53 protein-coding genes and 1 pseudogene (1 of these 54 running past the window's edge) are annotated in these 56351 nt (G+C 71.8%); 30 read left to right on the top strand and 24 right to left on the bottom strand.

Annotated elements, in window-relative coordinates; all coding sequences use genetic code 11:
* The 3 genes in view from AB0L65_RS38435 to AB0L65_RS38425 are tightly spaced (at most 30 nt apart) and all read left to right on the top strand, a layout consistent with a single transcriptional unit that may run on beyond the window.
* On the top strand, positions 1-2062 hold the 3' portion of the coding sequence (locus AB0L65_RS38435; RefSeq protein ID WP_364256394.1) for a peptidase domain-containing ABC transporter. The gene continues 101 nt to the left of window position 1, outside the view; only the last 2062 of its 2163 coding nucleotides appear in the window; the start codon falls outside the window, past its left edge; it ends in the stop codon at positions 2060-2062.
* A 30-nt stretch (positions 2063-2092) separates the two neighbouring features.
* The gene (locus AB0L65_RS38430) at positions 2093-2311 is read left to right on the top strand and encodes a hypothetical protein (RefSeq protein WP_364256004.1); all 219 of its coding nucleotides are present in this window, start codon (positions 2093-2095) and stop codon (positions 2309-2311) included.
* A 23-nt stretch (positions 2312-2334) separates the two neighbouring features.
* On the top strand, positions 2335-2586 hold the full coding sequence (locus AB0L65_RS38425) for a hypothetical protein (RefSeq protein WP_364256001.1): 252 nt from the start codon (positions 2335-2337) through the stop codon (positions 2584-2586).
* A gap of 33 nt (positions 2587-2619) precedes the next feature.
* On the opposite strand, the gene AB0L65_RS38420 is transcribed toward AB0L65_RS38425, so the two are convergent.
* Complete coding sequence (locus AB0L65_RS38420; protein WP_364255998.1) at positions 2620-5427, bottom strand: AAA family ATPase; 2808 nt, start codon at positions 5425-5427, stop codon at positions 2620-2622.
* A gap of 153 nt (positions 5428-5580) precedes the next feature.
* On the opposite strand from AB0L65_RS38420, the gene AB0L65_RS38415 reads away from it, so the two are divergent.
* From AB0L65_RS38415 to AB0L65_RS38395, 5 genes are all read left to right on the top strand, one after another.
* Positions 5581-5772 carry a hypothetical protein gene (locus AB0L65_RS38415; RefSeq protein WP_355202541.1) on the top strand — a complete coding sequence of 64 codons (192 nt, stop codon included), beginning with the start codon at positions 5581-5583 and terminating at the stop codon, positions 5770-5772.
* Positions 5773-5877: 105 nt separating this feature from the next.
* The gene (locus AB0L65_RS38410) at positions 5878-6582 is read left to right on the top strand and encodes a GntR family transcriptional regulator (protein ID WP_364255995.1); all 705 of its coding nucleotides are present in this window, start codon (positions 5878-5880) and stop codon (positions 6580-6582) included.
* Positions 6575-7732 (top strand): MFS transporter, encoded by a 1158-nt coding sequence (locus AB0L65_RS38405; protein ID WP_364255992.1) that lies wholly within the window; start codon positions 6575-6577, stop codon positions 7730-7732. Before AB0L65_RS38410 ends, AB0L65_RS38405 begins: the two co-directional genes overlap by 8 nt.
* A 12-nt stretch (positions 7733-7744) precedes the next feature.
* The gene (gene rraA, locus AB0L65_RS38400) at positions 7745-8215 is read left to right on the top strand and encodes a ribonuclease E activity regulator RraA (RefSeq protein WP_364255989.1); all 471 of its coding nucleotides are present in this window, start codon (positions 7745-7747) and stop codon (positions 8213-8215) included.
* Positions 8216-8373: 158 nt separating this feature from the next.
* Entirely contained in the window at positions 8374-8652 is a 279-nt protein-coding gene (locus AB0L65_RS38395) for a hypothetical protein (RefSeq protein ID WP_364255986.1), read from the top strand.
* A gap of 7 nt (positions 8653-8659) precedes the next feature.
* Here the strand turns inward: AB0L65_RS38395 and AB0L65_RS38390 are convergent, their stop codons facing one another.
* The 3 genes from AB0L65_RS38390 to AB0L65_RS38380 form a co-directional block, all read right to left on the bottom strand.
* Positions 8660-9568: a hypothetical protein gene (locus tag AB0L65_RS38390; RefSeq protein WP_364255983.1), complete on the bottom strand. Its 909-nt coding sequence runs from the start codon at positions 9566-9568 to the stop codon at positions 8660-8662.
* 95 nt (positions 9569-9663) lie between these two features.
* Entirely contained in the window at positions 9664-10215 is a 552-nt protein-coding gene (locus AB0L65_RS38385; protein WP_350732095.1) for a hypothetical protein, read from the bottom strand.
* 322 nt (positions 10216-10537) lie between these two features.
* Positions 10538-12559 carry a beta-galactosidase gene (locus AB0L65_RS38380; protein WP_364255980.1) on the bottom strand — a complete coding sequence of 674 codons (2022 nt, stop codon included), beginning with the start codon at positions 12557-12559 and terminating at the stop codon, positions 10538-10540.
* Between the two features lie 265 nt (positions 12560-12824).
* Between AB0L65_RS38380 and AB0L65_RS38375 the strand changes: the two genes are divergently transcribed.
* Together AB0L65_RS38375 and AB0L65_RS38370 are read left to right on the top strand one after the other, a co-directional pair.
* Entirely contained in the window at positions 12825-13835 is a 1011-nt protein-coding gene (locus AB0L65_RS38375) for a substrate-binding domain-containing protein (protein WP_364255977.1), read from the top strand.
* A gap of 20 nt (positions 13836-13855) precedes the next feature.
* Complete coding sequence (locus tag AB0L65_RS38370) at positions 13856-14095, top strand: hypothetical protein (protein WP_364255974.1); 240 nt, start codon at positions 13856-13858, stop codon at positions 14093-14095.
* 270 nt (positions 14096-14365) lie between these two features.
* Here AB0L65_RS38370 and add read toward each other — a convergent pair whose 3' ends face one another.
* Positions 14366-15313: an adenosine deaminase gene (add, locus tag AB0L65_RS38365; protein ID WP_364255971.1), complete on the bottom strand. Its 948-nt coding sequence runs from the start codon at positions 15311-15313 to the stop codon at positions 14366-14368.
* A gap of 65 nt (positions 15314-15378) precedes the next feature.
* Between add and AB0L65_RS38360 the strand changes: the two genes are divergently transcribed.
* On the top strand, positions 15379-16119 hold the full coding sequence (locus tag AB0L65_RS38360; RefSeq protein WP_364255968.1) for an alpha/beta hydrolase: 741 nt from the start codon (positions 15379-15381) through the stop codon (positions 16117-16119).
* Here AB0L65_RS38360 and AB0L65_RS38355 read toward each other — a convergent pair.
* The 5 genes and pseudogenes from AB0L65_RS38355 to AB0L65_RS38335 form a co-directional block, all read right to left on the bottom strand.
* On the bottom strand, positions 16116-16874 hold the full coding sequence (locus AB0L65_RS38355) for a class I SAM-dependent methyltransferase (RefSeq protein ID WP_364255965.1): 759 nt from the start codon (positions 16872-16874) through the stop codon (positions 16116-16118). The two genes, AB0L65_RS38360 and AB0L65_RS38355, sit on opposite strands and share 4 nt — an antisense overlap.
* A gap of 87 nt (positions 16875-16961) precedes the next feature.
* Positions 16962-17942 (bottom strand): annotated as a pseudogene (locus tag AB0L65_RS38350) (RNA polymerase sigma factor); the annotation flags it as partial.
* 176 nt (positions 17943-18118) lie between these two features.
* The gene (locus tag AB0L65_RS38345; RefSeq protein ID WP_350732081.1) at positions 18119-18439 is read right to left on the bottom strand and encodes an MmcQ/YjbR family DNA-binding protein; all 321 of its coding nucleotides are present in this window, start codon (positions 18437-18439) and stop codon (positions 18119-18121) included.
* A 65-nt stretch (positions 18440-18504) separates the two neighbouring features.
* Positions 18505-19935, bottom strand: a complete 1431-nt coding sequence (locus tag AB0L65_RS38340; protein WP_364255962.1) for a wax ester/triacylglycerol synthase family O-acyltransferase — start codon at positions 19933-19935, stop codon at positions 18505-18507.
* Positions 19936-19979: 44 nt separating this feature from the next.
* A complete protein-coding gene (locus AB0L65_RS38335; RefSeq protein WP_364255959.1) occupies positions 19980-21023 on the bottom strand; it encodes a winged helix DNA-binding domain-containing protein in 1044 nt (347 codons plus the stop codon).
* Between the two features lie 27 nt (positions 21024-21050).
* Here AB0L65_RS38335 and AB0L65_RS38330 point away from each other — a divergent pair, with 27 nt between their 5' ends.
* The gene (locus AB0L65_RS38330) at positions 21051-22211 is read left to right on the top strand and encodes a cysteine desulfurase-like protein (RefSeq protein WP_364255956.1); all 1161 of its coding nucleotides are present in this window, start codon (positions 21051-21053) and stop codon (positions 22209-22211) included.
* Positions 22212-22270: 59 nt separating this feature from the next.
* Here AB0L65_RS38330 and AB0L65_RS38325 read toward each other — a convergent pair whose 3' ends face one another.
* Positions 22271-22591 (bottom strand): hypothetical protein, encoded by a 321-nt coding sequence (locus AB0L65_RS38325; RefSeq protein ID WP_364255953.1) that lies wholly within the window; start codon positions 22589-22591, stop codon positions 22271-22273.
* An 89-nt stretch (positions 22592-22680) separates the two neighbouring features.
* Complete coding sequence (locus AB0L65_RS38320) at positions 22681-23397, bottom strand: BTAD domain-containing putative transcriptional regulator (RefSeq protein ID WP_355202582.1); 717 nt, start codon at positions 23395-23397, stop codon at positions 22681-22683.
* 140 nt (positions 23398-23537) lie between these two features.
* On the opposite strand from AB0L65_RS38320, the gene AB0L65_RS38315 reads away from it, so the two are divergent.
* Positions 23538-25193 carry an acetolactate synthase large subunit gene (locus tag AB0L65_RS38315; protein WP_350732073.1) on the top strand — a complete coding sequence of 552 codons (1656 nt, stop codon included), beginning with the start codon at positions 23538-23540 and terminating at the stop codon, positions 25191-25193.
* 56 nt (positions 25194-25249) lie between these two features.
* On the opposite strand, the gene AB0L65_RS38310 is transcribed toward AB0L65_RS38315, so the two are convergent.
* From AB0L65_RS38310 to AB0L65_RS38300, 3 genes are all read right to left on the bottom strand, one after another.
* A complete protein-coding gene (locus AB0L65_RS38310; RefSeq protein WP_364255949.1) occupies positions 25250-25807 on the bottom strand; it encodes a hypothetical protein in 558 nt (185 codons plus the stop codon).
* A gap of 268 nt (positions 25808-26075) precedes the next feature.
* Positions 26076-27698 carry a SulP family inorganic anion transporter gene (locus AB0L65_RS38305; protein ID WP_364256391.1) on the bottom strand — a complete coding sequence of 541 codons (1623 nt, stop codon included), beginning with the start codon at positions 27696-27698 and terminating at the stop codon, positions 26076-26078.
* Positions 27699-27932: 234 nt separating this feature from the next.
* Positions 27933-28556: a TetR family transcriptional regulator gene (locus tag AB0L65_RS38300; protein WP_364255946.1), complete on the bottom strand. Its 624-nt coding sequence runs from the start codon at positions 28554-28556 to the stop codon at positions 27933-27935.
* 68 nt (positions 28557-28624) lie between these two features.
* Here AB0L65_RS38300 and AB0L65_RS38295 point away from each other — a divergent pair, with 68 nt between their 5' ends.
* The 4 genes from AB0L65_RS38295 to AB0L65_RS38280 all read left to right on the top strand — a co-directional run bounded on the left by AB0L65_RS38295 (position 28625) and on the right by AB0L65_RS38280 (position 33225).
* On the top strand, positions 28625-30727 hold the full coding sequence (locus AB0L65_RS38295) for an ATP-binding domain-containing protein (protein ID WP_364255943.1): 2103 nt from the start codon (positions 28625-28627) through the stop codon (positions 30725-30727).
* Positions 30728-30813: 86 nt separating this feature from the next.
* On the top strand, positions 30814-31122 hold the full coding sequence (locus AB0L65_RS38290; RefSeq protein ID WP_364255940.1) for a hypothetical protein: 309 nt from the start codon (positions 30814-30816) through the stop codon (positions 31120-31122).
* Between the two features lie 429 nt (positions 31123-31551).
* Positions 31552-32199, top strand: a complete 648-nt coding sequence (locus AB0L65_RS38285; protein ID WP_364255937.1) for a PadR family transcriptional regulator — start codon at positions 31552-31554, stop codon at positions 32197-32199.
* A gap of 168 nt (positions 32200-32367) precedes the next feature.
* Entirely contained in the window at positions 32368-33225 is an 858-nt protein-coding gene (locus AB0L65_RS38280) for an alpha/beta hydrolase (RefSeq protein WP_364255934.1), read from the top strand.
* Between the two features lie 7 nt (positions 33226-33232).
* Here the strand turns inward: AB0L65_RS38280 and AB0L65_RS38275 are convergent, their stop codons facing one another.
* The 4 genes from AB0L65_RS38275 to AB0L65_RS38260 are packed head-to-tail and all read right to left on the bottom strand — an operon-like array spanning position 33233 to position 36745.
* Positions 33233-34447 carry an ABC transporter permease gene (locus AB0L65_RS38275; protein ID WP_364255931.1) on the bottom strand — a complete coding sequence of 405 codons (1215 nt, stop codon included), beginning with the start codon at positions 34445-34447 and terminating at the stop codon, positions 33233-33235.
* Positions 34444-35172 (bottom strand): ABC transporter ATP-binding protein, encoded by a 729-nt coding sequence (locus AB0L65_RS38270; RefSeq protein WP_364255928.1) that lies wholly within the window; start codon positions 35170-35172, stop codon positions 34444-34446. Before AB0L65_RS38270 ends, AB0L65_RS38275 begins: the two co-directional genes overlap by 4 nt.
* A complete protein-coding gene (locus AB0L65_RS38265) occupies positions 35169-36227 on the bottom strand; it encodes a peptidoglycan-binding protein (RefSeq protein ID WP_364255925.1) in 1059 nt (352 codons plus the stop codon). Before AB0L65_RS38265 ends, AB0L65_RS38270 begins: the two co-directional genes overlap by 4 nt.
* On the bottom strand, positions 36224-36745 hold the full coding sequence (locus AB0L65_RS38260) for a hypothetical protein (protein WP_364255922.1): 522 nt from the start codon (positions 36743-36745) through the stop codon (positions 36224-36226). The genes AB0L65_RS38265 and AB0L65_RS38260 overlap by 4 nt, the downstream gene beginning before the upstream one ends.
* Positions 36746-36898: 153 nt before the next feature.
* Between AB0L65_RS38260 and AB0L65_RS38255 the strand changes: the two genes are divergently transcribed.
* Genes AB0L65_RS38255 through AB0L65_RS38245 form a run of 3 tightly spaced genes read left to right on the top strand, consistent with a single transcriptional unit; the run spans position 36899 to position 39351 of the window.
* Positions 36899-37552 carry a response regulator transcription factor gene (locus tag AB0L65_RS38255; protein ID WP_364255919.1) on the top strand — a complete coding sequence of 218 codons (654 nt, stop codon included), beginning with the start codon at positions 36899-36901 and terminating at the stop codon, positions 37550-37552.
* Positions 37549-38721, top strand: a complete 1173-nt coding sequence (locus AB0L65_RS38250) for a HAMP domain-containing sensor histidine kinase (protein WP_364255916.1) — start codon at positions 37549-37551, stop codon at positions 38719-38721. Before AB0L65_RS38255 ends, AB0L65_RS38250 begins: the two co-directional genes overlap by 4 nt.
* A gap of 33 nt (positions 38722-38754) precedes the next feature.
* Positions 38755-39351, top strand: a complete 597-nt coding sequence (locus AB0L65_RS38245; RefSeq protein WP_364255913.1) for a CoA pyrophosphatase — start codon at positions 38755-38757, stop codon at positions 39349-39351.
* A gap of 30 nt (positions 39352-39381) precedes the next feature.
* Here AB0L65_RS38245 and AB0L65_RS38240 read toward each other — a convergent pair whose 3' ends face one another.
* Entirely contained in the window at positions 39382-41133 is a 1752-nt protein-coding gene (locus AB0L65_RS38240; protein ID WP_364255911.1) for a TROVE domain-containing protein, read from the bottom strand.
* A gap of 753 nt (positions 41134-41886) precedes the next feature.
* Between AB0L65_RS38240 and AB0L65_RS38235 the strand changes: the two genes are divergently transcribed.
* The 6 genes from AB0L65_RS38235 to AB0L65_RS38210 all read left to right on the top strand — a co-directional run bounded on the left by AB0L65_RS38235 (position 41887) and on the right by AB0L65_RS38210 (position 47196).
* Positions 41887-42546 carry a lysophospholipid acyltransferase family protein gene (locus AB0L65_RS38235; RefSeq protein WP_364255908.1) on the top strand — a complete coding sequence of 220 codons (660 nt, stop codon included), beginning with the start codon at positions 41887-41889 and terminating at the stop codon, positions 42544-42546.
* Positions 42547-42603: 57 nt separating this feature from the next.
* Positions 42604-44181, top strand: a complete 1578-nt coding sequence (locus AB0L65_RS38230; RefSeq protein WP_364255905.1) for a penicillin-binding transpeptidase domain-containing protein — start codon at positions 42604-42606, stop codon at positions 44179-44181.
* 47 nt (positions 44182-44228) lie between these two features.
* On the top strand, positions 44229-45440 hold the full coding sequence (locus tag AB0L65_RS38225; protein ID WP_364255902.1) for a Xaa-Pro peptidase family protein: 1212 nt from the start codon (positions 44229-44231) through the stop codon (positions 45438-45440).
* Between the two features lie 10 nt (positions 45441-45450).
* The gene (locus tag AB0L65_RS38220) at positions 45451-45837 is read left to right on the top strand and encodes a hypothetical protein (RefSeq protein ID WP_364255899.1); all 387 of its coding nucleotides are present in this window, start codon (positions 45451-45453) and stop codon (positions 45835-45837) included.
* Complete coding sequence (locus AB0L65_RS38215) at positions 45838-46419, top strand: TetR/AcrR family transcriptional regulator (protein WP_364255896.1); 582 nt, start codon at positions 45838-45840, stop codon at positions 46417-46419.
* A gap of 360 nt (positions 46420-46779) precedes the next feature.
* A complete protein-coding gene (locus AB0L65_RS38210) occupies positions 46780-47196 on the top strand; it encodes a MerR family transcriptional regulator (protein ID WP_364255894.1) in 417 nt (138 codons plus the stop codon).
* A 123-nt stretch (positions 47197-47319) separates the two neighbouring features.
* On the opposite strand, the gene AB0L65_RS38205 is transcribed toward AB0L65_RS38210, so the two are convergent.
* Complete coding sequence (locus AB0L65_RS38205; protein WP_364255891.1) at positions 47320-49479, bottom strand: tetratricopeptide repeat protein; 2160 nt, start codon at positions 49477-49479, stop codon at positions 47320-47322.
* A 696-nt stretch (positions 49480-50175) separates the two neighbouring features.
* Between AB0L65_RS38205 and AB0L65_RS38200 the strand changes: the two genes are divergently transcribed.
* The 3 genes from AB0L65_RS38200 to AB0L65_RS38190 all read left to right on the top strand — a co-directional run bounded on the left by AB0L65_RS38200 (position 50176) and on the right by AB0L65_RS38190 (position 52213).
* Positions 50176-50820: a GntR family transcriptional regulator gene (locus AB0L65_RS38200; RefSeq protein WP_364255888.1), complete on the top strand. Its 645-nt coding sequence runs from the start codon at positions 50176-50178 to the stop codon at positions 50818-50820.
* Positions 50817-51284: an OsmC family protein gene (locus tag AB0L65_RS38195; protein WP_364255885.1), complete on the top strand. Its 468-nt coding sequence runs from the start codon at positions 50817-50819 to the stop codon at positions 51282-51284. The genes AB0L65_RS38200 and AB0L65_RS38195 overlap by 4 nt, the downstream gene beginning before the upstream one ends.
* 95 nt (positions 51285-51379) lie before the next feature.
* Positions 51380-52213: a polysaccharide deacetylase family protein gene (locus AB0L65_RS38190; RefSeq protein WP_364255882.1), complete on the top strand. Its 834-nt coding sequence runs from the start codon at positions 51380-51382 to the stop codon at positions 52211-52213.
* A 55-nt stretch (positions 52214-52268) separates the two neighbouring features.
* On the opposite strand, the gene AB0L65_RS38185 is transcribed toward AB0L65_RS38190, so the two are convergent.
* The 3 genes from AB0L65_RS38185 to AB0L65_RS38175 form a co-directional block, all read right to left on the bottom strand.
* Positions 52269-53240, bottom strand: coding sequence for an MASE1 domain-containing protein (locus AB0L65_RS38185; protein ID WP_364255879.1), 972 nt, complete (start codon positions 53238-53240; stop codon positions 52269-52271).
* Between the two features lie 340 nt (positions 53241-53580).
* On the bottom strand, positions 53581-54369 hold the full coding sequence (locus AB0L65_RS38180; protein ID WP_364255876.1) for an alpha/beta fold hydrolase: 789 nt from the start codon (positions 54367-54369) through the stop codon (positions 53581-53583).
* Between the two features lie 182 nt (positions 54370-54551).
* On the bottom strand, positions 54552-55460 hold the full coding sequence (locus tag AB0L65_RS38175; RefSeq protein WP_364255873.1) for an NADP-dependent oxidoreductase: 909 nt from the start codon (positions 55458-55460) through the stop codon (positions 54552-54554).
* Positions 55461-55604: 144 nt separating this feature from the next.
* Here AB0L65_RS38175 and AB0L65_RS38170 point away from each other — a divergent pair, with 144 nt between their 5' ends.
* Positions 55605-56189: a TetR/AcrR family transcriptional regulator gene (locus AB0L65_RS38170; RefSeq protein ID WP_364255870.1), complete on the top strand. Its 585-nt coding sequence runs from the start codon at positions 55605-55607 to the stop codon at positions 56187-56189.
* Positions 56190-56351: the final 162 nt, after the last annotated feature.

Here is a 56351-nt window from a genome sequence, read left to right as displayed (position 1 = left end):
CGCCGAGTGCCGTGACCTGCTGGGCCCGGGCAGAGACGGCGTGTCCGTCGCCCGGCTGGTCGCGGCGGCCCGCGAGTACGGGCTGACCGCCACGGCGGAACGCGTGACTGATCCGCTCGGCGAGCCGCCGCGGGCGCCGTTCATCGCCTACTTCTCCGCCCACCACTTCGTCGTCGTCGAGGGGCTGGGCAGGGGCGGCGTGCGGATCGTCGATCCGGGCAACGGCCGCCGGACCATGCCGCGGGAGGAGTTCGCGCGGCGGTACGGCGGCGTGGTGATCGAGTGCGCCCCCGGTCCCGGGTTCGTCAGGAGGCGCGCGTCGCCGTGGCGGTCGACGCCGGTCCGCTATTTGCGCGACTTCGCGGCGGTGCCGGGCGGCCGGCGTCGCCTGGCCGGGGTGCTGGCGCTGGCGGCGGCCATCCAGCTGCTGGCGCTGGCGCTGCCGCTCGCCACCAAGTCCGTGGTGGACGAGCTGGTCCCGGCCGAGCGCGGCGACCTGCTGCCGGTGCTCGGCTGGGCGGTGTTCGGCACGGCGGCGTTGCACGGCACGCTCACCTTCCTGCGCGCCCGCCTCCTGCTCGCCCTCCGGGCCCGCGCCGACGAGCGGCTGACCGGCCGTTTCGTCGGCCACCTGCTGCGGCTGCCGATCGGGTTCTTCCTCCAGCGCAGCCGGGGCGACCTGCTCCTGCGCGTCGGCAGCATCGCCACCACCAGGGAGGCGGTCACGCAGCAGAGCGTCACGCTCGCGCTCGACATGGTCCTGCTGTCCGCATACGGGATCGCGCTCGTCCTCCTCGTCCCCTGGTACGCGCTCATGGTCGGCGTGCTGGCGGTCGGGCAGGCGGGGCTGATGGTGGCCTCGTACCGGCGGCTGCGGACCCTGTCCCAGGCCGAGCTGGGCGCCCGTGCGGGCGAGCAGGGGTATCTCGTCGAGACGTTGCAGGCGATGCTGCCGCTCAAGGCCAACGGCGTGGAGTCGCGGGCACAGGCGCGCTGGCGGGAGCTGTTCGGGACGTACCAGACGGCCATGCTGCGGCGGGGGCGCGCCAGCTCCTGGTTCGAGGCGGTGCAGGGAGCGGTGGCCGTGTTCGCGCCGCTCGCGCTGCTGTGGTGCGGCGCGTGGCTGGTGCTCGGCGGGCGCATGTCGCTGGGCACCATGCTGGCGGTGAACGCCCTGGCGATGTCGGTGCTGGCGCCGTTGCAGGCGTTCGTGGGGGCGGTGCAGCTGTACTCCATGCTGCGCGGCCAGTTCGAGCGCATCTATGACGTGCTCGACGCCGCCCCCGAGCCGAACGGCGCCCGCGTGCTGCCCGCCGGGCGGCCGGTCGCGATCCGGGCCGAGGGCGTCGCCTTCCGGTACGCGCCCGACTCGCCGCCCGTGCTGCGGGAGATGTCGTTCGAGGTGCCCGCGGGGGCGAAGCTCGGCGTCGTCGGGCGTACCGGGTCGGGCAAGAGCACGCTCGCCCTGCTGGTGCTCGGGCTGCTGCGTCCGGAGACGGGCGAGATCCGGCACGACGGCGTACCCGTCCAGGAGCTGGACGTGGCGGCGCTGCGGCGCGAATGCGGCGCGGTGCTGCAGGAGCTGTCGCTGTTCAACGGCTCGATCCGCGACAACATCACGCTCGGCAGCCCGGACGCCACGGACGACGACGTGGTGACCGCCGCGCTCGTCGCGGGGCTGCACCACGACGTCGAACGTCTGCCCATGGGCTACGACACCAACGTCGGCGAGGGCGGCGCCGCGCTCTCGGCCGGGCAGCGGCAGCGGGTCGCGCTCGCCAGGGCCATCGTGCACCGGCCGCGCCTGCTCATCCTCGACGAGGCCACCAGCCACCTCGACCCCCAGACCGAACGCCGGGTCGACGCCGCCCTGTCGGAGCTGCGGGTCACCCGGATCGTCGTCTCGCACCGGCTGAGCGCGATCCGCGACGCCCACGAAGTCCTCGTCATCGATCAGGGCCGCATCGTCGGCCGCGGAACCCACGAAAGGCTGGTGAGCAGCCCAGGACCCTACCGCGACCTGTTCGGCGCTCCGCCGGTGCCCGATCCGCTGAGCGCCTGAAATCACCCATCTTCATGAAAGGAGACAGAAATGTCGGCCGACGACCAGATCAGATCCTGGAAAACCCCCGAGCTCCGCGGGCGCGACGAAGCCCACCCCGCGGGTGAGATCAACCTGGGCGCCCTGAGCGGCGGCGAGAAGCCCGTGCCCGACTTCGGCGACTACACCGACTTCTTCAGCTGCTGGCAGACCTGCGACCGCACCATGTGGGTCGGGACCTGCCGCTACTCCAGCCTCGGCTGCTGCTGACCACGAGCAAAGGAGAACACACCATGACGAACGACGACCTCATCCGTTCCTGGAAGGACCCCATCAACCGGGCGGCCTACGGGGCCGGCCTGCCGCATCCCGCCGGCGACCTCGACCTGGAGACGGCGCGGCTGGCGGGCGGCGTGGAGCAGGAGCCGGCGAACGGCACCCAGCACCTGGCCACCATCGGCTGCTGCGGCGGCTACACCTCCGAGGTGCGCTGCGCGTTCAGCGCGCTGTACCCCTGGATCTGCACGCCCTATATCTACGTCTGACAGACCGGTGACCGGCCGCGCACCCGCGGCCGGTCACTCGGCGAGCCGGTGCGCCAGGGCGGCCCGGGTCTTCACCCCGAGCTTCCTGAACACGCTGGCCAGATGCGTCTCCACCGTCCTGGGGCTGAGGAACAGGCGCTCGCCGATCTCCCGGTTCGTCATGCCGTACGCGACCAGCTCGGCGATCTCCCGCTCCCGCTCCGACAACGAGCTCCCGGCGCCGGGCCGGTGGGCCAGGCCGGCGGCCATCCGGCGCTGCTCGACGCCCACCTGGGCCGCCAGCCACGGCGCGCCGCACGACAGGAACAGCTCCTTCGCCTGCCCGAGCTGCTGCTTGGCGGCCCGCGAGTCGTCGTCGCGGCGCAGCACACCGGCCAGCAGCATCCGGCCGAGCGCCTCCCCGATGGGCAGCCCGGCAGCCGCGAACCGGTCCACGGCCTCGCGCGCCGCCTCCTCCGCCTCGTCCTGCCGGCCCTGCGCGAGCGCGAGGACGGCACGGGCCCGCGCCAGGAAACCCGCCTGCACGGGAGGGGCGCCGAGCTCCACGACGCGGGCGGCGCGCTCGTACCACTCCCTGCCCACCGTCAGATCGCCCCGGGTGACCTCCACCTCCGAACGCAGCGCGTAACTGCCGACCACGCCCGGGCCGAGACCGGCCGGGTCGGCGGGCACCCGCGCCGCCAGCAGCCGCCCGCACGCCTCCGTCTCACCGACCGAGAACAGCACCTCCGACACCGCCTGGTCCGAGATGGTCCGCCACCAGGCCGAGCGCAGCACCTGCCCCCGCCGCGCCGGCTCGATCAGCGGCATCGCCGCGTCCGGACCGTTCAGCCAGAGCAGCGGGCGCGACTTCGTGACGTGGACGAACGCCAGCATCTCCGCGCTACCCAGATGCCGCGCGATCTCCTCGGCCTCCTCGGCGTCGCCCAGCGCCCGGTCGACGTCCCCCAGCCGGGCGTGGACGGTGGCGCGGGCGGCGTACAGCAGCGGCACCACGTGGCTGCGCCCGTGGTCACGGGCCACCCGCAACCCGCGGGCCAGGTGCCGCAGCGCGTCGGCGTTGCGGTCGGCCAGGAACTCGCCCCACGCCAGCGCGGCCACGAGCCCGAGGTCGTCGCACAGCTCGCGGTCGGTCAGCCCGTTCACCAGCGCGTCCGCCCGGTCGAGATACCGGTACGCCGCCCAGAAGTCGCACCGGTAGAGCGCCGCGACCGCCAGCAGCGTCACGGCCGTGGCCGGCAACCCTCGCCGGGTACGCGGTCCTGCCAGCCCGAGCGCGAGCGAGGCGTTCTCCCGGCCCTCGTCCCAGCGCCCGTCCAGCAGGTCGTTGGCCGCCAGCTCCACCAGCAGCGCGCACCGCCCGCCGGAGTCGCCACCCGGAGCCTGGTCCAGGTGACCCAGCTCGGCGGTCAGGATCGCCCGGGCCTCCTCGAAGCGGCCCAGCGAGCGCTCCATCATGGACATCAGCTCCACCGCCTGGTCGCGGTGGTCGCCGCCCGTCTGTATGACCTCGCGCAGCAGCGTACGGCTCTCCGCCAGCTGCCCGGACACGCCCAGCGCCGCCGCCAGTGACAGCAGCAGGCCGGCACGCCGCCCACTGGGCACGTCGTCCGGCAGGGCCCGAAGAGCGGCGCGGAACCAGCGCGCCGCCGTCGCCGGGGCGGTCGCGGCCACCGCGTTCGCCCCCTCGGCCAGCAGCTCGGCCCCGTCCACGTCGCCGATCACGATCGCGTGCTCCATGTGCACCGCGCACCGCACGGCCGGCGCGCCGTGCGCGCGCAGGTACTCGGCCGCGCGCCGGTGCGCCGCCATCCGCCACGCGGGCCCCGCCATCCGGTACGCCGCCGCCCGCACCAGCGGATGCCGGAAGCCCAGGGTCCGCGGGCCGGAGGACAGGACGTTCCGTTGTACGAGGTCGTCCAGGGCGGGCACCACCGTGGCCAGGTCCAGCTCCGACACCGCCGCCACCAGCGTCGCGTCCAGCTCGTCGCCCACCACCGCCGCGGCCCGCGCCACCAGCCCCTGCACCTGGTCGAGGCCCGACAGCTCGGCGGCGATCAGCCGGTCCAGGGCGTTCACCGCGACGGGGCTCGCGGCCTCGGCGGGGTCGTCGCCGTCCGGCAGCGCGGCCAGGATCTCCAGGAACAGCGGGTTGCCGCCGCTGCGCTCGTACAGGCGGCGCCGGCGGGGCGCGGACATCTCCTCACCCAACAGCGCGTCCGCGTCGCCCGCCGACAGCGGGCCGAGGGGCAGCGCCACCACGGTGGCCGCGGCCAGCGCGCGCGTCAGCCCGGCCGGCAGCCCGCCGGTGCGCGCCGCGAGCAGGACGATCACGCGCCGGTCCGGCGGATGCCGGATGAAGTAGTCGAGGGCCTCGATGGAGGCGTCGTCGGCCCACTGCACGTCGTCCAGCAGCACGACCAGGCCGTCCCGCTCCGAGATGCGCTCCACGAGGCGGTGCGACGCCCGGAACAACCGGTGCCGGTTCAGCGCCGCCAGCCCGCGGGCCACTCCCCCGGCGTCCGCGCCGGCCTCGGCGGACAGCAGCGCGCGGATCTGCTCCAGGTCGGCGGCCAGCTGGAGGTGGCGATCGCCATCGGCCAGGGCGTCGAACAGGATCCCGAACGGCGCGCTGCGCTCGAACTCGGTGGCCCGCCCCGCCATCGCCGGCAGCCCCCGCTCCCGCGCCAGCTCGGCGACCGCCGTCAGCAACCGGCTCTTGCCGATCCCCGGGTCCCCTGTCATCAGCACGAACGTCGTCCCGTGCGGCTTGTCCAGCAGCCGCGCCAGGTGATCGAGCTCGGCGGAACGACCCGTCAACGGGCGCCGGGTCACCAGCACGTCATAACCTCCCCGCCAGGAAGATCGTCGATCCCACCCCCATCTCTATCCCACTCAGCCGTTCCGTCCAAGGATTACGTGGTTTCCCCGATGTTTCCGCTTCCGGAACATGACGGATGCCGCGAGCGTCGCCGCCCGGCGCATCGTGCTCTCATGAGCGACGACGACCTCACCCGATCCTGGAAAGACCCCTACCACCGCGACGCCGGCGTGCCCCATCCCGCGGGCGAGATCATGATCCCCGAGCACGGCGGCACCCAGGAGATGCCGACGCTGGGGACCACGTTCATCATCTGCACCCTGCCCGGCTGCAACCCCACCCTGTTCTTCGGCTGCACCTACTGATCGCATAACCTATAACGCTCACCATCGGAGCATCCAAGGGGGCATTCATCGACAAGATTGGCTGACGGTGTAGGTTATAACCGTCAGCCACGAGACGGGACGGCAATGGGCGAATCAGCGGCCGAGCTCTACACGACGAAGGCGGATTACGCCTACCTGCGGGTCAAGGAGCTGATCCTGTCCGGCCGGCTGGCCCCCGGTTCCGTCATCGCCCAGGCGCAGCTGGCCCGCGACATCGGCATCAGCACCACTCCCCTGCGCGAGGCGCTGCGCCGGCTCAAGAGCGAGGGGCTGGTCGAGCTGGACGCCCACCGCGACGCGCGCGTGGCTCCCTTGGCCGCCGAGGAGGCCCGCGACCTGCTGGAGCTGCGCCGCTCTCTCGACCCCCTCGCGGTCGCGCTGGCCGCCGAACGCCGTACCAAGGCCGACATCGCCGCCATGCGCGCCGCGCACGAGGGCCTCGAACCCCTGCCCGGCAACCCCGCCTACGAGCAGCTCGTCGCGCACCGCAGGTTCCACTCCGCCCTCTACTCCGCCTCCCACAACGACCTGCTCATCCAGACCCTCGACAGCCTGTGGGACAAGGCCGACCGCTATCGCCGCCTCGCCCTTGAGGTCGAACGCGGCCAGGCCGCCCGCGACCGCAAGGCCGCCGAGCACGAGGCCCTGCTGGAGTACGTGATCGCGGGCGACGCGGAGTCGGCCGCCGGCGTGATGCGCGAGCACATCGACACCAGCCTCGGCGCCCAGGCCGCCTGGCGGCTGCGCAAGCACCAGAACCCCGTGGGCCAGGACGAGGTAGATGCCTGACGCCTGGCATCGGCACGCGGTCCTGCTCGCCCACTCCACCGGCACCCAGGTGATCACCTTCGTGCTGCGGCCCACCATGTCGTACCGCGCGATCGAGCTCGACGTGCCCACGGCCTGGCTCGGCCTGCTCGGCGCCAGCTTCGCCATCGCGCCACTGCTGCTGGCCCTGCCCGCCGGCCACGCCGCCGACCGGTACGGCGAGCGCCGCATGGCCGTGGCGGGCGCGCTCCTGCTCACCGCCTCCGCCGTCGCGTTCACCGCGTTCGGCCACACCGTCCCGGGCCTGGTCGCGGCCGGGGTCCTGCTAGGCACCGGCCACCTGGGCAGCGTCATCGCCCAGCAGGCCCTGGTCGCCAACACCACCGAGCACGGCCGCCACGACACCGCCTTCGGCCACTACACCTTCGCCGCGTCCCTCGGCCAGGCCGCCGGCCCGCTCATGATCAGCCTGCTCGGCGGCGACGGCTCCATCCCCGACACCGGCCGCATCTTCGCCTGGTCCTGCGGCCTCGGCGTGCTCCTCCTCGCGCTCTCCGCGCTGCTCCCGCGGAGCGGCGCGGCCGCGCGGACCCGGGCCGAGAGCGGGGACCTGCGCTCGCTGCTGCGCCTGCCCGGCCTCGCGCACGCCCTGGTGACCAGCTGCGTGGTGCTGTCCGCGGTCGACATCACGCTGGCGTACCTGCCCGCGCTCGGCACCGAGCACGGGCTGACCGCGAGCGCCGTGGGCCTGCTGCTGACCGTACGCGGCGTCGCCTCCATGGCCTCGCGCTTCTTCCTCGGCCACCTCGCCCGCCTGGTCGGACGGCGCAGGCTGCTGGTCGGCAGCACCCTCGCGGCGGCGGTCGCCATGCTGCTCACGCCCATGTCCATGCCGCTGTGGGCGCTGGCCGCGCTGCTGCTGGTCGCGGGGTTCGGGCTGGGGGTGGGACAGCCGCTGACCATGTCGTGGCTGGCCGAGTCCGCCCCCGCCGGGATGCGCGGCCGGGCCATGTCCCTGCGCCTGGTCGGCAACCGTACCGGCCAGCTGATCATCCCCGGCGCGGCCGGGGTCGTGGCCGCCGGGCTCGGGGCCGGCGGCGTGCTCCTCGTCACCGCGCTCAGCCTCGGCTGGGCCGGCGTGGCCGCCCGGCGGCTTCCCGTCGATCCCTAGGAAGGCTCCACCATGACCGTTGTCACCGCAGACCTGTACGACGAGCGCGGCGACCAGCTCGACTCCTGCGACCTGCAGCTGCGCCAGTACGGCGGCCGGCGCGCCTTCAGCGGCCCCGTCGTCACCGTCCGGTGCCACGAGGACAACGTCCTGCTCAAGTCCGTCCTGTCCGAGCCCGGCGAGGGCCGGGTCCTGGTGGTGGACGGCGGGGGCTCCCTGCACACCGCCGTCATGGGCGACGTCATCGCCGGCATGGCGGTCGCCAACGGCTGGGCCGGCGTCGTCATCAACGGCGCCGTACGCGACGTCGCCGCCCTGCGCGAGCTCGACCTGGGCGTCAAGGCCCTCGGCTCCAACCCCCGCAAGAGCGCCAAGGTGGGCGGCGGCGAGCGCGACGTCCCCGTCACCTTCGGCGGCGCCACCTTCCGTCCCGGCGCCGATCTGTTCAGCGACGACGACGGGATCCTCGTCACGCTCCGCTGATCGCTCGGCCGGCGGCCGCCGCGTGAAACGGCGGTCGAACGGGCGGAGAGATCTTGCGCCGGCCGGCCGCCATGACCGAGCCTTTCCCTCATGACCTTGGACGCGGACACGGCGGCCGCCATCGACTTCGCCCGCGAGCACCGCCGCGGGAGACGTCCGTGAGCAAGGTGGCCACGCACCGGTGCGTTCCTCCGGGCGTCCACGGCGGGCCATGGCGGTGCTCCGGCTGCGGCCAGCTGTGGGAGCCGCTCCCCCCGCCGCCACGCCCCGAGCGTGACCCTGAGGCCCCGAACCGCAGATCCGGCATAGCGGCCGGCACCTCGATGGGAGCGCTGTGCCTGGCCGCCATAGCGCTCTCGAAGCTCCTCACCGTCGCGTTGTGCGCGGTCGCCGTGCTGGGGCTCTTCTGGTCGTACCGGTGGGAGCGCCGCGGGTGAGGCCAGGTCAGGGGCCCTCGACGGGCAGGAGGGGGCCGGTGAGGGGCTCGTCGCGGTCGCAGGTCAGCTCGCCGTCCCGCACCCGCAGCCGGGCGGCCTGGACCGACGAGCGGCGGCCACCGCCCGGGTGGGTGAAGTAGAAGATCACCGCCTCCTCCTCCCCCGTCACCACGACGTCCGCGTGGTGGCCGAACCCGTCGTCGTCCGGGCGCGTGCCCGGCTGGTCGAGGATGAGGCCCCGCGGCTCCCAGACGTCGAGGTCGTCCGAGACCAGCACGCGCTGGCCGTGCCACTCGTCGACGATCATCCAGTGGCGGCCCCCGAGCGTGAACACGTTGGCCCCCTCGTGCGCGGAGATCGTCACGGCGGGTCCGCGGACCTGCCAATGGTGCAGGTCGGAGCTGTCGGCGGCCCAGGTGTGCGAGCCGTCGGCCTCGTCCTTGTACCAGAGCCGGTGGCCGCCGCCGGGCAGCGCGGCCACGCAGGCGTCGATCACGTACGGGGAGGACAGGCCGAGGGTGGACCGGAACGTCCACCGTACGAGGTCGGGGCTGGTGTAGTGGCGGATGTGGCGCTCGTGCCCCGGCCACGCCTCGGGGACGCCGCGGATGACGCTGACGTACATGTGGTACGTCTCGCCGTCGTCGACGATCTCCGGCGCCCAGTACGTGTGCCGCCCCCATTCGGTGTCGAGACCCTCGATCGTCCCCCGGTAGAGCCAGGTCGCGCCGCCGTCCGCCGACGACGCGACGCCGAGGTCGGTGCCGTGCACCCAGCTCACGTCCCCCCGGTCAGGGGCGCTCGCGCGGCGGCTGGTGTAGACGAGCCACCAGGCGCGCTCGGCCCGGTTCCAGATCAGGGTGGGGTCGGTGGCGCCGTCGTGCATGGGGTCGCGGTAAAGCGGCCGGGAGCTCATCTGGTCCCTTCGACGTGCGGTAGATCGTCCGCAAACGATACCGGCACGCGAAAAGGGCACCCCTGGTCAGGGGCGCCCTTTGGGGGAAGGCTGGCTCAGTTCGCGGGGAGCTTCACCGAGACCGGCCGGACGACCGGGCTGGCGTCCTTCTCGGCCCAGGCGCCGGTGGAGTAGGCGACCGGGAAGTTCTTCTTGCCGACGCCGCCGCCCCACTTGGTCACGACGTAGTCGATCTTGATGTGGCCCGCGCCGGCGACGCCGTCCACGGCCAGGGTGTCGGGGTTGAACGTGCCGCCGGTCAGCTCGGCGAACGTCTTGGCGTCGAGGTCGAGCATCACACCGCTGTTGGAGGGGTTGCCGGGACCGCGGTCACCGACGAAGAACGGGAGCTTCTTGCCCTTGTAGATGACGTAGCCCTCGGTCATGAGCGGCCAGCTCGGGCTGGCGGCCAGACCCTTCTGCATGGGCTTGCCGGCGGCGGGCAGACCGGTGTCACCCGCGCGGCCGGAGGAGTCGTCCCAGAAGTAGGACGCGGTGGTCGAGCCCTGGAGCACGGCCGTCTGGGTGATCGTGCTGCCGGCCTCGGCGTCAGCGTGCGCCGCGGGCGAGCCGACGGCCATGGCGGTCAGCACGGAGGCGGTGAGCATGGCGATAGAGTGCAGGCGAGCAGACATAGGTAGGCGCAGTCCTTTGTGAGGCGACAGGGCAATACGCTCTTCACTCACGTAGCCGGGCATGATGCCGTAAGAGCGGCACGTGGAGCGTGAATCCAACCAGAGGGAGTCCGGTCGAGTGGTGCCTTCCACGTTGGTAAGGCCCAGGTCACTCGCCGGTAACGACTACCAAGCTACCCATTGAAACGGACAAAGGCAAACATAACCCCATGAAACGGATATAGATCTACGTTCGGGGTAAAGGCTTAAGTCAAAAGCCCCGGCGGGCAGGGGACCGCCGGGGCATACGTCGGGATTACGAGCGGGCGCGCCGGATCACCGCCGCCCCCAGCGGGGCCAGCTCGACCGGACCCGACACCGCCTGCCCGGTGAGCAGGTCGGTCCCCTCCCCCTCGAACGGGACGGCCGCGCCCAGCTCGCCGCTGTGGTTGAGCAGGAACACGTACTCGTGCTCCTCGTCCCCCCGCACGGCGCACTCCACGTGGGCGGGCGCCTGCGGGAACGGCGACCGGACACCCGCCGCCGCCACGGCCGCGAGCAGTTCGGCGTCGAAGGCGGACTGCTCCAGGAGGGTCGCGAAGTACACCACGCGCCCCGCGCCGAAGCGGTTCTCCACCACGGCGGCCCGGCCGGCCAGCAGCCCGTCACCGTAGGTGGCCAGGGCCGTGCCGGTCTCCAGGTGCAGGTCGTCGCGCCACCACGTCGAGGTCGCCCGCCGCCCGTCGGGGAACTCCACGGAGAAGACCTCGTGCGGCCGCGCCGGCCAGTACTCGTCCACCTTGGCCCCGATGAGCTGCCGGAACGCGCCCGGGTAGCCGTCGGGCCGCACCCGGTTGCACTCGTCGACCACGCCGGAGAAGAACGACATGACGACCGTCCCGCCGTTCTCGGCGAACTCGGTGATCCGCCGCACGCCCTCGTCGCCGATCAGGTACGCGTTCGGCACCACCAGCACCTTGTACCCCTCCAGCGCCGACGACGCGGACACGACGTCCACCGGGTGGTTGTTCGACCACAGCGGCGTGTAGTGCCGCATGACCGTGTCCGGGTAGCTGAGGTCCTGGCGCGGCAGCCCCGCGGTCTCCTCCAGCCCCCACCAGCCGTCCCAGTCGAACAGGATCGCGATCTCGGCCCGCGAGGTCGTCCCCGCCACGGGAGCGAGCAGCTTCATCTCCCGTCCCAGGTCCACGATCTCCCTGAACGTGCGCGAGTCCGGCCCGGAGTGCGGCAGCATCGCCGAGTGGAAGCGCTCCTGCCCGCCGCGGCCGGCCCGCCACTGGAAGAACATCACCGAGTCCGCCGCCCGCGACACCGCCTGCAGCGAGCCGAGCCGCATCCGGCCGGGCTCCTTGACGATGTTGAGCTGCCACTGGCTGACCGCGCTGGCCGCCTGCTCCATGAGCAGCCACGGCTGACCGCCCTTGAGCGAGCGGAACAGGTCGTACTGGAAGGCCGCCGACACGTGCGAGTCGGCGTCCGCGGGGTTGGGGTAGATGTCGAGCGCTACCGCGTCCTCCTCGGGCGCCCACTTCCAGTAGTCGGCGTGCTTGAAGAAGCGCATGAAGTTCGTCAGGACCGGGATGTCGTCGCGGAAGGAGCGGACGATGTCCCGTTCGGCGATGTAGCACTCGAGGAGGGCGTCGGAGGTGAAGCGCTTGAAGTCGAGCCGGCGGGCGGGGTTCATCCAGGTGCGCGGGATGTGCGGCACCTCGACCTGGTCCCAGTCGGTGTAGTGCTGGCTCCAGAAGCGGGTGTACCACGCCTCGTTCAGGGTCTCCAGGTCGCCGTAGCGGCGCTGCAGCCAGCGGCGGAAGTTGGCCGAGGCGGCCTCGTTGTACGCCGTGGGCCCGTACTCGTTGGAGATGTGCCACATCGCCAGCGCCGGGTGGAAGGAGTAGCGCTCGGCGAGCTTGGTGGTGATGTTCGCCGCGTACTCACGGTAGATGGGTGACGACGGGTCGTAGTGCAGCCGGTTGCCGAACCCGAACCGCTCGCCGTCGGCCATCACCGGGAACACCTCGGGGTGCAGGTGGGTGAGCCAGACGGGCGGGGCCGCCGTCGGGGTGGCCAGGTTGACGCTGATGCCGTTCTCGTGGAGGAGGTCCATGATCTCGTCCAGCCAGCCGAACTCGTACTTGCCCGGCTCCGGCTCCAGGGACGCCCACGCGAAGACGCCGAGGGAGACGATGTTGACGCCGGCCTCACGCATGAGCCGGACGTCCTCCCGCCAGACGGCGGGGTCCCATTGCTCCGGGTTGTAGTCGCCGCCGTAGGCGAAGCCCCCGATGCGGTTCCTGAAAGCATCCAAGCGAGACATTTCACTGCTCCTGTAGGGATGGGAGGATCCTCGACGCGATCCCGGCGGCCGCGCGCCCGCGCTCGACGACCCGGTTCATACGCCCCTCGCCAGTCGGAAAGTTTCTGGCACACTTTCCGAAAGATTACCGTGACATTGCCGAATGGTTACGGTAGGCTCGGGCCCGCAGCGATGTCAACAGCGCCGATCGGGTAGCAGTCTGCTCCAGGTCAGCGGGCAACCTGTGGGTTTGAGGTTTTTCCGAAAGTTGCAACTCGGAGGTCCTGTGGCTCGAGCAACGCTGGCGGACGTCGCCGCCGCTGCCGGAGTGTCCGTGCCGACGGTCTCCAAGGTCCTGAGCGGGAAGAAGCACGTCTCCACCGCCACCAGGGACAAGGTGCTGGAAGCGGTCAGGGCCTTCGGATACGAGGCCCCGCGCCCGCCGAGCACTCCCCGGGCCGGTCTCGTCGACCTGCTCATAGACGGGCTCGGCTCCCCGTGGGCCCAGGTGCTCATCAGGGGCGCGGAGCAGGCGGCCGCGCGGTGGGGGTTCTCGCTCGTGGTGACCTCGTCCGCGCGGGCCGACTTCGACCTGCGGCGCTGGATCGGGATCGTGCGCAAGCGCAGCACCGACGGCATCGTGCTGGTGCTGTCGCGGGCCAACCAGGAGGAGATCTCGGCCATCGAGGAGCTCCTGCACGTGCCCCTGGTGCTGCTCGACCCGGTGGGCAAGCGCGATCCGCGCATCTCCACCGTCGGCGCCACCAACTGGTCGGGCGGCGTCATGGCCACGACCCACCTGCTGGAGCTGGGGCACACCAGGATCGGCTTCATCGGCGGGCCGCTCGACACGCAGTGCACGCTCGACCGGTACGAGGGTTATCTGGCAGCGCACCGTACGTTCGGGATCGACCCCGACCCCGGGCTGACCCGTTACGGCGACTTCCTGATCTCCGGCGGCAGAGAGTTCGGGGCCGAGCTCCTCGACCGCCCCGACCGGCCCACCGCCATCTTCGCCGGCTCCGACATGCAGGCGGCCGGTGTCTACCAGGCCGCCACCGAGCGCGGGATCCGGGTGCCGGGCCAGCTGTCCGTGGTCGGCTTCGACGACTCCACGTGGTGCGAGATGATGTCGCCGCCGCTCACCACGGTCCGCCAGCCGCTCGACGACATGGCCAACGAGGCGGTCCGCCTCATCTCGGAGGAGCTGACTCATCCGAGGGGGCCGGTCGGGACGCGCATAGAGCTCGCCACCAGCCTCGTCGTCCGCAGCAGCACCGCCGCTCCCGCCTCGTGATCATCGCCAGGGAGCCGCGCGTGGCCGCGTACGCGATCTGCGTCGACGACGGCCGGATCCTCCTCGCGCGCTGGGTCGGCCCCTCCGGCGAGCGCCACTGGACGCTCCCCGGCGGCACCCTGCGCCACGAGGTCGGCGGCAGCACGGACCGGGCCGCGTGGGTGCCGCTCGACGAGGTGGCCGGCCTCGAACGGGCCGAGGTGGTGGACATCGGCCTGGAGCTCCACCGCGTACGCCCCGGCAACGGCCGGGTGGACTAACCGGCGAAGGCGAGGGCGCCGCAGAACAAGAGGAACAGCGCCACACTCAGGCCGCGCTGCCGCCAGGAGGCACCCGAAGTGCCCGCATTGGGAGGTGTCCGCCAGCGCGGAACCGAGCAGCGCCCATCCGAAGTGGAGGAACGGCAGGATCGCGCCGACCACCCCGGCGAAGACCACCCGCTCGGGCAGCCGCTGAGCCACGGACGGCGTGCCCGGCCTCGATAAGTCCATGCCGACAGCTTCTCATGCGACCGTGCGGACGCCCGTGGGTCACTCAGCGGCGAGCCAGGCGTCCACCTCCGCCCGCAGCCGCGCCTTGACGGGCTCCGGCGCGAACGACGCGTCGATCGAGGCCCGGGCCAGGTCCGCCAGGTCCGCGTCGCCGTACCCGAACACGTCCCGCAGCCGGGCGTACTCGTCGGCCAGGGCCGTCTCCCCGTCGGTGTTGATCGTGACCGCCAGCCCGGCCTCCCTCAGCCGGGGCAGCGGGTGCTCGGGCAGGGAGGGGACGAACCCGAGCAGGACGTTGGACGTGGGGCAGACCTCCAGCGGGATCCCGCGCTCGCGCACCTCGGCCACCAGCTCGGCGTCGTCCAGCACCCGGATGCCGTGCCCGAGACGCTCGGCGTGCCCCAGGGAGAGCGCCTCGCGGATGCTGGCGGCCCCGGCCGCCTCGCCCGCGTGGTGCACCAGGCGCAGCCCCGCGTCCCTGGCCGCGTCGAGCACCTCCGCGAACGGCGCCAGCGGGTAGCTCTCGTCGCCGGCCAGCCCCATGCCGATCACCCGGTCGTGCCGGCCGGCCAGCTTGAACGTGCGCCACAGCCGCTCCACCGGCCGCCGCCTGGAGTGGTCGAGCAGCACGTTGTACGCGATCCCGTAGCGGGAGGAGCCCTCCTCCAGCCCTTCGAGCACCGCCTCCAGCGGCATCTCCGGGTCCCCCACCCGCTCCCCGTGGGAGGCGGCGGTGAAGGTCACCTCGACGTAGCGGGTGCCCTGGGCGGCCTCGTCCTCGCAGAACTCCACCGCGATCCGCCGGAAGTGCTCGGGGGTGCGCAGCAGGTCGCGCACCCGCGCCCGCTCGTCGCCGAACTCCCTGAAGCTCGCGAACAGCTCGCTGCGCTCGGGCGTCCCGCCCAGGTCGCGCACGGTCGCGGGCCGGACGGTGCTCTCCAGGTGAACATGCAGGTGGGCCTTGGGCAACGCACGTACGTCTCTCACTCCCCTCACCCTAAAGGAGGGCTCAGAGCGTATGCAGCCGGATATTCGCGGCGTACGTTCGGGGCATGACCCTTGTGCTGGTTCACGGCGTCCCTGAGACCGCCGCCGTCTGGGACCCCCTCCGCGCGGCCCTGGGCCGCCAGGACGTGCGGGCGCTCCGGATGCCCGGCTTCGGCTGCCCCCGGCCGGACGGGTTCTCCGCCACGAAGGAGGAGTACGTGGCGTGGCTGGCCGGCGAGCTGGAGGCGATGGCGGGCGACGAGATCGACCTGGTCGGCCACGACTGGGGCGGCGGCCTGGTGGTGCGCCTGGTCAGCACCCGCCCCGACCTCGTCCGCACGTGGGCCACGGACGCCGCCGGGCTCGGCCACCCCGCCTTCGAGTGGCACGACCTGGCCAGGCTCTGGCAGACGCCCGGGGCCGGCGAGGAGTTCTTCGAGCAGCTGCTGGGCACGCCCCTGGAGGAGCGGGCCAAGGGGTTCGAGGGCTTCGGCGTGCCGTTCGAGCACGCCCTGGAGATCGCGGCCGGCGTCGACCAGGTCATGGCCGGCAGCATCCTGGCCCTCTACCGGTCGGCCGTGCGGGTGGGTGAGGAATGGTCGCCCGCGTTCGCGGACGTCCCCGCGCCCGGGCTGGTGATCGTTCCCGAGGGCGATGCGTTCCTGGCGCGGAGCGTGGCGGAGGAGAGCGCGGCGCGGGCGGGCGCCACTGTGACCGAGCTGCCGGGGCTCGGCCACTGGTGGCTGCTCCAGGAGCCGGCGACCGGCGCGGCCAGGCTGCAGGAGTTCTGGGAGTCGGCCCGCTAACCCTTGGTGATGCGGATCTTCGACTGCTTGTGCGGGCCGCGCTCCCAGTCGTCCATGAACGTGGCCCGCAGCCCGTAATCGGCGGCCAGCTCCACCAGCGTCTCGGTGCGGTAGTAGAAGTCCTCCCGCAGCACCTGGTGCTCCTTGCCCTCGGTGCGGTCGAAGGTGAAGTCGAACCAGGCGGCCGGCTTCATCACCCGCCCCACGTGGGCGAAGCACTCCTCGATGACGTGCAGCGGCGAGTGCGAGAACACGCTGTGCGCGTGGACGACGTCGAAGTGCTCGCCGGGCAGGAAGGCGAAGCGCAGGTCGCGGACGGGCGTGAGGTAGGGCAGCTTGTGGTTGAGCCCGTGCCCGACGATCGTGTGCTGGGCCGCCATGAGGATGTCGGGAGAGATGTCGATGCCGTAGTAGTTTCCGGCGTGCAGGTAGTCGATGAACAGCCGCCCGGCGCGCAGGTTGCCGCACCCGATCTCCAGCATCCGGTAGTCCGGCTTGAGCCCGTGCTCCACCAGGTAGTCGAACTGCATGCGCCCCAGCGCCAGCCACCGTCTGTGCGTGTGCGAGCCGACCGCGCCCTCGGGGTCCCGCGCGGTGTCGGACTTCATGACGGCCCGGTAGTAGGCGACGTGATCACGCGTGCGCAGCCGGAACCAGGTGTCGCGGGCCAGCCGCCGCAGGTGGGGCGCGATCCGGTCCGGGTTCTTGACGGCGTAGGCGAGTTGGTGGACGAGGCTCGATCGGGCGCGTTTCACGCCTGGGAATCTAGGACAGCCCGCCTGCCCCCACAGGTCCGTGGCGACAGTCTTGGGTCTTCGTTTGCGCAGCCTTTCAGTCGCGGGTCAGCTCAGGTAGTCGCGCAGCGCCAGCGATCGGGAGGGGTGGCGGAGCTTGGACATCGTCTTGGCCTCGATCTGCCGGATGCGCTCGCGGGTGACGCCGTAGATGCGGCCGATCTCGTCGAGGGTCATCGGCTTGCCGTCGTTGAGGCCGTAGCGCATGCTGATCACGCCCGCCTCGCGCTCGGAGAGCTGGTCGAGCAGCGCGTGCAACTGCTGCTGGAGCAGCGTGAACGAGACCGCGTCGGCCGGGGAGACGGCCTCGGTGTCCTCGATGAGGTCGCCGAACTCGCTGTCGCCCTCCTCGCCCAGCGGCGTGCTCAGGGAGATCGGCTCGCGGCCGTATCCCTGGACCTCGATGACGCGGTCGACCTCGAGCTCGCACTCCTTGGCCAGCTCCTCGGGCGTCGGCTCGCGGCCGAGGTCGGTCTGCAGGCGGCGCTCCGTCCGCGCGACCTTGTTGATCAGCTCGACCATGTGCACGGGGATGCGGATCGTCCGGGCCTGGTCGGCCATGGCCCGGGTGATGGCCTGCTTGATCCACCACGTCGCGTACGTGGAGAACTTGTAGCCCAGCCGGTAGTCGAACTTCTCGATCGTCCGGATCAGGCCTAGGTTGCCCTCCTGGATCAGGTCGAGGAAGAGCATGCCGCGGCCCGTGTAGCGCTTGGCGATGGAGACGACCAGCCGCAGGTTGGCCTCCAGCATGCGGCGCCTGGCGATCTCGCCGTCCCGGGCGATCCACTCCAGATCGGCGCGCAGATCGGCGGGCATGCACGGCTCGGTCTCGAGCCGCTCCTGCGCGAACAGCCCGGCCTCGATGCGCTTGGCCAAGTCGATCTCCTGCTCAGCGGTGAGCAGCGGCACGCGGCCGATCTCCTTCAGATAAGCCTTGACCGAGTCGGCGCCGACGGCCGCGCCACCGTCGGCGACGTTGTCGTCGAGTTCGAGAACCTCTGCTGCTTCGGACAAAACACACTCCTCGCTCGCTTTGGACGCACGACGCTGAAACGTGGTGACCTACGACGTAGGGGCTGAAACCATCGGCACCTCGGGGTCTGAGGGAACGGCGAAGTCGGGAGACCTGGCAGGCCGCCTCCTTCCAAGCTACCCAACTGTGCCCGCGAGTGGCCCCAGCCGGCCGCCGTCCGGCGGGCGTGTCAGCGCGTCAGGGACTCGACGTACGTGGCGGCCTCCGTCAGCAGGCCGCGCCAGACCTCCTCGTCCGGCGTGCGCAGGGACACCCACTCCCGCATCCGCCGGGCCGCCATGATCATCTCGTCGGCCGCGCCCTCGTCCACCAGCTCGGCCGCCCGCGCGGCGGGGAGCTTGAGCACGACCCGCTGCTCCTTGGAGAAGAACGCGAACACCTTTCCGTTGACCTTGAGGCCCTCGGAGTGGAACATGCGCCCCAGGCTCACCTCTGGACGGACCAGTTGCTCGGTGACCAGGTCGTCGTAGAGCTCCCGGGCGGTTGACATGCGATGCTCCTTTCCTCAGCGCTCCCAAGGTGCCACACGCCACCGACAGTTCCGCCGGCACGTGGCTAGTGCGGCAGGGTCGCTTCCGCGTGGAGCAGCTCGTCGAGGGCCGCACGCAGGTCGGCGGCCAGTTCCCAGGCGTCCGGCACCATCTCTCTGTCGGTGACGATCCCGATGTCGAGGGAGCCGTCGTAGGAGAAGGCGGTGATGTTCACGCCGCCGCTCACGTCCGTGATCACCGACACCGGGTAGTGGGTCAGCAGCCGGGCCCCGCACACGTACAGGGGGAACTGGGGTCCGGGCACGTTCGAGACGCCCACGTTGATCGGCGGCGCGGTCTGCCCGACGAGCGAGAAGGCCGAGCGGGCGGCCAGCCCCATGAGCGCGGCCGGCATCGACTCGCTGAACTCGCGCAGCCAGCGCGCGGGCGCCAGCGAGAAGCGGTCCTTGATCCGCTGCATGGCGTGCCGCACGTGGTGCAGCCGGGCGACGGGGTCCTCGACGTGCACGGCCAGCGGCGCGGTCATGATCGCCACCTGGTTGCCGGGGCCCTCCACCCCGGCCGCGCGCAGCGAGAACGGCACCCCCGCCACCAGCGGCTGGTGCGGGACGCCGCCGTGCGCGGCCAGCCACGTGCGCAGCGCGCCCGCGCACACCGCCATGACCACGTCGTTGACGGTCACCCCGAACGCCTTGCGCACCCGCTTGATCTCCTCCAGCGGCAGCGACACGAACGCGAAGCGCCGGTGCCCCGACACGGGGCCGCTGAACGGCGTCCTCGGCGCGGGCAGCGCCGGCAGCTCGGGAGCCTGCCCGGCCCCGGCCAGCCGCCGGGCGAGCGAGGAGACGACCTGGCTGCCCGGGATCGAGGACACGACGGGGATCTCGTCCAGGTGCGGCATGGCCCTGGCGGCGAAGCGCAGGGCGAGCGCGGGGTTGCCGGCCAGCCTCGCCAGCCCGCGCGCCACCATCTCCGCGGCCCCGGGAGGCGGGGCGTCCCGTGAGGGCTCCTCGGCGGGCGGCGGCGTGGGCGTCGGACTGATGTCCAGGAGAGCGGCCAGGACGTCGGCGCCGCCAACCCCGTCCACGGCCGCGTGGTGGATCTTGGTGTAGAGGCCCATCCGCCCGCCGTACAGCCCGTGGATCAGGTAGATCTCCCACAGCGGCCGGCCGCGGTCCAGCCGGCGGGCGTGCAGCCGCGAGACCTGGTCGGCGAGCTGCCGGTCGTCGCCCGGCGGTGGCAGGCCGATCTCGCGTACGTGGTAGTCGAGGTCGAGATCGTCCTCCTGCATCCAGTACGGGTGGTCCAGCCCGAACGGCACGGGGGCCAGCTTGCGCCGCAGCGCGGGCACGTACGGCAGCCGCCGCTCGAGCAGGGCCTGGAGGTCGGCGCGGTTGAGGTCGCCGTCGAGGATGGCCAGGCCGGCGATGTTGGCGATGTTGGTCGCGGTCTCGAAATGGAGGAACTGCGCGTCCAGGGCGGTCAACTGGGCCATAGGTGACACCTCCGCCCCGAACCAATCAGACTCCGCCGGTCACTTCAAGAGTCGGTCACTTCAAGGGACGGGACCGCGTCGGGCTCGGCGAATGCCAGCAGCCGCAGCCCCTCCTCCTCCAGCACGTCGAGAGAGGCCGAGGTGAACGGGCTGATGAGCAGCGTGGCCTTCTTCGCGGTGCGCTTGATCTGCCACGTCCCGGCCGCGAAGCCGTCCACCAGGTAGACCGCCTTGACCCGGAGGTTCTTGGTGGCGACCCGGCCCCTGAACTCGTCGGCCAGCACCCGGGTGCGGTCCGCGTGGCCCAGGACCAGCGTGTCGAAGTCGGGCAGGAACCGTACGGGGGCGGGCACGTCGCCCCCGGGCCGCGGCGCGCCGGGCAGGTCGTACAGCTCCCTTCCCGTGAAGTCCGTGAGCCTTTCCAGCTCCATGCCGGACATGACGCGTTTGAGGCCGCCCAGCCCGGACCAGGTCTGCACGTCGGCGGGGGTCGCCGGGCCGAACGCGGCCAGGTAGCGCTCGATCAGCGCCTCCACGCCGGCGGGCTCCAGGGCGATGCCGGGCAGCGCGAACGCGGACTCGCGCGGAAAGCTCCACCGGTCCTCCGTCGGCACCATGATCAACGGAGTGAGCATGCGCACGGCGTATCCGAGCGCCCGGTCGTACCCGCCCGGGAACTCCTCCTGCAGCCTGGGCCGTAGCTCGTTGAAGGTCATCGGCCCGGCGGCCAGCAGCCGGTCGGCGGCGGCCACGACCGCGTCGAAGTCGACGTCGTCGAAGCGGCGCGCGGCGGCGGCCAGCACGGGCCGCACCACCGGACGGAACGCGGCGAAGTCCGCCGCGGTCACCAGGTGCAGCGTGGCCCGCCACATGGTGGCCCGCACCAGCGTGCGGGCGTGCAGCGCCGCGTGCAGGTCGTCCCGCGCGAACCCCGCCAGCCGGGACCACACCCCCAGGTACGGCGGCCGCGGCTCCTGCGCCTGCAAGCCGACCAGCCGGTGCACGACGTCGGCCACGTCACCCTCGTGCCGGTCGAGAAGGTGCTGGCGGGCCAAAGTGGCCCGGTTGAGGTCTCTGAGGGTGAGCATTTACCTATCATGCCTTTTCCTATTGATTTGGTACGTTCCTCCTATCCCGCGCTGGCAGACGGCTTCGCCTACCTGGACGGCGCGGCCGGCACCCAGACCCCGCGGCCGGTGATAGACGCCATCTCCGCCGCCTACCGGGCCGGGATCGGCAACGTCGGCGGCGCCTTCCCCGCCAGCGACCGCTCCGGCGCCATCGTGGCGGCCTGCCGCGCCGCCGTGGCCGACCTGGTCGGCGGCCATCCGGACGGCGTGGTGCTCGGCCCGAACATGACCACGCTGACCTACCGCCTGGCCAGGGCCATCGCGGGGCCGGGCGACGAGGTCGTGCTCTCCAGGCTCGACCATGACGCGAACGTCCGGCCCTGGACCCAGATCGGCGCCACCGTACGCTGGGCCGAGGTGGACCCGGTCACCGGGGAGCTGCCGGTGGAGCAGTACGCGGACCTGATCGGCGAACGCACCCGGCTGGTCGCGGTGACGGCGGCCAGCAACATCCTCGGCACCCGTCCCGACGTGGCCGCCATCGCCGAGCTGGCGCACCGGGCGGGCGCGCTCATGTACGTGGACGGCGTGCACGCCACCCCGCACGGCCCGGTGGACATGCGCGCCCTGGGCGCCGACTTCTACGCCACGAGCGCGTACAAGTGGTCGGGCCCGCACATCGGCGCGGTCGTGGCCGACCCGGCGCTGCTGGAGACGCTGCGGCCGGACAAGCTGGCCTCCTCCTCCGACACGGTGCCGGAGCGGTTCGAGACGGGGACGGTGGCCTTCGCCGACCTGGCCGGCGTGACGGCGGCCGTGGACCACCTGGCCGCCATGGTCCCGGGCGCGGGCACCCGCCGCGAGCGCCTGCTGGCCTCGATGAGCGCGGCGGAGGAGCACGAGCTGGCGCTGTTCGCGGTGCTGATCGAGGGGCTGGAGACGATGGCGCACGTCACGGTGTACGGCAAACCCGCCAGGCGCACCGCCACCGCCTACTTCAACGTGGCCGGGCACACCCCGCGCCAGGTGGCCGAGCACCTGGCCCGGCTCGGCGTGAACGTCTGGAACGGCCACAACTACGCCTGGGAGCTGACCGGCACGCTCGGCATCCGCGACTCGGGCGGGGCCGTGCGGGCGGGCCTGGTCCACTACAACGACCGCTCCGACGTGGACCGCCTGCTCGACGGGGTGGCCCGCCTGCGCTGAAAAAGGGGTGGACCCCACCCCGCGGGCGCGGGTGGGGTCCAGCTCAGTGGCCGAGATCGCTAGCAGCTGTGGTAGCCCGAGTTGTAGCCGTCGGCGAAGCCCCTCTGGTAGGGGCCGCCACCGGAGTACTTCAGGCTGTAGGGCTCCTTCTTCATGCAGGCGCTGCGACCGTCGGTGTAACCGGCCGAGCGGCCCATGTTGTACTGCTGCTTCTTGGCCTTCCTCTTCTCGGGTGGCTTGCTCGCGACGTGGGTGCTCGTCTGCGGGCTCGTCGCGGAGGTCTGCGCGAGGGCCTGGGCCGATGGGGTCGTGAGGGGTCCGAGTGTGACAGCGGTGAGAAGCGCTGGACCAGCCAGAATCAGGCTTTTCTTGATGCGCATTCCGGTCTCCCTTCTGTCACCACCCAGCGTGGAGGGGGTCGTGTCACCGCACCGTGATGTCGGCGTGACCGGAGCGTGACCGGGGTCGCTCAGCGGCCGCGCAAGCTGGCGACCAGCTCCCGCAATCTGGCGGTCGGCTCGATGCCGAGCTCGGCCCGCAGGCCCTCCGCGTAGAGCCGGAAATGGCGGATCGCCTCGGCCTGGTTGCCCTCCGCGAGATGGGCCTCGATGAGCGCGGCGCACGCGCTCTCCCGCAGCGGATCCGCGTGCGCGGCCACGCTCGCGGCCGTCACGGCCTCGGCGAACCGCCGCTGCCTGACGAAGATCGCCGACAGGGCCTCCAGGGCGTGCAGCCGCAGCTGGTGCCATTCGTCCGCGGCGGCCAGCACCCATTCCTCGTACCAGCCGGGCAGCAGGCCGTTGGCCAGCGCATCGACGGACCCCGCGCAGACGGTGGCCTCCTCGGCCTGGACGGTGGGGTCGATGAGGCGCTGCGCCAGCGCCCGGGCGTCGTCGAAGTCGACGCCGGTGTCCGGGGCCAGCCCGATCTCGGTCGTCCCGACGTGCAGCAGCGCCCGCCCGACCTCGTCGAGGCGTTTCAGCGCGGAGCGCAGGTTGGCGTGCGCGCGCCGCTCGGGCGCGTCGGGCCAGAGGGTGGTCGCCATCACGTTCCTGTGCACCGTCCTGCGGCTGATGGCGATGTACGCGAGCAGCCGCTCGGAGCCGTTGGAGACGGCGAGCTGCTCGTCGCCGGCCAGCAGCCGGAAACCGCCCAGAAGCGCGAGACGGAAAGGTCGCTCCACCATGCCCCCGGTCCTCTCCTGGTGCGAGATCAGTCCGGGGAGCCGCTGCTTAGATACCCGCTGGCGGGGCCGGGACACCGGAATGAACGGCGGCCTTCGTACGCTTGCACGGACGAAGTCGTTCAGGAAAGAAGGCTTGTCCCATGACCACGCAGGCCGTCGCGGCCCGGCTCATCGTGCAGGCGCTGGAGGCGGAAGGCGTCGAGTACGTCTTCGGCATCCCCGGCGAGGAGAACATCCACTTCGTCGACGCGCTCCAGGACTCCTCCATCCGCTACGTCCTCGTACGGCACGAGCAGGGCGCGGCGTTCATGGCCGAGATCTACGGCAGGCTGACCGGCAGGGCGGGGGTGGCCTCGGCCACGCTCGGCCCCGGCGCGATCAACCTGCAGCTCGGCGTGGCCGACGCCACCACCAACAGCACCCCGGTGGTGGCGATCAGCGCGCAGGTCGGGCTCGACCGCATCTACAAGGAGTCGCACCAGGTGGTGGACCTGGTGTCGCTGTTCAGGCCGATCACCAAGTGGTCGGAGCTCGCGCCGTCGCCGCAGGCGCTGCCCGAGATGATCCGCAAGGCGTTCAAGACCGCCCAGACCGAGCGTCCCGGCGCCGTCTACCTCGCCATCCCCGAGGACGTCGAGTCGGCGCCGGTTCCCGACGACCTGCGCCCGCTCCCCGTCAACGTGGTACGCACCCAGGACCCCTCCCCCGCGCAGATCGCCCGCGCGGCCGACGTGCTGGCCACCGCGCGCCGGCCGATCGTGCTGGCCGGGCACGGGGCCACGCGCGCCAGGGCCTCTCAGGCGCTGATCCGCTTCTCGGAGCGGCTCGGGCTGCCGGTGGCGACCACGTTCAACGGCAAGGGCGTCTTCCCCGACGACCACCGGCACGCGCTGGGGGCGGTGGGGTTCATGCGGCACGACTACGTGAACTTCGGATTCGACGAGGCGGACGTGCTGATCAGCGTGGGGTACGAGCTGCAGGAGTTCGACCCCGTCAAGATCAACCCGCATCGCGACAAGAAGATCATCCACATTCACCAGTTCCCCGCCGAGGTGGACGACCACTATCCGGTGGCGGTCGGCGTCCAGGGGGACATCTCGCGGTCGCTCCACGCGCTCGCGGACGCCGTGCACCGGCGCTTCGAGATCAACGGCACCGGCGAGAAGATCCGCCGCATGGTGCGGGAGGAGCTGGAGCAGGGGCGTTCGGAGGACGGGTTCCCGCTGTCACCGCGCCGGATCGTGGCCGACGTCCGCGCGGCGATGGGACGCGAGGACATCGTGCTGGCGGACACGGGGGCGGTGAAGATGTGGATGGCCCGCATGTATCCGACGTACGAGCCGAACACGATGCTGGTCTCCAACGGGCTGTCGTCCATGGGCTTCTCGGTGCCGGGGGCGCTGGCGGCCAAGCTGGCCTTCCCCCGCCGTCGGGTGCTGGCGGCGACGGGTGACGGGGCGTTCCTGATGAACTCGCAGGAGCTGGAGACCGCCGTGCGGGAGCGGATCCCGTTCGTGGTGCTGGTGTGGGAGGACGGCGCGTACGGGCTGATCGAGTGGAAGATGGACCTGGAGCTGGGGCGCGACTCCAACGTCACGTTCGGCAACCCCGACTTCGTCAAGTACGCGGAGAGCTTCGGGGCGCGCGGCTACCGGATCACCCACGCGGACGAACTGCTGCCGACGCTGCGCAAGGCGCTGGCGGACGACGTGGTGTCGGTGATCGCGGTGCCGGTCGACTACTCGGCGAACCTGGAGCTGACCGACAAGCTCGGCGAGCTCACCGGCCCCTTCTGAGCGTGCTTCACCCGCCCCTTCCGAGCGGGCTTCACCGGCTCGGCACGACAGCGGATTCACAGGCTCAGCACGACGATGCCCAGGCCGAGCAGGAAGTCGAGGACCATGCAGAACTCCGCCATCGACCGCGCCACGACCTGCTTGGCCCGCCACACGAGCAGGTCCTGCGCACCGTGGGCGATCAGCGCCCCCGCGACCAGGAAGCCGCCGGCCTGGGGCGACAGGGTCAGCGCCAGCAGTGCCGCGCCGCCGCAGACCAGCATGGCCGGGACCTGCGCGGCCGTCAGCAACGGCTGGCGCAGCAGCCCGCCCACCAGGCCGAGGACGATGAGGGAGACCGCGCCGCCGATCAGGGCGGGCCAGCCGTCGATCCCGAGCTGGTCCAGCACCACCCACGCCACGGTGCTGATGACGAACAGGGCCCAGACGGTGCCGGGCTTGCCGAGGACCGCCGTACCGAGGTAGATGAGGGCTGCCAGGAAGACGACGAACCCCAGGCTGCGGCCGTCCTCGAAGTCCAGGAGGGTGAGGACGGCGAAGCCCAGCCCGAGCAGGGTGGGCCAGCGATGCGCGACGGCCGGGAGCGCGCGGGGAGGTTCGGAAGTCCGAGTCATGAGCCGAGTGTCGCCGGTGCGGTGGCGGGGGGTGCAGGGCTCGGGCGCTCCAGGTCCGAAATCTTGGTGAGCCGGTCCCCATCCGTGGCGCCCACCCCTCCGGCGACGGGCACGCGCCACGACCCGAGGGTGCGGCACCGACAACCGACGCCGCACGATCAACGAACGGCGCACGGTCAACGGAGGGGCACGGCGGGCGTACCCCGTGCCCCTCCCGATGTCCTGGAAGTGAGGTGCCTCCCCCTGCGGGTTGGGGGAGGCGGAGGGGTCAGCCGGCCAGGTGGGGGAGGACGCCCGTGTGGTGGAGGCGGTCGCGGGCGGCCGCGATGGCCTCGTCGGTCGTGGCGAACACCTGCCCCGCCTCGTCCAGCCGGGCGAGCACCCCGAGCGCCTCCAGCGGCTGGTGGTGGCCGTCCGGGATGCCCGAGACGTACACCAGGATGCCCCGCCCCTCGAGCCGTTCGATCGCGTCGCCCAGGACCAGCGCGCCGCTGGCGTCGATGGTGGTGACGCGGGACAGGCGCAGCACCACCACGGACACGTCCGTCACCTCCGACAGCTCCGTCAGGAAGCGGTGGGCCGCGGCGAAGAACAGCGGCCCGGCCAGGCGGTAGGTGACGATGTGCTCGGCGAGCAGCGCGTGCTCGTCCTCGGTGTGATGGGGCTGCAGGTCGTGGCGGAGCGGCTCGGCGTCGAGGCGGGCGTTGCGCGCCAAGGCGCGCAGGGCCAGCGCCCCCGCCACCACCAGGCCCAGGATGACCGCCACCACCGTGTTGAGCATCAGGGTGGCGACGGCCGTCAGCACCAGGACCACGGCGTCGGCCCGGGTGGACCTGAACATGGCCTTGACGGCGTCGGTGTCGACCATGCGCACCGACGTGGCCAGCAGGACCCCGGCCAGCGCGGCCAGCGGGATCCGGGCGACGAGCCCGGCGGCGGAGTAGATGATCGCGGCCAGGATGCCCGCGTGGGCCAGCGCCGCGAGCCGGGACTGGGCGCCGGAGCGGACGTTGACCGCGGTGCGGACGATGGCGCCCGTGCCGGGCATGCCGCCGAACAGCGGGGTGACGAGGTTGGCCACGCCCTGTCCGAACAGCTCCCGGTCGGGGTCGTGGCGGCGTCCGGTGGTCATGCTGTCGGCGACGTTGGCCGACAGCAGCGACTCCAGCGCGGCCAGGGCGGCCACCGCGACGGCCGGGGTGAGCAGGGACGGCAGCGCGCCCGGATCCAGGAACCCCAGCGACGGCGCGGGCAGCCCGGTGGGCAGGTCGCCGATCCTGGCCAGCGGCAGCGCGGCCACCTCGGCGGCGACGGTGGCGATGGCCACGGCGGGCAGCGCGAACGGCAGGCTCGGCCGTACGCGTGCGGCCACCAGCACCACCGCGGCCACGGCCACGGCCACGGAGGTGGCCCACCAGTGCGGGTGGGCGAGGAAGTCGAGGACGGCGTGCCAGGCCACGATCATGACCTTGTGGCTGTTTTCCGGCGGGACGCCGAGTGCCTGGGGCACCTGTTGCAGGCCGATCACGCAGGCGATGCCGACGGTGAACCCCGCCACGACCGGGGCGGGGACCACGGCCATGTAGCGCCCGGCGCCGGTCAGCGCCAGCGCGAGCAGCAGCAGCCCGGCCAGCAGGCCGACCGTGAGCACGCCGGTGGGGCCGTGGGCGTCGAAGATCGGCATGAGCATCACCGTCATGGCGCCGCTCGTGCCCGAGACCTGCAGGTCGGAGCCGCCGAGCAGGGCCGCCAGCGCCCCGGCGACGACGGCCGTGGCCAGCCCGGACGCGGCCCCGAGACCCGAGGAGACGCCGAATCCGAGTGCCAGCGGCAGCGCGACGACCGCCACCGTGAGCCCGGCGAGCAGGTCCTGGCGGGGGCGGCGGCACATGGCCGCCAGCGACTCGCGTTCCGGCAGCACGGCGCGCAGCCGCCCCCAGGCCAGGGTCAGCGCGCCGGTCACGAGCTGTTACCTTCCGGTCCGGAAATGTAACCGTCTTGGTGCGCGAAAGGTCCTCTCACCATCACTCCCTACGAGTAAAGAGCGCCCCGCAATGCACCAAATTGCATATTTTTGCAATTGGTCAAGAGGCTCTCCGTATCAAGTACACCCCTTGCCAGCTGCCTAAACGGGCTGTTCGCGAGGCGTGAACACGGGCAGCAGCGAGAACGCCCGCTCGGCCGCCCGGATCGCCTCCCGCTCGACCTCCGTCATCGGCCGGCCTTCGGCCAGCATCGCCCAGTTGCGCCGGGCGAGCACCCGCTGCGCGGCCAGCACCTGCCCGGCGACCAGCCCGGCGGTCAGCTCGTCGGTGATCTCCCCGAGCGCCTCGGCCAGGGCCTCCTCGTCCTGCGCCATGTGCTGGAACAACCGCGCCGCCAGGCTCGGCGTCGAGAACACCATCCGGTGGTACGCCACCACCTCCGGATGGTCGTTGAGCCCGGTGACCGGGTCGCGCCGGGCGAGCCCGTCGAGGAAGTGGCGGCGCAACGCCTCCAGCGGCCGCTCCCCCGGCTCCCGCCCCCGCACGACGCGGGCGGCCTCACCCTGGTGGTCGGCGATCCGGTGCAGCACGAGGTCCTCCTTGGTCGGGAAGTACTTGAACAGCGTCGGCTTCGACACCCCCGCCGCCGCCGCGATCTCCGTCACGGGCACCTCGTCGAAGCCGCGCTCCAGGAAGAGCGAGATGGCCGCCGTCGAGATGGCCTCGTGGACCCGCTGCCGCTGGATCTCCCGTAGTCCCGTCATGGCACGCAGTCTATCAAAGTGTTAACCTGGTTAAGTTCTTAACCGAGTTAACGCTTCTGGGGGACGCGATGGGCACGCTCGACGACGAGAGGCAGTACGTCGAACGCTGCAAGGCCGGACTGCGCAGGATGCTCGAAGGCGCGCGCGACAACGTGATCATCGGTGAGACCGTGGCCGGCGACCGCTACAGCGCCGAGCGGCTCGGCCGCCACCTCAAGAGCCTGGCCAAGGAGCTGAGCGAGGAGCCCGAGGGCCCGCCGTTCTTCGGCCGGCTGGACTTCGGCCAGAGCTCGGCCGAGCACCGCGGGCGCGCGTACCACATCGGCCGGCGGCACATCACCGGCGAGCACGGCGGCCCGCCCGTGGTGATCGACTGGCGCGCGCCGGTCTCGCGGGCCTTCTACCGGGCCGGCGCCCGCGACCCGCAGGGCGTCGCGGTACGCCGCCGCTTCGGCTGGTCGGGCACGACGCTGACGGGCTTCGAGGACGAACGGCTCGAACGGGGCGAGGAAGGCGAGTCGCGCATCCTGGCCGCCGAGATCGAGCGCCCCCGCGTCGGCCCCATGCGCGACATCGTCGCCACCATCCAGCCCGAGCAGGACGACCTCGTACGCGCCGAGCTGGACACCTCGATCTGCGTCCAGGGCGCGCCGGGCACCGGCAAGACGGCGGTCGGCCTGCACCGGGCCGCGTACCTGCTGTACGCGCACCGGCAGCGGCTCGAACGCTCCGGCGTCCTCGTGCTCGGCCCGAACCGGGCCTTCCTCGGCTACATCTCGGCCGTGCTGCCCGCGCTCGGCGAGGTGGACGTCGAGCAGACCACCCTGGAGCGCCTGCTGGCCTCCGCCTCTGTCACCCTCCCCGTCACCGCCGCCGACAGCGAGGCCGCCGCGCTGGTCAAGCACGACGTCCGGATGGCCGAGGTGCTGCGCGGGGCGCTGTACCGGCGGATTGCGAAGCCGGTCGAGCCGGTGACGGTGGCGGACGGCTCGTACCGGTGGCGGGTGCCTGAGGAGGAGCTGCGCCGCATCGTGGACGACACGCGCCGCGAGTCTCTGCCGTACGGAGTGGGCCGCGAGCGGGTGCGGGCCCGGACGGTCGCCGCGATCCAGCGCCAGGCCGAGGCGCGCGGGCAGACGGCCGGCGCGGCCTGGACCCGCAAGATCTCCCGCGCCGTCACCCCGTTCCTGGACGCCGTCTGGCCCGCCGTCAAGCCCGAAGAGGTCCTGTACGAAGTCCTGCGCGGCCCGGCCGAGGGCACGCGCGACAGCGGGCCGACCGAGGGCACGCGAGACGGCGGGCCGGCGGAAGGCACGCGGGACGGCGCGTCGGCGAAGGGCACGCGCGACAGCGGGCCGGCGAAGGGCGGGCGGGACGGCGCGCTGACGGGGGCCGAGTGGGAGGCGATCACCTGGGCCAGGCCGCCCCGCAGCGTCAAGAGCGCCAAGTGGACGGCGGCCGACCTCGTGCTGCTCGACGAGATCGCCGCCCTCATCGAGCGCCCGCGCGGCTACGGCCACGTCATCGTGGACGAGGCCCAGGACCTGTCCCCCATGGAGTGCAGGGCCGTGGCCAGGCGCAGCGAACACGGCTCGCTCACCGTGCTCGGCGACCTGGCCCAGGGCACCACGCCGTGGGCGGCCTCCTCCTGGCCGGAGCGCATGGCGCTGCTGGGCAAGCCGGATGGCCAGGTCATCGCCCTGACCACCGGCTTCAGGGTCCCGGCGGCCGTGGTGGAGCTGGCCAACACGTTGCTGGCGGCGCTCGGCACGCAGGTGCCCGCGACGCGCTCGTACCGCTCCGACGGCCGCCTGCGGGTCACCCACGTGAGCGGGCTGGAGAAGGGCGTGGTGGAGGCGGCGCGCGAGGCGATGGCGTTCGAGGGGTCGATCGGGGTGATCGCGGCGGACGCCGACGTCGAGGCGATCACGTCCGCGCTCTGGGACGAGGGCATGGACGTGGACGAACGCCTCACCGTGCTGCCCGCCTCGCTGGCCAAGGGGCTGGAGTACGACCACGTGATCCTGGCCGAGCCCGCCGCCGTCGCCGAAGCCGAGCGGCGCGGCCTGAACCGGCTGTACGTCGCCCTCACCCGGGCCGTCTCCCGGCTGGACGTCGTTCACTCCAGGCCTCTGCCGCCCCAGCTTTCTCATCCCATAGAAGCAGCTTGAAATCGGTATATGTCCTGGTTCGTTCGGCTCGACAGGACGGGCCCTTCGGTGTGTGATGTTGTTCACGTCTCGAGAGGAGCCCGCAAGTGACCTCTTCGCAGGACCCGCCGCCCCAGGGCGACGATCCCAACACCCAGTGGTCGCAGCCGCCCCCGTATCCGCAGCCTCCTTACAAGCAGCCGCCGAGCAACCAGGTCCTGTCGATCATCGGGTTCGTCTGCGCGGTGGTGGCCGTGCTGTTCATCCCGATCCTGTTCGGCCTGGCCGGCATCGTGCTGGGCATCGTCGGCCACACGCGGGGCGAGCCGCTGGGCAAGTGGGCCGCCGTCGCCGCCGGCGTCGGGATGATCATCGGCATCGCCCTCGGCGTGATCCTCGTGAGCAGCATGTCCTGACCCGAGCCGCCCCGGGCGTCACCGACTCCGTCTGACGTGACCCCCTCCCGGGGCGGCGCCGCCTTTCCCGCCCCACCCCGCCGCTTTCAGGCACGGCCCGCGCCCGCTCGCCGTCCACCGGCGAGCCGCCTTCCCAAGCGCCCGCGCCCGCTCGCCGCCCACCGGCGAGCCGCCTTCCCGAAGCGCCCGCTCGCCGCCTCCGACCACAGGACGCGCGGCGCACACCGGGCCGCCCTCTCGACACGTCACACCGGCCAGGCACCGGGCTCAGCGACCCGACGCGTCCGACCGCAGAACGCGTCACGCCGCCGAAGTGCCGGATCCGACGCCGCCTCCAAACGCAGGACGCGCAACGATTCCCCATTGCGTGGCGGATAATCGCGCACGTATGCTCGTGTACGAGTATTCGTCCACGAGGAGATGAGCCGGATGACGAAGCGGCGCAGGGTCGCGAACCTGCTGGCTCTGGCCGTGCTGACGGTGGCCGGGCAGCGGCCGATGCACCCGTACGAGATGGCCTCGGTGCTACGGGCGCGCGGCAAGGACCAGGACATGCCGATCAAGTGGGGATCCCTCTACACCGTCGTCCGCAACCTGGAGAAGCACGGCCTGATCGAGGCCGTGGAGAGCGGCAGGCAGGGCGCCCGCCCCGAGCGGACCGTCTACCGCGTCACCGAAGCCGGCCGGGAGGAGGCCGACGACTGGACGCGCGAGCTGCTGTCCACGCCCGTGCGGGAGCCGTCGGCGTTCGAGGCGGGGCTGTCGGTGCTGGCCGGGCTCGGCCCGGACGAGGTGGTGCCGCTGCTGCGGCAGCGCCTGGAGCTGCTGGAGCAGCAGCTCCAGGACGCGCGCCGGGCGCTGGAGCGGGACCGGGAGGAGGTGCCGAGGCTGTTCCTCCTCGAGTCCGAGTACGCGCTGGCGATGCGGGAGGCCGAGGCGGGCTGGGTGAGCGCGCTGCTGGCCGAGCTGGCCTCCGGCACGTTCCCCGGCCTGGACGGATGGCGGGCCTTCCACCAGACCGGCGACCTGCCCCCCGAGGTGGCGGACATCGCGGAGAGGGGCAGCACAGCGGATTGACCCCGGCGACCGGCGACGAGCCCGGTGGCCGATCCGGCGGCGGTGCGGGAACACCGCCGCCGGGAGATCTTCGTACCGAAATGCCCGCGAAGCGGGACCCCGGACACGAGATGGCACTCGCAACAATAGCCGGGCTCCCCTTCACGGACCGAACCATGGGGAGCCATCATGACCACGACCACTCTCGACGCCGTGACCTCGAAGGACGGCACCACGATCAGCTACCGCCGGCTCGGCCGCGGCCCCGGGCTGGTGCTCCTGCACGGAGTCATGCAGAGCGGCCACAGCAACGTCGAGCTGGCCCAGGCCCTCGCCGACGAGTTCACGTGCTACGTGCCCGACCGTCGCGGCCGGGGCCGCAGCGGCCCGTACGGTCCGGACTACCGCCTCGATCGGGAGGTCGAGGACCTCGACGCGCTGCTCACCGCGACCGGGGCGGACCGCGTCGTCGGCGTGAGCTCGGGCGCCATCGTCACGCTGCGCACCGCGCTCGTACGGCCCGGCCTGCGCAAGGCCGTCGTCTTCGAGCCGCCGCTGGACGTCGACGACTTCTACCCGGCCGGCTGGCTGGAGCGCTTCGACCGGGAGCTCGCGGCCGGCCGGATCCCGGCGGCGCTGGTCACCGGCATGAGGGCGGCGCGGCTGGGGCCGCAGTTCTTCAACGTCATGCCGCGGGCGGTCCTGGAGCTGCTCACGGGCATGATGCTGAAAAGTCAGGACAAGGCGGCGGTCGACGGGGAGCCGACGTTCCGGGAGCTGGCCCCGACGCTGCACTACGACGGGCAGGTGGTGGCGGAGACGGCCGGCAGCCTGGACGTCTACCGGCCGATCGGGGCGGAGGTGCTCCTGCTCGGCGGCACCCGCAGCCCCGCCCACCTGAAGTCCGTGCTCGCCGGGCTGGAGCTCGTCCTGCCCCATGTCCGGCGCGTGGACCTGAAGGGCCTCGACCACAGCGCCACCTGCAACGCCGACCAGCGCGGACGCCCCGAGCAGGTCGCGGCCGCGATCCGCGGTTTCCTCTCCTAGCGAGCCCTCAGGTGGTGGCGAGGGCGACCGTGGGCGACAGGCGGGCGGCCCGCATGGCGGGGTAGAGCCCGGCGAGCGTCCCGATCAGCAGGGTCGCCCCGACCGCCCCGCCCAGCGCCCACGGCGGGACCACCGGCGGCCAGCCCCGCGACAGGGCGTAACCCGTGGTCGCCAGGGCCCCCAGGACCGCGCCCACCACCCCGCCCAAAGTGGACAGCAGCAGCGACTCGGCCAGGAACTGGATGCGTACCTGGCCGCGGGTGGCTCCGAGCGAGCGGCGCAGGCCGATCTCCTTGCGCCGCTCCAGCACCGAGATGACCATGGTGTTGGCCACCCCGACCCCGCCCACGAGCAGGGCCACCGCGCCGAGCCCGAGCAGCAGGTTGGTGAAGGCGCCCGCGGCGGCGGCCTTGGCGGCCAGGGCGTCCGACGGCCTGCTGACGGTGACCTCCTCCGGGTTCTCGGGGTTGACGGTGCGGGGCAGCACCTGGCGCACCGACTCGACCGCCTCGTCCGAGGAGCGCTCGTAGATGGTGGTGGGGTAGCCGTCGAAGCCCAGCAGCTCCCGCGCCGCGGGGAAGCCGACCAGGGCCGAGCGTTCGATCTCCGGAGCCAGCGGCATCGGCCCGAGGATCCCGACGACCGTGAACCAGCGGCCGCCCATCCACACCTGCACGCCGGTCCTGGCCAGGCCGAGCCGTTCGGCGGCCTGCGCGCCGAGGACGACGGCAGGCTGGCGGGCGGTGGCATCGTTGAGCCAGGTGCCCTTGGTCACCGAGCCCTCCAAAGTGCTCAGGAGAGTGGTGCTGGCCGCCTGGACGGCGATGCCGCCGGTGACGGACTCGGGGATGTGGTTGTTGCGGCGTACGGTGGCCTCCACGCCGCCGGTCGCCGCAGCCGTCCGGACCGGGCGGATGCGCTGGACCATGGCCAGCGCGCCGGTCGGCAGCTTGGCCTCCTCCCCGAACATGGTCTGCCCCGGAGCCACCGTGAGGAGGTTGGTGCCGAGCTTGTCGAGCTGGCGCAGGAGCTGCTCGCGGGAGGAGGACGAGATCCCGATCACGGCGATCATCGTCGCGATGCCGATGGCGATGCCGAGGGCCGACAGGATCACCCTCGTCGGCCGGGCGCGCAGCCCGGCGGCCCCGACGCGGAGCACGTCCCCGGGGCTGAGCCGGCCGGGCGCGGGCCGCGCCCCGGCTCGGTGGTGGTGGTCGGTCAACGCCCGGCTCCTCTCAGCAGCTCGACGGGGCTCAGGTGGTCGTGCTCGTGACCGTCGACGACGAGCCCGTCGCGCAGGCGTACCTGACGGGAGCACCAGCCGGCGATCTCGGCGTCGTGGGTGATGACGGCGACGGTGGTGCCGGCCTCGTGCAGGTCCGCCAGGACGGCCAGGACGTCGGCGCCCGCGTGGGAGTCCAGGTTGCCCGTCGGCTCGTCGGCCAGGAGCAGCGGCGGGTCGCCCGCCACGGCCCGGGCGACGGCCACCCGCTGCTGTTCGCCGCCGGACAGCTCCGACGGCCGGTGCCGGAGCCGGTGGCCGAGCCCGACCCGGTCCAGCGCGGCGGCGGCGCGTTCGCGGCGGGCGCGGCGGCCCGTGCCGGTGTAGAGCAGGCCGTCGGCGACGTTGTCGAGCGCGCTGACGCCGGGCGAGAGGTGGAACTGCTGGAAGACGAACCCCAGGGTGCGCGAGCGCAGCCCGGACAGCTCCCGGTCCGACAGGGTCGCGACGTCGTGGCCGGCGACGCGCACGGTGCCGGAGGTGGGGCGGTCGAGGGTGCCGATCATGTGGAGCATGGTGGACTTGCCCGATCCGGACGGGCCGACGATGGCCAGCAGGTCTCCCGGGTCGATGGTCAGGTCCACGCCGCGCAGGGCGTGCACGTCTCCGGCGTACGTCTTGGTCACCCCGCACAACTCGACGATGCCGTTGACTGGGCCGTTCACTGGACCGGCACCCCGACCTTCATGCCCTCGGCCAGCCCTTCGCCCTTGATCTCGACCAGGCCGCCGCCGAACGCCCCGGTCTCGACCGCCACGATCCGGCTCGTCGCGCCCTCCGCCACCTCGACCCCGAAGCCGCCCTCGCGCAGCGCCAGCAGCGCCTCGACCGGCACCGCCAGCACGTTCGCGTGCCGCGCGCTGGCCATCTCCACCTCGACCGGCGCCTGGTCCAGCTTCGTCCGCGGCGGCTTGGCGAGGGTGATGTCCACGTCGATGGTGGTGGTCGCGTCCCGTTCGGACCCGGAGGACTCCGCGACCGTCCCGACCGACGTGATCCGGCCGGCGGCCCGCTCGCCGCCGGGGAGGGTCACCGTGACCTTGGCGCCCTTGCGGGCCAGCGACTGGTCGCCGGTGTCCAGGTCCACGTGCACCAGGCGGCGGATGCCGCTCACCGTGAGCGCCTGCTGTCCCGGCGCGGTCCTGGCGCCGACCTCGGCCTTGGCGTCGGTCACGCGTACGGCGGCCGGCTGGAACACGACCTGGGCCGCGTCCACCCGCCCGCTCTCCTCCAGTCCCCTGTCCTCCTGCCAGTCCTTGACCGCCTGCTCGGTGGCGTAGCTGAAGTGGTCGTCCACGGTGAGGTAGTCGCCGTACCCGAGCGCCTTGAGGTTGCGCTCCAGCTGCTCGACGTCCGGCCCGTCGGACACGCCGCGCTGCAGGGTCCGGTACAGCGGCAGGCTGCCGTACATGAGCACGAGCGGCCTGCGGTCCACCTTGAGCAGCGGATGGCCGCGGCGGACCACCGCTCCCTGGGCGGCCACCCACGTCACGGTGCCGGAGGCGCCCGAGGCGACCCGGCGCTCCCCCGCGTAGGTGAGGGCGCCGTCCACGGTCTTGGTCTCCACCAGGTCCTGCCGGGCGATGTCCGCGGTGGCGGGGACCGGGGGTCTGGCGGGTGTGGCGGCGCCGGGGACGCCGTCGTTCATGACGGCCACCGCGGTCCACGTCGCGGCGACGGCCAGGACGGTGCCGCCGCTCAGCAGGATCCCCTTCCTCATGAGGTTTCCCCTGGCTTCTTGCCGCCGCCGGGCGCGTACTGCTCGCAGGCCTTGTGCGCGGCCTCGATCTTCTGCTGCGAGCCGTTCCTCATCTCGAAGCGCAGGCCCTCGCCGGGCTTGGGGTCGGGCATGTCCACGCCGTGCTGCCGCATGCACTGCGCGAACTTGACCATCTGGTCGTAGTCCTGCTGGCTGGGCGTGTGGTCGCGGACGACGGCGTCCATGATGGGCTGGCAGGCCTTGTGTGCCTTGTCCATCTTGTCGCGGCCCACACCCTTGGGGACCTCTACCCGCAGCTGGCCGTTCTGCGGGTCGGGCACGTCGATGCCGTGCTCGCGCATGCACTGCGCGAACTTCAGCTGGGCCTCCTCCGGGTCCATCGACGCCGACGGGGAGGCCGTGGGTCCGGCGGACGAGGTGCCGGCGCTGGCCACGCCGTCGTCCTTTGGCGCCGTGCCTCCGCACGCGGCCAGCGCCAGCGTGAGCGGGACGGCGACCAGCAACAGCCGTATATTCATGACATTCACTCCTCCGCGCCCGGGGTCCTTCGCCCGGGGTGCGGCCTCACTCCAGCCCATGGGGTGCTAGAACCGGATAAGCCCGCCCGGCGCGCTTATCCGGCCCTAACACGTGATCCGTCACGCTCGGGTGCCAGAGGAAAGGGGCCGGCGATGCGGGTGCTTGTCGTCGAGGACGAGGAACGGCTGGCGGACGCGGTCGCGCACGGGCTCCGGCTGCAGGCGATCGCCGTGGACGTGGCCTACGACGGGCAGGACGCCCTGGAGCGGGCCGCGTACGTGGACTACGACGTGGTGGTGCTCGACCGGGACCTGCCCGAAGTGCACGGCGACGACGTGTGCCGGCGGCTGCGCGAGGGCGGCGGGGGCGGCCGGGTGCTCATGCTGACCGCGGCGGGACAGATCCGCGACAAGATCGACGGGCTGTCGCTGGGCGCGGACGACTACCTGGTCAAGCCGTTCGCGTTCGCCGAGCTGGTGGCCCGGGTGCGGGCGCTGGCCCGCCGCTCGGCCCGCTCCGCGACGCCCCCGCTCGAACGCGGCGGCGTCGTGCTCGACCCGTCCCGCCGCACGGTCACCAGGGACGGGCGGCCGGTGTCGCTGAACCGCAAGGAGTTCGACGTGCTGCGCGTGCTGCTCCGCGCGGGCGGCGAGCTGGTCACCTCCGGCGAGCTGCGCAGGAGCGTCTGGGACGAGCACGCCGACCCCGGCACGGGCGCGCTGCGGGTCACGATCACGTCGTTGCGCAAGAAGCTCGGCGTGCCGTCGGCGATCCTGAACGTGCCCGGCAAGGGGTACCGGCTTTGATCGTCGACCGGGGCCGGTCGTGGTGGAGCAGCAGGCGGCTGCGGCTGCGGCTCACGCTCCTGTACGGCGGCCTGTTCTTCGTGGCCGGGTCGATCCTGCTCTGGCTCACCTACCTCACCACCGGCCAGGCGCTGAACCAGCAGTTCGTCACCGGGTTCAGGAAACTCCAGAACCCGCCTCCGGACGTGGGCGCGACGCGCCCGGTGGTCGAGGACGTCATCTTCCAGGGCGACGTCGAGAACCGGGCCGGCAATGTACTCAGCGAGGTGGTCCGCTCGTCCATGCTCGTGATGATCCTGGTCGGCGTGGTCGCGCTCGTGCTCGGCTACGTGGTGGCCGACCGGGCGCTGCGCCCGCTCGACCGGGTGACGGAGGCGGCGCAGCGGCTGTCGGAGAGCACCCTGCACGAGCGCATCGGGCTGCAGGGACCGCCCGACGAGGTCAGGCGGCTGGCGGACACGTTCGACGCGATGCTGGAGCGGCTGCACCGGGTGTTCGACGCGCAGCGGCGGTTCATCGCCAACGCCTCGCACGAGCTGCGCACGCCGCTGGCGATCAACCGTACGGTGCTGGAGGTGTCGCTGGAGGAGCCGGCCGCGTCGGAGGACCTCAAGGCGCTGGCCAGGGCGCTGCTCGGCACGAACGCCCGCTACGAGCGGCTCATCGAGGGCCTGCTGCTGCTCGCGCAGTCGGAGCAGGAGCTCACCGTGCGCAAGCCGGTGGATCTGGAGCAGGTCGTGCGCACCGTGCTGGAGCAGATCGACCTGCAGTCGCGCAAGCGGCCCGTCACGCTCCACCAGGACCTGCGGCCGGTGCTGGTCGAGGGGGATCCGCTGTTCCTGGAGCGGTGCGTGTTCAACCTGCTGGAGAACGCGATCAAGCACAACGTGCGCGACGGCGAGATCTGGCTGGCGCTGCGGCGGCAGGGCGGCGACGCGGTGGTCACGGTGCGCAACACCGGGCCGGCGGTGCCGCCGTACGAGGTGGACGACCTGTTCGAGCCGTTCAGCCGGCTCCACGGCGACCGGGTGCGCTCGTTCAAGGGCGCGGGGCTGGGGCTGTCGATCGTGCGGGCCATCGTGCGCGCGCACGGCGGCCAGGTCACCGCGGCCGCCCGGCCGGAAGGCGGGCTGAGCGTCACCGTACGGCTGCCGCGCAGCCCGTCGTGAGACCCGTCCGGACGCCCGTGACATCCTTGAAGTGTGCTGTCGCCAATCGACGTGCTGCAGGAGCAGATCAGGTCCCATTTGACCGCCTTCGACCGCCGGCAGGTCCCGCCCACCGGCGGGGTGCGCAGGGCCGCCGTCACCGTGTGCGTCCTGGAGGACGCCGAACGGGTCCCGTACACGATCCTGATCAAGCGGGCCGCCCACGGGCGCAACCCGGGTCAGTGGGCGCTGCCCGGCGGGCGCCTGGACGACGGGGAACGCCCCGTGGACGCGGCGCTGCGCGAGCTCGCCGAGGAGACGGGCGTCACCGGGGTCGAGGTGGCCGGGCTGCTCGACGACTTCGTCACCGACTCCGGCTTCGTCATCACGCCGGTGGTGGCGTTCGGCGGCGTCCAGCAGCCGGTGGCCGACCCGCGCGAGGTGGCCTCGGTGCACGACGTGCCGCTGGAGTGGTTCCTGGCGCCGGGGGTGCCGCGCTGGCGCGGGAAGATGCTGCAGATGCCGCTGGGGCCGTCCATCGTGGTCCACGCGCCGACGGGGGCGATCCTGTGGCAGTTCGCCGAGGTGGCGCTGCGCGGCCGCGAGCAGCGGGTCTTCGATGTGAAGCAGCCGCGCTGGACGAGGACCTGACCGGGCGCTCCCGGTCAGGTCCAAAGCGTCCTACGTGTCCTGCGCGTCCTCCGCGTCCTGCGCGTCCTGCGCGTCCTGCGCGTCCTGCGCGTCCTGCGCGTCCTGCGCGCGGACGAACGCGTTGACGATCATCGGCAGCGACGCGTCCAGGCCCGCCACGTTCAGCACGCCCTCGTCGCCGGGGTCGCCGATCGAGTAGCCCACGGCGGTCATCGCCGCGACGACCACGCGCGCGTCCGCCGCCACGGTGCGGCGGTAGGCGCCGAGCTCCTGCGAGGGGTGGGCGCGCCCCGCCCACGTCTCGTTGTCGGTGAACACCACGATGCCGTCCACCGCCATCCGCTGCTCGCGCGCCCAGCGGAACGGCAGCGACAGGTCGGTGCCGCCGCCGGACGGCCGCCAGGAGCCGATCTCGCGCAGGTTGGTGCGCGGGGTCACCTTCGAGGCGTGGACGCTGGTGTCGACGTCGATGACGTGCACGTTCCCCTTCTCGATGCGGGCCAGCATGACGGCCATCGCGCAGCTCACCTCGTACGGCGAGCCGATCTTCGAACCGCCGACCACGACGTCGCCGCCGTACCAGCCGCCCGACATCGACCCGGAGGAGTCGACCGCGACCAGCAGCCGCCGGCCCGTCGGCCGGACGGCGCCGAACGCCAGCTCGTACGTCTCCTCCAGCGCGTCGCGGATCGCCGGGACCGGCGCCCACGTGTGCGCGTCGGCGCGCGGGTTGGGCTGGGCGCGGCCCGAGCCGTACACGCGCAGCGCCAGGAACGCGTCCATCGGGTGGATGCGCGCCCGCAGCAGCGCGTCGCGGTCGGTGAGCCGGGCGACCGCCCGCCGGGTGGCCTCGCCCGTCGGGGTGAGCGTGCCGATCCGCGTCATGCGGGCCAGGTTGCGCAGCAGCGCGGTCATGCCGATCGTGTCGACCAGCGCGTCCCACACCTTCGGATCCCTCAGCACGGCGTCCGGCAGGAACTCCCACGGCACCTTGCGCTCGGTCACCACCTGGATCGCCTCGCGGGCCGTGGTGACGGCCTTGGCGCTCAGGAACCGGTCCACCGACTCCAGCGTCTCGCGCGCCTGCTCGTCGGAGACGTTGCCGGCGATCCAGCCGAACAGCCGCGCCCGCTGCGGGCCGTCCGCCTTGGGGTGGGCGATGCGCAGGACGTCGCGCAGGTCGAACGTCTCACCCTGCGGCGTCCTGCGCTGGCGGGCCTTGCACACCTTGAACGCGACGTCGTCGGGGCTGCCGGCGGTGAACCAGGAGGCGAGCGCCGTACGCAGCGAGCGGCCGGTGACCGGCGCGGTGCCGCGCGCGGTCGGCTTGCCGCCGAGGTTCTTGTAGTAGCCGAAGAAGGAGGCGAGGTGGTCGGTCGTGCGCGCCACCTTGGGCAGGGCGAGCTTGGCCGCCTGCCGGGTGGCCGCGTCGCCGCGGGCGTAGGCGGCGGCCAGCGCGAACAGCGCCGGGCGCTGCTTGGGAGCGCGCGGCGGGCGGGCGGTCGAGATGCCGGTGAGCAGCTCGACGACGCGCGGGCCGTCCTCGGCGATCGCCTCGAACAGCGCGGCGGCGTTGCCGGCGGTCAGCTGCTCCTGCGACACGTAGTAGGTGCCGCCCGTGGTGCCGAGGATCAGGAAGTCCTCGACGCGCTGCCACAGGTCCTTCTCGAAGACGAAGCCGCCCGCCGCGTTGCGCACCTGGTCGGTGCGGCCGGGCAGCGGCTGGGTCTGCGGCGTGGCGAACGCGGAAACACCGGCGAGGGGGTCACGGTTTCGCGCCATAATTTTCACCTCGTACGTCTCGACCCGCCCGAATGGCGGATATGCAGAAAAAATGGGGGCGGATGTGGAAATGCCGACCGGCCTTTTACGGCGCGCTGCCACTACGCGACGCGCGGGCGCACCCGCGCGGCGGGGAGTCGAACCCCGCGCTTCCGGCACCTGAAGCGATAACCGGCCTGCTTCGACCCGCCCCCGAGGCTCGGAGAGGGCACGGATGTGGGGGCGTCCACCGGCGTTGGCGCTCTGCCGACTGAGCTACCGGAGCGTTGGCCCCGGGCAGGACTCGAACCTGCGACTCCCCATTAAAAGTGGTAACCGACGAACTTCGACCCGTGCCCTCACCGAGTCTCGCTGACATTGTGGATTCAACACGGAATGCCAATGTGAGCTCAAATCATTTTCCCGATCTCGTCGAGGGCGAGCGGGGCCGCGCTCACCGTGCGTGACCGGGACGAACCGGGCCTCCGAGGGTCGAAGATCGCCAAGCTCAGGTCACGTGTCGCCCATGAGGGGGGCGCGATTACCCCCATGCCCGGACCGTGTGCTTAACTCGAGTTGCCGATGTGGTCTGTGTCCCCCGGGCCGCAAATTACCGCCTTCACGGAATACCGTTCGGCTGGAGCCGTGTTGTGCACCTCGCCGAGGAGGCGACCGCCACATCGGCCTTAACGACTTTTCCAGGCGTCCCGCCCACCGGCGGGGCGCCTGCTTTATGGTGGGGTGGCCGACCGGCCCGATGATCAGGAGAGCTCGTTGCTGTACGAAGTGGTCAAGTTCGCCGCCGCGCCGCTCGCGAACGCGATGTGCCGGCCGCACATCTCGGGCGCGGTGCACGTGCCCAGGAGCGGGCCCGCGATCCTGGCCGCCAACCACCTGTCGATCCTCGACTCGTTCCTCCTGCCCGCGCTGCTGCCGCGGCACGTGACCTTCACCGCCAAGAACGAGTACTTCGACGGCAACCCGATCTCCGGCTTCTTCATGCGACTGGGCGGCAGCCTGCCGATCGACAGGGAGAGCGCGCACGCCGCCCAGACCATGCTCGACTCCGCCGCGGACCTGCTGGAGCGCGGCGAACTGTTCGGCATCCACCCGGAGGGCACCCGCTCCCCCGACGGCCGCCTCTACCGCGGCAAGGTCGGCGTGGCCTGGCTGACGCTCAAGACGGGCGCTCCGGTGCTTCCCGTGGCGCTCAGCGGCACCGAGAGGGTGCTGCCGGTCGGCTCGAAGGTGCCCAGGCCCGCGCGGATCGGCATCGCCATCGGCGAGCCCATGCGGTTCGAGGGTGACCACACCAAGGCCCGCGACCGGCGGCGGGTGACCGACGAGATCATGGCGGCCATCCAGAAGCTGTCCGGGCAGGAATACGTGCCGACCTACGCCGCCAGCTTCAAGGCGGCCAACGGCGTGTCATGACAATGTCGTCGAGGATCAGGGGGATCTAGCGTGGCGCGTGGTCGTACCATCGCGATCGTGTCCGGCGCCACCGTGCTCGCGGTGGGGGCCGCGGCCGGTGGCGCGTACTACCTGCTGCACACCAGGGGGACGCCCGCCGAGACGGCGCAGCGCTTCACCGTCGCATGGCAGGCCGGCAACTGGGCCGCCATGGGGGCGGAGCTCGCCAAACCACAGCAGCTCAACGCGTACGACCAGCAACGCAGCGCACTCGCCGTCGAGTCGACGGACATCAAGCTCGGCGAGATCACCGAGACCGGTGACAACCGGGCCCGCGCCCCCTACACCGCGACCCTGAACCTCAAGAACATCGGCAAGTGGTCCTATCAGGGCCAGATCGACCTCATGGTGGCCGACCGCACCTGGAAGGTCGACTGGAAGCCCGCCACGCTGTACCCGTCGATGACCGCCGGGGCCGAGTTCAAGCTCAAGACGCGCTGGCCCGACCGCGCCGAGATCACCGACGCCCAGGGAGACCGGATCGACACGGGCACGGTCGGGGGGTCGGTGCAGCAACTCGTCGGCTACCTCGCCAAGGCCGAGAAGAAGGACGTGGCCAAGCTGGGCTCCTCCTACAAGGTCGGCCAGGCGATCGGGCGCGGCGGGCTGCAGGAGACGTTCCAGAAGCGGCTGGCGGGCACGCCCGCCACCGAGATCCAGCTCGGCGACAAGACGCTGGAGACCATCGAGGGCAGCGACGGCGAGCCCGTCCAGACCACGCTCGACCCGCGCGCGCAGGCCGCGGCGGTGGGCGCGGTCAAGGACATGAAGAAGCCCACGTCGATGGTGGCGATCAAGCCGTCCACGGGCGAGATCCTGGCCGTGGTCAACAACCAGGGCGGCTTCAACCGGGCGCTGGACGGCCGCTACCCGCCCGGCTCGACGTTCAAGGCGGTCACGGCGATCGGCCTGCTGGCGGCCGGGATGTCGCCGTCGGACTCGGTGACGTGCCCGATGTACGCGACCATCGGCGGGCTGAAGGTCCGCAACTCCGACAAGGAGGCGTTCGGGTCGCTGTCGTTCCTCGACTCGTTCGCCCACTCGTGCAACACGACGTTCGCGCCGCTGGCCGAGCAGAAGCTGGGCGCCGACAAGCTGCTGAAGACAGCCGAGGACGTGGGCTTCAACCAGCCCCTGAACATCGGGGTCCCGGCCACCAAGGCCAGCTTCCCCCGGGCCCAGTCCGACGCCGAGCTGGCCGCCGAGTCGTTCGGGCAGGCCAGGATCACGGCCAGCCCGCTGACGATGGCCTCGGTGGCCGCCGCCATCGCGGACGGCACGTGGCGGCCGCCGACGCTGGTGCCCTCGTTGAAGCAGAAGGCCACCGAGCGCCCGCTGCCCGACGGGGTCAAGGAGCCGCTGCAGTCGATGATGGCGGCCGTGGTGTCCAAGGGCACGGCCAAGGCGGCCGGCCTGCCCGCCGGCACGCACGGCAAGACCGGCACGGCCGAGTTCGGCACCGGCGACGACCTGGACACCCACGCCTGGTTCATGGGCTTCAAGGAGGACGTGGCGTTCGCGGTGGTCGTGGAGGGCGGCGGCGCGGGCGGCAAGGTCGCGGCGCCGGTGGCGGCGTCGTTCCTCAAGGGGCTCTGACGGCCGCGACCAGGTGAACCGGCCTCCGACCTGGGCAGAACTCGGTTGTGCTGGGGATCGGTGGCAAGGAGTACGCGGCGCGGCAGGCGGCCATGGGGCGGCTGGCCGCGCGGGCGGGGTTCCGCGGGGTGGTGGCCTGGTCGAGAGGCGGTTCGGCGCAGGACCATTACGCCGACGTCTACTACCTGACGGGCTTCTACCAGCACCAGCCGTTCATCCCCGACTTCCCCGGACACTGGCGGGCGCGGGGCCACGCGGCCGTGGTCCTGCCCGTGGACGACCCTCCGCTCAGCGAGCACACCGCCGTCCTGCTGACCAACTCCAGGGACCTCCAGGAGCCCCGGCCGGCGGCGCGGGTCCATGTGACGCCCGATCTCGTGGACTCCCTGGCCGAGCAGATCAGGGAGTCGATCCGGCCGGGCCGGGTCGCGTTGATCGGCTACGAGGCGATGGCCGCGCCGTGGTGGTGCCGGCTGCGTTCGGTGCTGCCGGGGCACGAGCTGGTGTGCGCCGACGACCTGGCCTGGGAGGCGCGCCGGATCAAGAGCCCCGCCGAGCTTGACCTGCTGCGCGCCTCGGGGGCGCTCGGGGTGCGCGCGGTGTCCGCCGCCCGGGAGGCCGCCGTACCGGGCGCCACCGAGGCCGACGTGGCGGCGGCCGCGATCGCCGAGATCGTCCGGGCGGGCGGCGCCTACTCCGGCATGGGCATCTCCTCCGGCGCCGAGTCCTACACCTTCGCCGCCTCCGGCCCGACGCCCTACTCCGCCGACCGGCGGCTGGCCGAGGGCGACCTGATCAGGATCGACCTGTACGGCTCCGTGCGCGGCTACCTGTTCGACCTGGCCCGTACGTGGGTCGTCGGCGGCGAGCCGACCACGGAGCAGCGGCGGCTGCTGGAGGCGGTGCGGGAGAGCGTCCTGGCCGGGATCGAGTTGCTGCGGCCCGGCCGGCGCTTCGGCGAGGTGGCGCGGCGGTGCCGGCAGGTGTTCGAACGGTCGGCGTTCGCCGTCCACCACGGACTGCCCTGGTCGGAGACGGACGGCCTCTGGGGCCACGGGCTCGGCCTGTCGCTGGAGCCGCCGTGGATCACCGAGGGCGGGCCGGCCTCGGACGGCCTGATCGAGGCCGGGATGTGCCTGGCGCTGGAGCGCAGGATCGCGATGCATTCCGTGGGGGGCGCCAGCCATGAGGAGGACGTCATCGTCACCGACTCCGGCCCCGAAGTCATCACCCTTGAGACTCGTTATCCGTCTGTGTAAATTTACTCGCATGGATAACAACGTGTGGGCTCCTGTCCGGGCCCTCTTCGTGGCCGTGCTCGTCATCTCCGTCGCGACCCTCGGCGTGGCGGCCCTCATCGGCGGCAACTGGGTGGTGTGGCTCCGCGGCGCCGCCGTGGCCGTGGCCGCCGTCTGGCTCGTCGCCCTGGCGGGGCAGGCCGCCCGGGGAAAGAGATCGGCCTACGTACGCATCCGCTTCGTCTCCATCGCCGCCCCCATCGGGATCGTGCTCATCCTCGTCGCCCCGGACAGCGGCTATCCCGGCTGGATGAAGGCGGAGCAGGCCGTGGTCGGCGTGCTGGTCGCCGCCGTGGCCCTCCTCGTCAACCGACGTGCCGTACGGCAGGCGTTCCCGAAGCGTGGCAAGCTGGGCTGAATGCAGAGCTCTGCCCCCCGCCGGGCGGCCACCGAGGCCCGCAAGGCACAGATCGCCTCCGCCACGATCGCCGTGCTGGCGCGGCGCGGCTACGCGGAGACCACGTTCGAGGCCATCTGCGAGCAGGCGGGGCTCAGCAGCAAGCGGCTGATCTCCTACCACTTCTCCAGCAAGGACCAGCTGTTCGAGGCCGTCGTCCGCCAGGTCGTCGAGGACGCGGCCGCCTTCATGCGCCCGGCGCTCGACGCCGCCTCCGGGGCGCGCGCCCAGCTCGAGGCGTTCATCAGGGCGAACATCGCCTTCATCGCCGCCCATCCCGAGCACGTGCGGGCGGTGCAGCAGATCGCGTTCAACCAGGTGCCCGTGGGCGACGAGGAGCAGGACGCCGCGGTCGCCAGGCTGGCGGCGCTGTTCGCGGAGGGGCAGCGGGCGGGGGTGTTCCGGGAGTTCGACGGGGTGTTGATGGGTACGACTCTGCGCGCGTCCATCGACGGGGTGGCCGACCGCCTCGTCAAGGGCCTCGATCCTGATCGGTGCGCGGACGAACTGGTCGAGATCTTCGACCGCGCGACACGCACCTGACCTCGCGGGTCACCACGAAGCGGAGGTGCACTCACGCCCGACCTCGCGGCTGGACGGGCCATGACCACGGAATGGTCGATACCGTAGATTCGTCCTCGAGTGGCGTGGCCGCCCGGCTCGGCTCGGCGATGGCCGGACCGGGGCCGGCACCCGGTCCGTGAGCTGCACGTCGAGCTGGGACACCGCCCAGCGGTTGTGTTGGCGATTGGAGGCGCGGTGAGCCATAACCCATCCGGCCAGACCGTGCGGTCGGCCGAACTGACGTACGACCCGGGTTATCACGGGTTGCTTGAGCGTCTTCGATCTCACGGGCGCCAGTCAACGGCTTCAAGTGCCCTTGAAGCCGAGCCGGACGAGCTGTTGACGATCGGCGAGCTGGCCAGGACCACCGGTGTGGCCACCTCGGCGTTGCGCTACTGGGAAGAGCTCGGCCTGCTCCCCGCCCCGACCCGGGTCTCGGGCCAACGGCGCTACCCCACTTCGGCGTTGGCGATCGTCGGCCTGATCCTGTCGTTGCAGGACGCGGGTTTCTCGCTGCGCGAGCTGAAGGTGCTCATCACCTCTCGTTACGAAGACGTCGACGCCTGGCGGGAGCTCCATGAGCGCAAGCTCGCCGAGCTCGACGAACGGATCGCCCAGGCGCAGGCCGCGCGCACCGCCATCGCCCACGGCCTGGCCTGCGGGCACCCGGAGGGCATCTTCCACTGCCCCACCTTCGCCCGCGTCATCGCCGCCCGCCTCGCCGGATCCCCCCTCCACGAGGCCCACTCCCACTGACCACCCACCTCACGGGCGCCCCCACCACGACACCCACCCACCTCACGAGATCCCTCTCCACGGCACCCACCCCACTGACCACCCACCTCACGGGATCCCTCTCCACGACACCCACCCCACCGATCACCTCAGGCGGAGGCTCCGGCGGGCGCGCTCCAGGTCGTCTCTGGCGGTCTTGGTCAGCGTCTGTTCAGGGCCCATGACGGCCTCGAACCGGTTCACGACCCATTCGTACTCGGCGAGCGCGTCCGCCGTCCGTCCCACTGCCTCGTACGCCGTGGCCAGGCCGTGCCGGGTGATCAACGTGTCGGGATGGTCGGCGCCCAGCAGCCGCGCCTGTTGCCCGGCGACGTGCTCGTACAGCTGGACGGCCTCATCGGCCCTGTCCGCCGCCTTGTAAGCGCGCGCGAGCTGTCCTTTGACGACCCAGGTATCGGGATAGTCGTGGTCGAAGAGCCGCTCGCGATCGGCTATCAGCCGCTGGAACAGCTCGATGCCGCGCTCGGGCCGGCCGCCCTCGACGTTGGTGTACGCCTGGAAATAGCGCGCCGCGAGCAGGGTGGGATGGCCGGGTTCGAGTGCCCGCTCCTGGTCGGCCACCACCTGCTCGATCATCGGCACCGCCTCCGGCGCCCTGCCTCCCATCGTGTACGAGAAGGCCACCGACGCGCGTGACCACAACGTATCCGGATGATCGTCACCGAGGACGCGGGAGCGATCGGCCGCGACACGCTGGTAGAGGGCGGCGGCCTTCATCGCCTGACCGGCGTACTCGAAGGCGTGCGCCAGCGTGTGCAGGGCCGCGAGGGTGTCCGGATGCTCAGCGCCCAGGAGCCTTTCGCGTCCCCTGACGACGGCTTCGGCGACCGGGGCGGCCCGGAGCCCGTCGTTGAGATAGACCAGATGGGAGGCCACGACGTGGCGGACCCGCAGCACGAGCTCGGCCGCCGCGCGCAGGTGCGCGGACTCGTCGTCGGGGACCTGCTCGACGGCCTCCCACAAGGCCGCCGCGTGCTCGGACACCGCCATGATCGTGGGGAACTTCCGCCAGGTGTCCTGGTCGGAGACGTCCTCGACCGCCACGCACAGCCGTTGCGCGGCTGTCTCGATCAGCTCGGCCAGGGTGCGGTCGCGTCCGGCCTGATCGCGTACCGCGCGCCGGACGAGGCGGTGGACGAACGCGGTCGTGTCGCTCCGGCTGAAGGTGACCAGCGATCGGGCGCCCAGCTCGGCCAGAGCCGGTTCCGCCTGCGGGCCGAGCAGCTCGAACTCGACGCCGGAGGTCGACAGCACGGACAACTCTCCGAGCAGGCGCGCGGCCGCCGGGCCGGTCTGCCCGACCGACAGCATGATCGCCTGCGCGACTCCGGTGGGGTACGGCTCCCCGCGAGGCCGCGCGAGGAGCACCTCGATGGGCGTGGCGTGCAGCCGCCCCAGGTAGGAGTCGCACGACAGGCGCGGCGGGCCGACCAGGGCGGCTGCGGCGATGCCCAGGGCGAGCGGCAGGCGGTCCAACTCCTCGGCAAGCGACCGGAAGCCGCCGTCGTCCGCGCCCACCCGCGTGCGGAGGTACTTCACCGCCTCGGCCTCCGTGAACTGCTCCACCGCGACCATCGTGGCGAGCCGTTCGAACGAATGATCATTGGTGGTGATCAGCACGCGAGCCCGGCCGTGCGACGGGAGCAGCGGCGCGAGCAGATCGGGGTCCGTCCCGTTGTCGAACACGACCAGATACGGCTCGCGCCGCTCCTGAAGCCAGGCTCTGACCTTGCGGGCCACGGTCGCCGGGTCGTCCGCGTCGCTGCGTAACCCGGCTTCGGTGGCCAGCTGATCCACGGAACCATGAAGCTGGTCGACGGTCTCGGCATGCAGCCATGCCACCGGGATGCCGCGTTCGATGCAGCGCCGGGCATAGGCGGCCGCCAGGTGGGTCTTGCCCACGCCGCGTCCCCCGACCAGCGCACAAACCGCCGCCGTGCGGCGGGCGGAGAACAGCTTGTCGATGCGTTCGCTCAGATCCGAACGCGGCTGGAAGGCCTTCGGCTCGCGCGGCACGTCACCGACCGTGCGCAGGTCCCGCTTCGAACCGGGCGGCGGGCCGGTGCCGGGCTCCGCCTGACCGGCCCAGATGGCGAGCGGCGTTCCGGGGAGCAGGACGACCAGACCGACGACGATGCTCGTGCTGTCCAGTCCGAGCCCGTTCGCCACACAGATCCACCAGGCCAGAACCCCGGCCGTCGACGGCAGCGTCGCCGCGATCACGACCTTGAGCCAGCGCGGCATCTCAGCCCTTTCTGCGCGAGAACGGTTCTGTGATGAATCGGAAGGCCGTACTCGACGAGTGTCACACGCCGCCATCACCTTGTCGCGGGCCGATCACGGGAGGGCTCGCCACACGGGCCGGAAGCCACGAGCTCCCAGGTCCCCCTCGGGCGAGACCCGGACCGACAAAGCCGTCCCCGCACTCGCGGCGCCCGTCACCTCGAACGCGGTCGCCATCGAGGACGCAGCCGAGCTTGATCTCGTGGACCAACGTACAAAGAGCCGACCAGGCAACCCCCGGCGCGCCAACCTCACCCCCCGTCACCGACCCCACAACCCGCAGCACCGCCAACCTCGCTTCCGCCCGCAACCCAGCACCGCCTGCCTCACTCCCGTCGCCAACCCGACAACCCCCGGCACCGCCGACCCCACTACCGTCCCCAACCCCGCAACCCCCGCACCACCAGCTTCACTCCACCGCCAGACCCGCAACCCTCGACACCCTCAACCTCACAACCACCGCCATCGCCAATCTCGCCCCTGCCGATCCCGCGACTCCGACCCCACCGCCACCCCCGCCCCACAACTCCTGGTGCGGCTGGCCTCGCTCCCGTCTGTCCACGACCGGGAGCGATCGCGCTTGTCCGCCAAACAGAGCTACTTTGCATACAGTGCGTCCATTGCATGCAATGCATGCCGTCCGCTAACCTGATCCGCATGCAGACCGATGTGGCGCGCACGCGGCTGAGGGAGTTGATCCTCGACGGCACGTACCCGCCCGGTGCGCGGTTGACCGAAATGGAGATCGCGGCCGCCCTCGACATGAGCCGCACCCCCGTACGCGAGGCGCTCCGCGCGCTGACCGCCGACGGGCTCGTGCAGCCTTCCGGGCGCGGCGTGGTGGTCGTGGCGTTGGAGCAGGGCGACCTGAACGAGGCGTACCAGGTACGGGCGGCGCTGGAGGCCCTCACCGCCGAGCTGGCCGCGACCCGTCAGCGCGAGGGCCGCATCGCCCCCGCCGACCTCGCCGAGCTCCGTGAGCTCGCGATCGAAACCGCCACCGCCACCGCCGAGGGGCGGTTGGCCGAGGCCGTGCGGCTCAACCGCCGCTTCCACCGGGTGATCGCCGAGCTGGCGGGCAACTCGATGGCGTTGCACGCGCTGGAACGCATCTGGGATCAGATCCAGGTGTCCACGTTGCGCTCGCTGGCGCCGCCGTCGCGACCCGCGTACGTGTCGGGCCAGCACGAGGAGCTCGTCGCCGCGATCGTCCTGGGCCGCCCGGAGGAGGCCGCCAGGGTCGCCCGCGCACACGTACTCGACACCCGTAGCATCACCCACAACGAGGAGGACGAAGCATGACCCGCGAGCACACGTACCCGGTCGTGGTGACCTGGACCGGCGACAAGGGCACCGGCACCAGCGGCTACCGTGACTACGGCCGCGAGCACGAGCTGACCGCCGAGAGCCCGCCGGCCATCGCGGCCAGCTCGGACCCGGCCTTCCGCGGCGACCCGACACGCTGGAACCCGGAGCAGCTCCTGGTCGGCTCGCTGTCCCAGTGCCACATGCTGACGTACCTGCACAAGTGCGCCACGGCGGGCGTCATCGTCACCGAGTACGTCGACAACGCGGTCGGGACCATGGCCGAGACCGCGGACGGCGGCCACTTCACCGAGGTGGTGCTGCGCCCCTCGATCACCGTGACGTCGCCCGAGATGGCCGATGCCGCCACCAAGCTGCACGAAGACGCGCACAAGTCATGCTTCATCGCCAGTTCCGTGAACTTCCCGGTACGCGTCGAGCCGACCATCCGCGCCGTGTAGCCGTAGGTTCGTCCCGGGTGGGCAGGCGCCTGCTCCGTACGGCCGATGCTTGAAATCGGTTGGATGTCGCCCTTCGCGCCCGGCAGGCTTGGAACATGAACGATCTCCCCGGGTTCGAGCCCGACGCGCGCCTGCTGATCGTGAACAGCGACGACTTCGGAATGCACCGGGCGATCAACGACGCGGTCGTGCGCTCGATCGAGGAGGGGATCTCGGGCTCGTGCAGCCTGATGACGCCCTGTCCTGGGGCGGAGCACGCCATGCGACTGCTGCGCGACCGGCCGGAGATCCCGTTCGGGATCCATCTGACGTTGGTGTGCGACACGCCTCGCCGCAGGTGGGGGCCGCTGACGCCCAAGGAGGAGGTGCCGTCGCTGCTCGATGCGGCGGGTGAGCTGTTCACGCCAGATCGCATACCGGAGCTGCTCGCCCGGGCTCGCCTCGACGAGGTGGAGCGCGAGTTCCGCGCGCAGATCGCCGCCGTGACCGATGCCGGGCTGGCGCCCACCCACCTGGACTGGCACTGCCTGGCCGATGGCGGGCGCGCCGACGTTTTCGACCTGACGGTGGCGCTGGCCCAGGAGTACGGCCTGGCGGTGCGGGCCTGGCTCGACCCGGCCCGCCAGAAGGTACGGGCGCGCGGGTTGCCGGTGGTCGACCACGACTTCCTGGACAGTTTCCGGCTCGAACTCGACGGCAAGGCGGCCACGTACGCCCGGCTGCTGCGCGAGGTGCCGGTCGGGCTGAGCGAATGGGCCGTACATCCAGGGCTCGGGGACGAGGACGCACGGGCGATCGAGCCTGACGGGTGGCGCGTGCGGCGGACCGACTACGAGTTCCTCACCTCCCCCGAGGCGCGCGAGATCCTGCGGAGCGAGGGGATCGTCGTACTCGACTACCGGGTCCTGCAGGAGATCTGGGTGAAATGACGCTGCTGATCTCCCCGGCCGAAGTCGAAGGCGCGCCGCAGCGCCGATCGTCCGGCTACTGCGACCGATCCCTGCTCCGCTCTCCGGCGCGTGGGGGCGGCAGCCGGATGACCAGCTTCTTGTCGCGCGCAAGCCGGTGCGCCACCTCGTTGAGCCGGGCGCAGACGTCCTTGATGTTCTGGTGGGCCTTGTCACGCTCGGCGATGATCGCGGCGAGCAGCAGCGCGGTCAGCGCAGCGGAGCCGTTGAAGGCCTGGAGGGCGACCATGTTGAGGAGGAGGTCGTGCTCGGCGAACGGGCCGGAGTGGCGCGCGGCGGAGACGATCGCCACCGTCGACGTGATCAGCGCGCACGCCGCGGCCCCGAGGAGTTGGAAGCGCAGCGCGGACCAGATCAGGAAGGGGAACACGAGGAAGAGCAGGTTGATGGGGCCCGCGGTCGCCACCAACGTGACGAGGAAGGTGCCCAGCAGCAGCGCCGCTCCTTCGACCCAGCGGAGCGGGTGGGCGTCCCGCGGAATCCGGGTCGTGCGGCTCGCGAGCAGGAGCGGCGTGACCACGAGCACGCCCATCGCATCGCCCGTCCACCACACCGACCACGCCGGCCAGAACTCGCCGGGCCTCAGCCCGCCGGCGAGCACCAGCGAGCCGGCGCCCACGGTCGCGCTGACCAGCATTCCGGCGAAGGCACCGAGGAACACCAGAGCGAGCGCGTCACGCAGGCGGTCCAGTTCGATGCGGAAGCCCACGCGCTCGAGCAGGAGGTAGGCGCAGACCGGCGCGAGCGTGTTCCCTACGGAGATGCCCAGGACGGCGGCCATCGTCGGCCCGATCGACACGTTGGTCAGGAAGGCGCCGAGGGTGATGCCCGGCCAGATCCGGAGGCCGAAGATGAGCAGGGCGGCCAGCCCGATTCCCGTCGAGGGCCACAGCGGCGTCACCTGCCCTCGGACCAGCTGTAGTCGCAGCCCCAGCTTGGCGGCCACGAAATAGACGATCGCGACGGCGAGGATCTTCACGGCCGTCATGGCATGATCCCGTAGCCCATAGTGGACGGCGACAGCCCTCATAGGAACACCTCCGGCCCCGCCGAATCGGTGCCGGTCTACACCGCGGCAACAGTCGTCTCTGCCTGTTCAGGCTCGAGTTCCGGCCTTTGGCGTGGCATGACCGGCCCTGTCTCAAAGCTAGTCATAGTCCGCCAGATGGGACCCAACACCAGGTAATCGACATATACGTCAAAAGCGATATAGCCATAGAAAAGGGAAAGGATGCGCCGTCGTGGCTATGCGGACGCGTGGTTTGGCGCCGGATTCGGTGCGACGGTGGGGCGACGCAGACGTGCCGATGTTCGCTGATGGTGTGCTTTCAGTGCTTGCCGAGGAAGTCGGTGATGAGCTGCAACCACTCGTCGGTTCGCTCCAGCATCGGGAGGTGGCCGCCGGCGATTTCGGCGAGTTGGGCGCCGGGGATGGTCTCGGCGAGCCGGCGGTGCAGGGCGGTGGAGGTGACCCAGTCGTCGGTGGTCGAGATGACCAAGGTGGGGACCTTGATGCCGGCCAGGTCGTCTCGGACGTCGACCCGGCCGACCAGATCGGCTTGCTCGGAGGACCCGTCGGCTGCGGTGGCGGCGGCGAAGCCGAGGGCCTCCTGCAGTTGCTCGGACGACATCGACTCCAGTACCTGGGTGCCGAGGGCCATCATGAGCAGGAATTCGGCGAGCATCTCGCGGTCGCCGGACGCGGCGATCTTTCTCCAGACCGAGGAGGCAAGAGCGAGCCGGTTGTCGCGGTACGGGAAGGTGGCGGTCAGGACGAGTGCGGTGACGCGCTCGGGGTGGCGGGCGGCAGCGCGGATGGCGACCGAGCCGCCGAGGGAGAACCCGGACAGAGCGAACCGGTCGAGGCCCTCCACATCGGCGGCGGCGACGAGTTGGTCGGCAAGGTCGTCAACGGACAGCGGGGAGGTGGAGCGGGGGGTGTCGCCGCTGCCGGGGTAGTCGATGCCGACGACGGTGTGGCGGGCGGCGAGACCTTCCAGGATGGGGCCGTAGGTGTTGGCCAGGCTGCTGCCGGCGCCGTGGGCGAGGAGCAGGCCGGGGCCAGAGCCGAGGCGGGTGCGAGCGAACGTGGGTTCGGACAGGGCGCGAGGTGACATGGTCAGCCATCTTTCAGATGCATCGGTCGGCGAGGATCTTGGTGCCGATGGGGCGGACGGCGGCGTGCTGGTGCCGGGCCTCGAATGGTGCGGGCTCCATCGGCTTCCGCTGCTCGTGGCCGGTCGATGGAGCGTGTCGGGGCCGCGGCCTCGTTGAGTTCAGGTGGGGTGGTGGCCAGAGGTCAGGGCAGGAGGACGATCTTGCCCCGGTTGCGGCGGGTTTCGATGTCGACGTGGGCCTGGGCGGCTTCGCGGAGCGGGTAGGCCCGCCAGACGGGGAGATCGAACGCGGCGGTGGCGATCAGGTCGGCCAGCCGCGGCAGTGCCTCGGGGAAGCGGTCCTCGGGGCTCATGCCGGTGAACCGCACGCCGTGCCGGGCGAAGGACGGATCGGCGATGGTGATGACCTTGCCCGCACCGCCGACCAGGGTGACGGATTCGGCGAGCACGCCCGCGCCGCAGGCATCGAAGACAGCGTCCACACCTCTCGGGGCCGCGCCCTTGACCCGCTCGGCCCAGCCCTCGCCGTAGCGCACGGCGGTCACGCCGAGGCGATCGACCCGCTCGATGTCCCGCTCGGCGACCGTGCCGAGCACGGCGATGCCGCGAGCGGCGGCCAGTTGCACCGCGATGGTGCCGACGCTGCCGCTCGCGCCGTGGATCAGCAAGGTCTGGCCCTTGTCGATCTCCAGGTGCTCCAAGGCCCGGTAGGCGGCCTCGCCGACCGTGATCATGCCGGCCGCGGTCTCGTACGACAGCTGCTTCGGCTTGGCGAACGGCCGGTCCAGCAGCGCGTACTCGCTGTAGCCGCCCACCGAAGCGACACCGAAGACCTCGTCGCCGACCGCGAAGCCCGCGCCCTCGCCGATCTTGTCGACCACGCCTGCCACGTCCCACCCAGGCAGGTGCGGGAACTCGACGGGGAAGGCGTCCTGCATGATCCCGGCGCGGATCCGCGCATCGATCGGGTTGACGGCGGCCGCCCGTACCCGGATACGGATCTGACCCGGAGCCGGCTCCGGCGCCGGAACCTCCGACAGGGTGAGGACCTCCGGCCCGCCGTACTCGGAGAAGGTGATCGCAGTGGACATCAGGCACTTCCTGAGGAGAGGGAGCCGCACACGCAAGAATCATCCGGTGCGTGTGATTACCCTCTCTATTTATCACACGCGGCGTATGATTTGAGCTGTGATGTCAATCACACACGGCGTGTGATTGACTGTTAGGGTGAGGGCATGAAGCAGCCGGTCCACCGCCGTCAGCCGAGCCCGACCAACCCGCGCGTGCAGCGCACCCGCAACCACGTGCTGACCATCGCGCGAGAACTGCTACCTGAGGTCGGACCGGCCGGGTTGACCTATGCCCTGCTGGCCGAGCGGGCGGATGTCACCCGCCAGACCCTCTACCGGCACTGGCCGAACCGAGCCGCGCTGCTCTTCGATCTCATCCTCGAAGGCCCCGACCTCGGCACCTACCCCCAACCGGGCAGCGACGTGCGCGCCGTGGCCACCGCCTGGCTGAAGAGCCTGCGCGCCGGCGTCAACGTCCCGGCCATGCGCACCGCCGTGCTGGCCGTCACCGCCCAGGCCGACCACGACCCCGACAGCGCCCAGGCACTCGTCCGCATCGGCGAAGACCGCCACGCCGCCTTGAACAAGCTGCTGGAGCCTTCGGGCGTACGGATCAGCGACGACGAATACACCCTGCTGTACGGGCCCGTCCTCGCCAGGCTCCTCCTCGACCGCGGCCAGGTCACCGACGCCTTCATCGACGCCGTCGTGGCCCAGTGGCTCACCACCCTGAACCGGATGGAGACCTGATCGCCGCGGGTCAGCCCTCCGCGCCGTCCTCGTGCAGGGGCTCGACGGGCACCCTGGTCACCCAGAGCTGGAACGGCCCCGGTCCGCATGGATGGACCGGGGCCGTTCGTCGTCACCGGGCTTGGTCTGCCTCTCCTGGGGAGGCGGCGGGTCACAGGCTGC

Source organism: Nonomuraea sp. NPDC052116 (assembly GCF_040680035.1).
GTDB lineage: Bacteria > Actinomycetota > Actinomycetes > Streptosporangiales > Streptosporangiaceae > Nonomuraea > Nonomuraea angiospora_A.
The sequence above is the reverse complement of the archived record's forward strand: the minus strand, read 5'-3'. Positions and strand labels throughout refer to the sequence as shown.

Coding starts and splice junctions, on each gene's coding strand:
- AB0L65_RS38430 (WP_364256004.1), top strand. CDS start 2,093: ATGTCGGCCGACGACCAGATCAGATCCTGGAAAACCCCCGAGCTCCGC.
- AB0L65_RS38425 (WP_364256001.1), top strand. CDS start 2,335: ATGACGAACGACGACCTCATCCGTTCCTGGAAGGACCCCATCAACCGG.
- AB0L65_RS38415 (WP_355202541.1), top strand. CDS start 5,581: ATGAGCGACGACGACCTCACCCGATCCTGGAAAGACCCCTACCACCGC.
- AB0L65_RS38410 (WP_364255995.1), top strand. CDS start 5,878: ATGGGCGAATCAGCGGCCGAGCTCTACACGACGAAGGCGGATTACGCC.
- AB0L65_RS38405 (WP_364255992.1), top strand. CDS start 6,575: ATGCCTGACGCCTGGCATCGGCACGCGGTCCTGCTCGCCCACTCCACC.
- rraA (WP_364255989.1), top strand. CDS start 7,745: ATGACCGTTGTCACCGCAGACCTGTACGACGAGCGCGGCGACCAGCTC.
- AB0L65_RS38390 (WP_364255983.1), bottom strand. CDS start 9,568: ATGAGCTCCCGGCCGCTTTACCGCGACCCCATGCACGACGGCGCCACC.
- AB0L65_RS38385 (WP_350732095.1), bottom strand. CDS start 10,215: ATGCTCACCGCCTCCGTGCTGACCGCCATGGCCGTCGGCTCGCCCGCG.
- AB0L65_RS38380 (WP_364255980.1), bottom strand. CDS start 12,559: ATGTCTCGCTTGGATGCTTTCAGGAACCGCATCGGGGGCTTCGCCTAC.
- AB0L65_RS38360 (WP_364255968.1), top strand. CDS start 15,379: ATGACCCTTGTGCTGGTTCACGGCGTCCCTGAGACCGCCGCCGTCTGG.
- AB0L65_RS38345 (WP_350732081.1), bottom strand. CDS start 18,439: ATGTCAACCGCCCGGGAGCTCTACGACGACCTGGTCACCGAGCAACTG.
- AB0L65_RS38340 (WP_364255962.1), bottom strand. CDS start 19,935: ATGGCCCAGTTGACCGCCCTGGACGCGCAGTTCCTCCATTTCGAGACC.
- AB0L65_RS38335 (WP_364255959.1), bottom strand. CDS start 21,023: ATGCTCACCCTCAGAGACCTCAACCGGGCCACTTTGGCCCGCCAGCAC.
- AB0L65_RS38325 (WP_364255953.1), bottom strand. CDS start 22,591: ATGCGCATCAAGAAAAGCCTGATTCTGGCTGGTCCAGCGCTTCTCACC.
- AB0L65_RS38320 (WP_355202582.1), bottom strand. CDS start 23,397: ATGGTGGAGCGACCTTTCCGTCTCGCGCTTCTGGGCGGTTTCCGGCTG.
- AB0L65_RS38315 (WP_350732073.1), top strand. CDS start 23,538: ATGACCACGCAGGCCGTCGCGGCCCGGCTCATCGTGCAGGCGCTGGAG.
- AB0L65_RS38310 (WP_364255949.1), bottom strand. CDS start 25,807: ATGACTCGGACTTCCGAACCTCCCCGCGCGCTCCCGGCCGTCGCGCAT.
- AB0L65_RS38305 (WP_364256391.1), bottom strand. CDS start 27,698: ATGTGCCGCCGCCCCCGCCAGGACCTGCTCGCCGGGCTCACGGTGGCG.
- AB0L65_RS38300 (WP_364255946.1), bottom strand. CDS start 28,556: ATGACGGGACTACGGGAGATCCAGCGGCAGCGGGTCCACGAGGCCATC.
- AB0L65_RS38295 (WP_364255943.1), top strand. CDS start 28,625: ATGGGCACGCTCGACGACGAGAGGCAGTACGTCGAACGCTGCAAGGCC.
- AB0L65_RS38285 (WP_364255937.1), top strand. CDS start 31,552: ATGACGAAGCGGCGCAGGGTCGCGAACCTGCTGGCTCTGGCCGTGCTG.
- AB0L65_RS38280 (WP_364255934.1), top strand. CDS start 32,368: ATGACCACGACCACTCTCGACGCCGTGACCTCGAAGGACGGCACCACG.
- AB0L65_RS38265 (WP_364255925.1), bottom strand. CDS start 36,227: ATGAGGAAGGGGATCCTGCTGAGCGGCGGCACCGTCCTGGCCGTCGCC.
- AB0L65_RS38260 (WP_364255922.1), bottom strand. CDS start 36,745: ATGAATATACGGCTGTTGCTGGTCGCCGTCCCGCTCACGCTGGCGCTG.
- AB0L65_RS38255 (WP_364255919.1), top strand. CDS start 36,899: ATGCGGGTGCTTGTCGTCGAGGACGAGGAACGGCTGGCGGACGCGGTC.
- AB0L65_RS38240 (WP_364255911.1), bottom strand. CDS start 41,133: ATGGCGCGAAACCGTGACCCCCTCGCCGGTGTTTCCGCGTTCGCCACG.
- AB0L65_RS38220 (WP_364255899.1), top strand. CDS start 45,451: ATGGATAACAACGTGTGGGCTCCTGTCCGGGCCCTCTTCGTGGCCGTG.
- AB0L65_RS38215 (WP_364255896.1), top strand. CDS start 45,838: ATGCAGAGCTCTGCCCCCCGCCGGGCGGCCACCGAGGCCCGCAAGGCA.
- AB0L65_RS38205 (WP_364255891.1), bottom strand. CDS start 49,479: ATGCCGCGCTGGCTCAAGGTCGTGATCGCGGCGACGCTGCCGTCGACG.
- AB0L65_RS38200 (WP_364255888.1), top strand. CDS start 50,176: ATGCAGACCGATGTGGCGCGCACGCGGCTGAGGGAGTTGATCCTCGAC.
- AB0L65_RS38195 (WP_364255885.1), top strand. CDS start 50,817: ATGACCCGCGAGCACACGTACCCGGTCGTGGTGACCTGGACCGGCGAC.
- AB0L65_RS38190 (WP_364255882.1), top strand. CDS start 51,380: ATGAACGATCTCCCCGGGTTCGAGCCCGACGCGCGCCTGCTGATCGTG.
- AB0L65_RS38185 (WP_364255879.1), bottom strand. CDS start 53,240: ATGACGGCCGTGAAGATCCTCGCCGTCGCGATCGTCTATTTCGTGGCC.
- AB0L65_RS38180 (WP_364255876.1), bottom strand. CDS start 54,369: ATGTCACCTCGCGCCCTGTCCGAACCCACGTTCGCTCGCACCCGCCTC.
- AB0L65_RS38175 (WP_364255873.1), bottom strand. CDS start 55,460: ATGTCCACTGCGATCACCTTCTCCGAGTACGGCGGGCCGGAGGTCCTC.
- AB0L65_RS38170 (WP_364255870.1), top strand. CDS start 55,605: ATGAAGCAGCCGGTCCACCGCCGTCAGCCGAGCCCGACCAACCCGCGC.